Below are 56543 nucleotides of genomic sequence, written 5' to 3'. Positions count from 1 at the left end.
CCGCCGAAAACCTGTTCGCCGCCGCCTGGTCGGCCTGCTATCTCGGCGCAATCGGCCTCGCCGCCGCCCAGCGCAAGATCAAGCTGCCGACCGAGCCGTCGGTCGACACCGCGATCGACCTGAACAATGCGAACGGCACCTTCTTTCTGCGCGCGCGCCTCGACGTCAGCGTCCCCGGCGTCGACCGCGCCGTCGCGCAGGAGCTGATCGCGGCCGCGCATGGCATCTGCCCCTACTCCAGGGCGGTGCACGGCAACATCGAGGTGACCACCACTCTCGTCTGACGCACGCAACCGCATCGCTGACCGGCCGGACAATCCGGCCCGGTCCCGCGCGATGCAGTCGACCGACACAAGGAGCCGACCATGAGCCATCATCTCTCGCGAGCCGCGCGCGTACTGGCGAGCGCCGCCGTGATCACGATCAACCTTCTCACCCTGCCGGCGGCCGCGCACGCGCAAGGTACGGGCGTGACGCGGACCGACCTGCAGCGCCACGATCTCAGCGCGCCCGGACGCGAAGCGGTCCAGGTTCGCGTCGATCTCGCCCCTGGGGTCGCGTTCGGCCGCCACACCCATCCGGGCGAGGAGATCATCTATGTGCTGGCAGGCGCCATCGAATATGACGTCGACGGCAAGCCCCCGGTGACGCTGAAGGCCGGCGACGTGCTGTTCATCCCGGCCGGAACGGTGCATGCGGCGAAGAATGTCGGCAGCGACACGGCAAGCGAGCTTGCGACCTATATCGTCGCGAAGGACAAGCCGCTCTTGACGCTGGCGAAGTGAGGCCAGCAGTTCCGATTGACCCTCGCAAGATATCTGACTAAAGTCAGATATATGCTCGACCCCATCTCCCGCGTCCGCCGCTTCAACCGTGCCGTGACCTCCGCCGTCGGCGCGCTCGATACCTCGTTCCTGGGGCGCGGCCGGCCGCTCGGTGCGGCGCGCGTGCTCAACGCGATCGGACATGGACGCTCGGACGTCGCCGAGATCCGCGACTATCTCGGCCTCGATTCCGGACTGATGAGCCGGCTGCTGCGCAGCCTCGAGGACGAAGGGCTGATCGAGACCACCGCGCATGAGGACGATGCGCGCCGCCGCGTCGCGAAGCTCACGCGCGCGGGCCGGCGCGAGTTCGCCGCCTATGAGGCGCTGTCGAACACGCAGGCGAAAGGCTTCCTCGACCGCCATGCGCAAGCCGACGCCCTGCTCGCTGCGATGGACCTGATCGCCTCCGCGCTGACCCGCGACCGCATCGCGCTCGACGCAATGGACCCGCGTAGCGACGAGGCGCGCTATTGCCTCGGCGAGTACTATGCCGAGCTCGGCCGCCGCTTCAAACAGGGCTTTGACGTCTCGCTGTCGCGCGATCCCGATGCGGTGGACATGCGCCGCCCGCGCGGAACGTTCATCGTCGCGATGTCGGACGCGCTCCCGCTCGGCTGCGTCGGGCTGAAGGGCACGGATCACGGCTACGCGGAAATCAAGCGGCTGTGGGTCGCGCCCGCCGCGCGCGGGCTGGGTCTCGGCCGGCGCCTGATGGAGGCAGCCGAGAGCGCCGCGCGCGAGCTCGGCATCGCGCTGCTGCGGCTCGACACCAACAGCGCGCTGCCTGAGGCCGGTCAGCTCTACCGCAGGACCGGCTGGAGCGAGATCCCGCGCTTCAACGACGACCCTTATCCGGATCTGTTCTTCGAAAAGCGGGTGTGAGCGCATACGGCGAGACTCCGGTGCCCTCGCTCACGCCGCCACCGGCGCCGCCTCCGCTTGCGGCTTCGCAAACGGGCGGAACGTCATCGCCATCAGGAACGCGCCGAGGCCCATCGCCCAGGAGCCGATATAGAGCCAGGCGTAGCTCGAGAACGCGTCGTAGATCAGGCCGCCGGCGAGCGGGCCGGTGGCCATGCCGAGGCTGCCGGCCATCGCCGTGCCGCCGATCACCGTGCCCATCATGCGTAGCGGGAAGTTTTCGCGCACCAGCACCGCATAGAGCGGCATGGTGCCGGCATAGATGAAGCCGAAGACGGCGCCGACCGCGTAGAACGTGGTGAGTTGATGCGCGAAGACGTAAGCGAGTGCGCCGAACGCCTGCAGCAACAGGCCCGAGACCAGCACGCGCTTGGCGCCGAAGCGATCGCCGAGCAGGCCGAAGGCGATGCGGCCGCCCATGCCGGCAAAACCCTCGACGCTGTAGATGGTCACCGCCGCGATCAGCGGAATGCCGCAGCTCACGGCATAGCTGACGGTGTGGATGATCGGGCCGGAATGGGTGGCGCAGCAGAAGAAGTTGGTCGCGAGCAGGATGAGGAATTGCGGCGAGCGCAGCGCCTCGCCCATCGACATCTCGGCCTGCGGCGCGCCCTCGCCTGCCGGCGCGGCCGGAGCATGCGCGAGCGCCGGCGGACGGCGCACGAGCAGCGAGACCGGGATCATGATGGCGGCGACCACCAGCGCGACGATCTGCATCGAGGTGCGCCAGTCGTGGTGCGAGACGAGCCAGGCCGCGAGCGGCGACATCGTCATCGGCGCCATGCCCATGCCGGCCGACACCAGCGACACGGCGAGGCTGCGATGGGTGTCGAACCAGCCGGTGACGGTCGCCATCATCGGCGCAAAGATCGCCGCGCAGGAGGCCCCGACCAGAAGGCCGAACACGAACTGGAACGCCAGCAGCGAGGTCGCATGGCTCGCCGCGAACAGGCTCAAGGCCAGCACGGCCGATCCCGTCAGCACCACCGGCCGCGGCCCGAACCGGTCCGACAGCGTGCCCCAGGCCATGCTGGTGAAGGCCATCGCCAGAAAGCCGATCGTCATTGCGCTGGAAATGCCGGTCACCGACCAGCCGGTGTCCCTGGCGATCGGCTGCAGGAACACCGGCAGCGAAAACATGCCGCCGATCGCGACACAGCCAAGCAGGCCGCCCGCCGCGACGATCACCCAGCGATAGTTGAAAGAGGTCATTTTGGTCTCCCGTCAGGTCTCTCCGGGTGGAAGACGAATGGGAACGGCGGGAGCCGACATCGGCAATGACTGGGACGCCAATATTTTGGAACACGGGTTCCACGGGTCTCGGGGAAACACTTCTACGATATTTCAAATTTCTGGTAAAGCGAATTATTGTTTTGCTGGATCGACGCTCGGGAATGCGGATGAAATTAGGCCCGAACTGAGGGCCTTATGCTCCACAACAAAAATCTCGAAAACAACCCCATGCAAAGTAGACGGTGGCCGCCGGCGCCTTGCCTCAACATGTCAGCAAACGATTTGACACGTCGGGCAAAACACCGGCACGATGTCATGATCCAGCCAACTCGATCTCATCGCCCTGCAGACGCTGCCGATCGCGAGAGGAGACCAGCAGATAGAACGCGGCCACGTGCGTGACCATCAGCAGCGGCACATAGATGATCGGGATCACATAGACGGCACCCAACTCCCCCGCCACATCGGCGAGGCCGAGCTGAACGCCGTGATAGTAGTCGACGAGGATGTCGCCTGCCCCGACCAGATTGAAGGCCACGACGAAAGGCCAGAACAGCGCGGGCCGCCGCGTCGTGACAAACGCCAGCATGGCCAATAGTCCGGTTGCGAAATCGGCGTAGGCGGCCGTGGTGGCGAAACCGGCGGGCAGATGCGGCCCGACCACACCCGGCACCAGGAAGACGAGGCCGAAGAAGCGGAAGCTGTGAAGAGCGGCAATGACGCGTTGCGCCTCGACGGGCTCCATCGATTTGAGCCAGGGCCAGCCGTATGCTCCGAAGCAAAGCAGCCACGGCACATAGCCAAGCGCGAGATGGATCTGGAAGATGATTGTCGGTGACATCTGCGTTCCCTCCTTGGCCTAGGTTGCCGCGGCCTCGAACACCGCGGTGAGGATGCCGAGACGGCCTTCCAGCAGGTTTCGCCCGAGATTGGCGGCAAGCTGGGCGAACTCCGGCCCCATCACCACACCGAGATTTGGCGCCGGCGGCGGCCCGGACGCGCGGAGCTGGGCGATCCAGGCCTTGGCGGCTTCGGTGTCGTCCTGCCAGACGAGCACGCGGAAACCGGCTGCCTCGATCGCCTCGCGCGTGGCGGCTGCAGACAGGAGGAAACTGGTGGCCGGCGTGCGCGCCCACGGCACCGGATAGAGCGGCTCGCCGCCCCTCATCACGACATCGAAGGTCGCAAATCGGCCGCCCATCTTCAGCACGCGGCGGATCTCGCGATAGAGCCGCCCCCGGTCCGGCACGTTCATGGCCACGTGTTGGAGCCACGCGACGTCGAACCGACCGTCGTCGAACGGCAGCTCCATCGCGCTTGCCGTCTCGAACGACACGCGCTCGCTTTGACCTGTGCGCGCGGTCAGATAGCGCGCGGCGAGGACGAATGGATCGCTGAGATCGACGCCGATCACGCGGCAGCCGTAATTCGTTGCGAGAAAGCGCGCCGGGCCGCCGACACCCGCACCGACGTCGAGAACCGACATGTCGGCCGCAATTCCAGCGAGCTTCGCAAGGTCGGCGGTCGCCGCAAGGCCGCGGGTGTGGAACTGATCGAGGGCTGCCAGTTGCTGGGGGGCAAGCGGCTTATCCTCCGGCCCGAACACCGCGAGCGCCGCCTTCAGCCGCTCGGTCAGGCCACTCGCCGCATAGTGGTTGCGCACGCCATCAAGAACATCGGTCATTGCAGGACTCCGTGAAAGCACTCCGTGAAAGCTCGACTTCTCGCGGCAAAGATACGGCCGCTTCCGCCCAGCGACTATCCGCGATAATGTCGACGGGCTATGAAGCAGAACTTCACAATCCGGCAGAGCGCGCTCGACGGCGTCGAGGCCTTCCTCGCCGTTGCCAGGCACCGCAATTTTCGCCGCGCGGCCGCCGAGCTCGGCGTGACCCCGTCGGCGATGAGCCAGGCGGTGCGCACGCTGGAGGCACGCATCGGCGCGGCGCTGTTCACTCGCACCACGCGCAGCGTCGGATTGACCGAGGCCGGCGAGCGGTTCTTCTCGCGCGCGAAACCCGCCTTCGAGGAGCTCGTTGCCGCCAGCGAAGCCGCGCGTGACCTCGGGCAGCGTCCGGCGGGGTTGTTGCGTCTCGCCGTTCCCCGATCGGTCGTTCCGCTGATCCTCGAGCCGGTGATCGCCGCGTTCTGCCGCGCCTATCCCGAGATCGAGGTGGAGATCGCCGCTAGCGAAGAGATGGTGGATCTCGCCGCAGGCGGCTTCGATGCCGGCATCCGTCTCGGCCAGCTCATCGCGCCTGACATGATCGCGGTGCGGCTGACGCAGCCGTTCCCGTTCATGGTCGTCGGCAGCCCCGATTATCTGCGCGGGCGGAAGCGGCCGCAGCGCATCGACGATCTTCGCCAGCACGCCTGCCTTCGCCTGCGCCGCTCCAACGGATCGATCGCACCCTGGCCTTTCGTCGACGGCAACAAGTCAGTCGAGGCGATCGTGTCAGGGCCGCTCATCGCGCACGACTATGCCACGCTCGTCGGCGCGGCCATCCAGGGCGTCGGACTTGCGCAGGTGCCCGGTCCACTCGCCAGAGCCGCGATGGCAGACGGCCGGTTGCAGGCGCTCTTGACGCCCTTTGCCGTGACTGGCCCAGGGGTCTTTCTGTACTATCCGGGAAAGCGTCAGGTCCTGCCAAAGCTGCGCGCGTTCATCGAGCACGTCAGATATCGCGGCGCCGATGCACCGCGGGGCGCGACAAACGCGAAGGGACCACGCAAGCTCAACCGTGCAAGCCGATCTTGACGGCGACGCTTCAAAAAATTCACCGTCTGGAGATCATGACCATACGCCCCATCCTCCGCTATCCCGACCGCCGGCTCGCGATCCCGGCACGGCCCGTGACCGCATTCGACGACGGCTTGCGCGAGCTTGCAACGGACCTGCTGGAGACGATGCACGCCGCACCCGGCATCGGGATCACGGCGCCGCATATCGGCATCCCCTTGCGCGTCGTGGTGCTCGAGCTCGACGCCAAGGACGGCGCGCGCACTTACGTCAACCCACAGATCGAATGGGCCTCACCCGAGATGATCCTGCACAAGGAAGGCAGCGTCTCGATGCCCGGCGTCACCGACGAGGTCCAGCGCCATGCCCGCGTGCGGATCAGCTATCAGGATGTTGAAGGCAACATGCAGACCGAGGAGTCGGATGGCCTGCGCGCCGTGTGTCACCAGCACGAGATCGATCAGCTCGATGGCATGTTCTGGATTCAGCGGTTGTCGCGGCTGAAGCGGGAGCGGCTGGTCAAGAAGTTTGAGAAGATTTCACGAAACTCGTAGGGATGCCAACAAATGACCCGCACACCAACTCTGATCGCAACGTGCTCCTGCGGCAGCGTCGAACTCAAAGCGTTCGGCAAGCCGATCGTCAGCACCGTCTGCTACTGCGACGACTGCCAGAAGGGGGCCGAGCAGATCGAGGCTTTGCCAAACGCCGGCGCCGTGCGCGATGCCGACGGCGGGACGGCTTATATCCTCTATCGCAAAGACCGCCTCGAATGCTCCAAGGGAACCGAGCTGCTGAGGCGCTACAAACTCAAGGAAAGTTCGCCGACAAACAGAGTTGTCGCGACTTGCTGCAATTCGGCGGTGTTCGTGGATTTCGATCGCGGTCCGCACTGGGTCTCAGCCTACAGAGCGCGATTTCACGGCGACCTGCCGCCACTGCAGGCGCGAATTTGCACGAAGTTCAAGCCGGATGGCGTTGTGCTTTCAGACGACGTGCCAAGCTATCGAAGCTATCCTCCAGGCCTCGTCTTCAAGCTTCTCGCATCGCGTATTGCAATGTTGCTGGGAAGATAAGCTCGCGGGATGGGTGGAGCAAAGCGATACCCATCAATTCCGCCTCTCAAGCGCGATGGGTTTCGCTGCGCTCTACCCATCCTACGGGCTTATTGCTTGAAACAATGCTCGCGATGCCACTTCAAGAAATGTGGGTGTGGCCGATCCGACATCCGCTGCGGCTCAAACGCGCGGCCGGTCTTGTTGATTATCGACCGGACTCCGTCCAGATCGTTTGTCTGACGCGAGATCAATATCTCCAGATCATCGGCCAAGCTAATGAGACCGCGATCGAACATCCAATGCGCGGTGCCCGAAAGAGCGATCCCATTGCTAACGATGTCCGGCCCATTTGCCTCCACAGGCCGTATATGCGCTGCCGCGACCTCTGCGCGCCCCATTCCATTGATGAGCTTCAGCCCGGTGATGGCGCAACGCTCATCATAGGCGCGCAGTACGATTCGACGAAAAACTCGATCGCGTAGAACTCTGGATACCGTAAGGCTGACGCGGTCTCGTTGCTGCTCGAATCTAAAGGGTGCCTGCTCTTCATCAAATTGGGACGATCGAACGTCGGTATCAACTCGGGGCAGCAACGGTGCGCCTTCCGCGAAACCAAGCTCGAGTATTCGATTGAAATCGTCGGGCGAAATTGGACGGACTGCCGACTGAGCACGCCCTGAGATTCGTCCATGCTCATTTAGGACGCCGCGTTCCACTGGTCCGCTCGACCCGTTGAAAGGGACCGGGTTGGCAAAATCGAGATAGCTTCCCGGCTCAATCAGCGCGAGATACATCCCCGGCGTGCCAGGGTCAGGAATAACTTGCTGTACCCTTGCAATCGCAAAGTAGCCTCGCGTTTCGGCGACCTTGCCCGGTTCATAGTAGATTATCCAGTCCCCGACGCAGGCTTCGACCCGACGCAGGTACTGACTGGGAAACTGATATCGTTCGGCCGGGTTGTCATCGTAGATCGAGTCCAAGCGATGGATGAAGACCCCGAATCCCATGATTTATTCAGTGCGCCCCTTCAATTTCGATCTCCCCAAGATCGAGCTATGCGAAACCTACCGCAGGCGCACGCCCCCCTACTCCCACTCAATCGTCCCGGGCGGCTTGCTGGTCACGTCGTACACCACCCTGTTCACGCCCTTCACCTCGTTGATGATGCGTGTGGCGGTCTCGCCCAGGAATTTCATGTCGAACTGGTAGAAGTCGGCGGTCATGCCGTCGGTGGAGGTGACCGCGCGCAGGCCCACCACATAGTCATACGTGCGGCCGTCGCCCATGACGCCGACGGTTTTCACGGGGAGCAGCACGGCGAAGGCCTGCCAGATTTCGTCGTAGAGGCCGTGCTTGCGGATCTGGTCGATGTAGACGGCATCGGCCTGGCGCAGGATGTCGAGCTTGTCCTTCGTGATGTCGCCGGGGCAGCGGATGGCGAGGCCCGGGCCCGGGAACGGATGGCGGCCGACGAAGATTTCGGGAAGGCCGAGCTCGCGGCCGAGCTTGCGCACCTCGTCCTTGAACAGCTCGCGCAAGGGCTCGACGAGCGTCATGTTCATACGCTCGGGAAGGCCGCCGACATTGTGGTGCGACTTGATCGTCGCCGAGGGGCCGCCGGTGAAGGAGACGCTCTCGATCACGTCGGGATAGAGCGTGCCCTGCGCGAGGAAGTCGGCGCCGCCGATCTTCTTGGCCTCCTGCTCGAACACCTCGATGAAGAGGCGGCCGATGGTCTTGCGCTTCACTTCGGGATCGGTGACGCCTTCGAGCTCGCCCAGGAACTGCTTCGACGCATCCACGTGCACGAGCGGGATGTTGTAGTGGTGGCGGAACAGATCGACCACGGTCTTCGCTTCGTCGAGGCGCAAGAGGCCGTGATCGACGAAGACGCAGGTGAGCTGGTCGCCGATCGCCTCGTGGATCAGCACGGCGGCCACGGCCGAATCGACGCCGCCGGAGAGGCCACAGATCACCCTGCCCTTGCCGACCTGGCTACGGATCTTCTGGATCTCCTCCTCGCGGAAGGCGCGCATGGTCCAGTCGCCGCTAAGGCCCGCGATCTTGCGTACGAAATTGCGGATGAGCTTGGCACCGTCCACCGTGTGCACGACCTCGGGGTGGAACTGCATCGCGTAGAATTTGCGCTTGTCGTCGGCGATGACGGAGATCGGCGAACCCTGGGCTTTCGCCACGCCGCGGAAACCATCGGGGAGCTTGGTGACGCGGTCGCCATGGCTCATCCAGACGTCGTAGCGGCCGCCCTTCTGCCAGACGCCCTCGAACAGCGCGCAATCGTCGGTGACCTCTATTGTTGCGCGGCCGAATTCACGGTGATGGCCGGCCTCGACGGTGCCCCCCAACTGCTGCGCCATGGTCTGCTCGCCGTAGCAGATGCCGAGCACCGGCACGCCGGCGGTGAGGATCGACATTGGGGCAGCCGGCGCGTTGTCGTCGAGCACCGAGGCAGGTCCGCCGGAGAGGATCACCGCCTTGGGCTTCATCTCCCCGAAGGCGCCTTCGGCCTTGTTGAACGGGACGATCTCGCAATAGACGCCGTCCTCCCGCACGCGACGCGCGATGAGCTGCGTCACCTGGCTGCCGAAGTCGACGATGAGAATCTTGTCGTGCGCCGAGGCCACGGAGGACGTCGACGGGGAGCGGTCGTTCTGTGCTGCTGTCATGGCAAGCAGATACGCGACGGGGACCGCGCCCGCAACCGCGTGGGCCGGCGCGCCCACATTCTTCTTTGGGCATGGACAAAGCGGTATAGGTACGTATTATTGACCTAATTTGGGCCTTCCTCACCCACCGCCGTCATTCCCCGCGAGAGCGGGGAATGAAGTACGCCGCGGCTTCTCCGCATCACGTCGCAGCCTCTGGAATATCGCCCGCTCCAGTGCACAATTGCGCACAAGGCGGGCGATGACAGCCAGAACGTGGTGCGATCGTGCCGTAAACTCATCATTGCGAGATTTCCGCGGGTACAGTCGTGGATTGCTTCGCTGCGCTCGCAATGAGGGAGATTGCGGTGAGGGCGTACGATAACGGAAGCGGTCCCACCCGCACCGAAACAGGATCACCACAATGAAACTCCCGACCTCCCCCTTCACCGTCACCGACTGGAGCCGGATTGCGCCGACGGTGCATCCGGGCGAGACCGGAGAGGCGCTGTGGCGGACGCTGGACATCGGCGAGCTGCGCGTGCGGGTGGTCGAGTATTCGCCGGGCTATCTCGCCGATCACTGGTGCGACCGCGGCCACGTGCTCTACGTGCTGCAAGGTGAGCTCGACACCGAGCTGCGGGACGGGCGCCGATTCAAGCTCACGCCGGGCATGAGCTACCAGGTCTCGGATTTCGGCGATGCCGCGCATCGCTCGTCGACCACCACCGGCGCGACGCTTTTCATCGTGGATTGAGGGCGCGCCAGCGAGCGGAGCGGCGAATTTACAGCGTCAAATAGAAAACTGATGGGCTGTCGCGATGTGCGGGTAGTGCCTTGAAGTAGCCCCATTATTTCGCTAGATTGTGGTCATCGATCATTGGCCGAACGACTGGGCCGCTTCGCCTCGTTTCTGACGGGCGCGCACGCTTCAGATGATTTTTCCAACACATCGACTCATCAGGATCATGGGCGCAATGCGTACCGGTCCACGTGCGTATCTTATGAAAAAGGAAATTCCCATGGCTATGGGCACCGTGAAGTGGTTCAACAACCAAAAAGGCTTTGGTTTCATTCAGCCGGATGACGGCAACAAGGACGTTTTCGTCCACATCAGCGCGGTGGAACGCGCCGGCCTGAGCACCCTCAACGAGGGCCAGAAGGTGTCGTTCGACATCGTCGCCGACCGCCGCAGCGGCAAGTCCTCCGCTGACAATCTCCGCGTCGGCTAATCCGCCAGCGCAGCGGCGCTCTGACCACGGACGTACCGGCAGAGCGCAAGCCATCAAGCCCCGCCACCGAGCTTCGGTGCGCGGGGCTTTTGTTTGGATGGAACTGTGCCGCTTCGCCCGCGCCAGTCCGTCATTCCGGGGCGCCCGGAGGGCGAACCCGGAATCCATCGCGCGGCGATCTCTGGGGCTCCATGGATTCCGGGTTCTCGCTTCGCGAGCCCCCATTGCGCAACTGCGCAATGTGGAATGACGGAGAGCGAGGTCAGCTGCAGGGTGGGCAAAGGCGCGCTCTTCGCGCGCCGTGCCCACCGTCTTTGCGCATTGTCGCTGCGAATGGTGGGCACGCTTCGCTTTGCCCACCCTACGAGAGCTACGCCTTCTACGAGAGCTACGCCTTCTTCAGCACCGACACGAAGAACCCGTCCGTCCCTGTCCGCCGCGGCGTCATCAGCCAGCCTTCGGCTGATTGCAGCGCGGCTTGCGCAAAATCCTCGGCCTTGTCCCACAGCACGCTCGCGGTCTCGTCGGGCGTCACGACCGAGAACTCGGGATGGCGACCGACGAAGGCCCTGACCTGCTCGCCGTTCTCCTCAGTCAGCACCGAGCAGGTGATGTAGGCGATGCGGCCGCCCGCCTTCACCAGCGGCACGGCGCGCTCCAGCACCTCGGCCTGGTCGCGCAAGCGGATCTCCAGCGCGCCGGGGCGCATGCGCCATTTGGCGTCGGGATTGCGGCGCCAGGTTCCGGTTCCGGTGCAGGGCGCGTCGATCACGACGAGATCGGCCGAGCTGCGGATGTCGGACAGCGGATCGGCCTCGCCCTTGGGCGTGCGGACATCGGCGTTGTGGACGCCGGCGCGCGACAGCCGCTCGTGGATCGGGGCGAGCTGGCGCTTGTCGCGGTCGGTCGCGATCAGCCGGCCCTTGCCCTGCATCAGGGCCGCGAGCGCCAGAGTCTTGCCGCCGGCGCCGGCGCAGAGGTCGATGACCTGCTCGCCCGGCTTTGCCGCGGTGAAGGCGGCCGCGAGCTGCGAGCCTTCATCCTGCACTTCAATGCCACCCTTGATGAAATCCTCTTCCGCCTGGATGCCTGGATTGCGCGCATCGGCCGAAAGCTCGATGCGCAGGCCGGTTGGCGACCACGGCGTCGGTTTCGCATGAAGATGAGCAAGCGCGCGCAGCGCCTTGTCGCGATTGGATTTTAGCGTGTTGACGCGCAAATCGAGCGGCGCCCGGCTCGCCATCGCGGTTGCTTCCGCCACGCGATCCTCGCCGAACACTTTGGCGAAGTGCGGGTCGAGCCATTCCGGATAGTCGCCGGCAATCGCGGCCGGCGCGCCCTTGAGGGAACGCGAGGCCAGCGCCGCCGCCTCCGCCTCCGTCAGCGGCGCCGGCGCAAACCGGCTGCCGTCGAACAGCGCGGCCATGGTCGCGGTATCCATGTCGCGCTCGAGGCGGAGCATCCCGATCAGCCGCGCCCGCGCGGTGTCGGCGTCCATCAGGAACGCGCTCGAGGCATAACGGCGCAGCACGTCCCAGACGAGGCCGGCGATCGCGGCGCGGTCGCCGGAGCCGGCAAAGCGATGCGCCGTGCCCCACTCCTTCAGCGCCTTGGCCGCGGGCACGCGGTCCTTCTCGATGGTGTCGATCAGTTCGATGGCTGCGGACAGCCGGGCAGCGGGGGTCATTCTAAATCTTTCAGATCAGGATTGGCGCTTAAGACGCTCAAATCAGCAACAAGATCCGCAGCGCGAAGTAGATCCACATCGCGAGCAGCACGAGCACGCCAGCGAGCCAGATCGTCGAGCGCCGGCCGAGATCGTTCGACGAAACGAAGATGCCGGCATGGCCGAAGCGCGTCACCACGAACACCCAGGACATCAGCACGATGAAGAGATCGGCATGGCGCAGCGGGAGCGCCAGCGCAATCAGCGCGTAGAACAGCACCGGCAACTCGAACTGGTTGCGGTAGCAATTGGCAATTTGTGTGGCCCCCTTCGGCCAGTTCGGCTCGCCCAGGGCAACGTCGCGGCTCCTGGTCTCGCCGGAGACCAGCGAGCGGCGGCGCGCCAGCGCCATCCCGATCAGGAGCGCGAAGGTCAGGGCAACCTGCACGAAGACCGGCAGCAAGACCATTTGAACGGACATCGGAACTTTCCCGAAAATGACGCGCGAACGGCAGCGCGCCGACAACCGCTACACGGTGCGATCGAATTCGACAACGCCGGACTTGCTCAGGCGGAACAATTGGGCCGGCCGCGCCGTAGCCTTGCTGACGGAGCCGCTGACCGGCTCGACCATCCGCAACTCGTCGATCTTGCGCCTGAACGCGCTGTCGTTGAGCGAGCGGCCGAGCGCGGCTTCATAGGCGCGGCGAAGTTCCGGCAGGGTGAAGGCCGGCGACAGCAGGAAGGCCGGCAGCGACGAATAGGCCGCGCGGCGCCGGCAGCGCTGCATCGCGCCGGCGACGATGGCATCGTGGTCGAACGGAAGCCCCTTCACTTGCGCAAACGGGAGCATTCTGAGGGACGCATCGCCCCGTTCGGCAATTTCCTCGTGGGGCAGCAGCGCATAATAGGCGACCGATGCCGACCACCCGCGCGGATCGCGGTCGCCACCGGAAAACGTCATCAATTGCTCGAGCACGCGGACCGCAAGACCGGCCTTGTCGCGCAGCACCCGCGCCGCAGCCGCGGCGGTGGACTGATCCTCCTCCGGATGAACGTAGCCGCCGACAAGAGCGAGCTCGCCAGCGTGCGGGGCCTTTTCGCGCGCCTGGAGCACGACATGGATCCGGTCGTCATGCAGGGTCAGAAGCACGACGTCGACGGTGAGGATCGGGCGGATGAGCTCGGTGGCCATAAGGCCATCATACCGTATTCAAATAGCAAATTGCAAATAACAAGTTGCAATGCACCGATGTGAAGGAGAAGCTTCGTCAAGGTGACGGCAAGCGTCGCCCGAGACACTGGGTCAAAGTGAGAGGCCATCATGATCGTCGTCTGGCGTGTCGTGGACAGTTGCAACCTCGCCTGCGGTTTCTGCGCATTCGACAAGCGCCTCGGCTTCCCGCGAAGCCAGGCCGCGCCCGCGGACATCCTCCGTTTCGCTGCGGTGCTTGCCGAGCATCAGGCAGGGACCGGTGATCGGGTGCTCCTGAGCTGGCTCGGCGGCGAGCCGCTGCGCTGGCAACCGCTACAGGCCCTCACCCACGCCGTGCGCGGGCTCGGCCTCGAGGTGAGCGCGACCACCAACGGCACGACGCTCGGCAGCCCGCAGCTCCGCCGGCATCTCTGCGAGACCTACAAGGAGCTGACCATCAGCGTCGATGGCTTCTCGGCCTTCCATGATCCATCGCGCGGCTGGGCGGGCGGCTTCGAAAAGCTGCGCCTCTGGGTGCCTGCGCTCGCGGCGGAGGCCCGGGCGCTCGGCTCGAGGCTGAAGCTGCGCGCCAATGTCGTGCTGATGCACCAGAACGTCGGCGAATTCGCCGCGCTGTGCCGGGAGCTCGCCGGTTGGGGCATCAGCGAGATCACCTACAATCAGCTTGGCGGACGCGACCGGCCGGAGTTCTACCCAGAGCACCGCCTCACCCGCGCGGACGTCGATGCGCTGGAGCGCGCGCTGCCGGAGATCCGCCCGAGCCTTGTGGCGCGCGGCGCCGTCCTGATCGGCGGCGAGCAGTATCTCACCCGTATCCGCGCCAGCGCACGCGACGAGCGGATCCCGGTCGCAGACTGCGATCCCGGACAAAGCTTCCTGTTCATCGACGAAAAGGGCCTGATCTCACCCTGCAGCTTCACGACGCAGGACTACGGCGTTGACGTCGGCAGCGTGCGCAGCGCCGCCGATCTTGCCGCCCTGCCCGACCGCTTCCGCCGGATGCGACAGGCCGCGCGGTCCAGGCAATGCGACGACTGCCTCAGCACGCAAGTCTGCGGCAAGTTCAATGCCGCGCGCCGTGAGGCGCCGGCACTTGCGGCTGCGGAATAGGACGTCAGCATCGAAACTGGGATCGCGGCCAATCCATTTGAGCTGCCACCGGAATCGCTCGAAGGCCGGCAGCGGTGACGCCCTCATTTTATGGCGGCCGTCGCCGTCGTTCCTGAACGGCTTGAACCGGCGCTTTCGATCGCACGACCAAGTCTCGATACTTCATGCGATTTTGATCCTCCAGGCGACGCCGCCATGAGCATCACGTCTCTGTTCAACGACTCCCCCGATGCGTCCCTCGGCATCCTGATGTCGGCGCTCGCCGGCATCGCAGCCGCACTGGCGGTTGCGCTGGCAATGACCGTCTATTTCCGCATGGGCTACCGGACCTGGCGCGACGTGCTCCGGCACGGCCTCGCAGCCCTTGCCGCGGCCGTCCTGTTCGTCTTCGTCGCCTACGACATGCACCACGCCGCGCTGGCCTATCTCGGGCTCAACCCGTCCAAGCCCGCGGTCGAGTTCGAAATCCGTATGCCGAAGGAGACCCTGACGGCGGTGAGCGACACCCAGATCGAGCTGCACACCGATCGCAACCAGACGCTGGCGCTGGTCGACGGCGTGCGCGAGCTTGGCGATGGACGCTCGGTGCTACGCGGCGTGGTGGCGCTCAATCACCGCACCGCTGACCGCTTACTGGTCGTGAGCCTGCCCGGAAAGGGCACCTTCGAGTTCCGCCTCCGCCTGCCCGCCGAGCCGCATCGCTCCGAGCAGTTCGGCCCCTGGCATCTTGCCGACCACATCGCCTCGCCCTTTGCAGGCAGGGTCGCGCCGCAGGACGCTTACACGATCCGCTACCGCGTGTTTTAAACTTTGTTCATTGCACTGCATGGGCGCGCCGTCATCGTTCCGACGCGCGGCAACGGGTATGCTGACCTCATGTCCGAATTTCGCCTGACGCAGATTTCCGACACGCATCTTGGCCGGCGCTTTCCCGGCCTGGTCGCGAATTTCCACCGCGTCAGTGAGCATATCGACGCTGACAGGCCCGATCTCGTCATCAACACCGGCGACGTCTCCTTCGACGGGCCGACCAGCCGCGACGATGTCGAGTTCGCCAAGAGCCTGCACGACGCCCTGCCCGTCGCCTGCCGCTACCTGCCGGGCAATCACGACATCGGCGACAATCCCACCGCGATCGGGCCGGCCCCCAAGCCGCCGGTCGAGGAAGCGCACCGCCAGCAATTCTGCACCGTGATTGGCGAGGATCACTGGTCGTTCGAGGCCGCGGGCTGGTGTTTCATCGGCCTCAACTCGCTGGTGATGAATTCAGGGCTGGCCTTCGAGGCCGAGCAGTTCGACTGGCTGACCTCGGAAATCGGGCGCGTGAACGGCAGGCCGGTCGCGCTGTTCCTGCACAAGCCGGTGTTTCTCAACCTCCCCGACGATCCCGAATTGGTCGAGACCTCGATCCGCTACGTGCCCCAGCCGGCGCGTGCGCGCCTGATCGAGATGTTTGCGCGCGTCGATCTGCGGCTGATCGCCAGCGGGCACGTGCATCAGCGGCGCGACTTCACGTTCCGCCATACGCGACACATCTGGGCGCCGTCAGCCGGCTTCAAGATCAACGACACGCGCCAGGACCGAATCGCGATCAAGGAAACCGGCCTCGTCGAATACCGCTTCCAGCCCGACAGCTTTGAAGTCCGCCACGTCCGCGCGGCGGGTCAGGTCGACGTCGACATCGAGGAGCTCTTCGCCCAGATGGGCGGCGCGCACTAAATTAGCGCGCACGCCTCAAGCGACGCTCTTGAGATCCTGCTGAATCGCGGCGAGCAAGGATTGCAGAGCCGCGCTGTTCACCGGCTTGGCCTCATCAACGCCAGGCTGCACATTCGCAGGCTTGGCGGCCTTGACCGGGCGCAGCGGAAATGGCGGCGGAGGCGTCGGCATCTGGGCCGGCACGAACTCGGCCGCATCCTCGGCATGGACAAACTTGCCATGGATCACGTCGTCACGACGGCCCATGACATACATCGCCGCCCAATAGCCGGCAGCCAGCAATATTACGCAGAAAATACCAATCTCTAACATCATCGCACCTGAAATATACGCGATGATTCAATGCCTTCGCTCGGAGGTCAATGAGCCGAGGGTCACACCTGCGGCTTTTGCGGGCCGGGTGTTGCCGATCGGTGACTCTTTCTTAACCATCTGCTGACCCCGGGGGAGCCGAAGACGGCCCCGGGGGGAGCCGAAGACGGCCCCCGGGGGAGCTTGAGATGCCGGTTAAGCCTTGTCGGGGCCGACCCGGACCAGTTGCTTGCCGAAATTGACGCCCTTCAAGAGGCCCATGAAGGCGCCCGGCGCGCTCTCCAGGCCCTCGGTGACGAACTCCTTGTATTTCACCTTGCCCTCGCGGACCCAGGCCGACATGTCGCGCAGGAAGTCGCCATGACGTGCCGCGAAATCAGAGACGATGAAGCCGCGGAAGGTCAGCCGTTTGGTCAGCGTCGCGCGCATCATGGCGCCTGCCCATTTCGGCGGCTTGGCCTCGGTGTCGTTGTAGTGCGCGATCAGGCCGCAGACCGGCACGCGCGCGAACGGATTGAGCAGCGGGAAGACCGCCTCGAACACGGCGCCGCCGACATTCTCGAAATAGACGTCGATGCCCTTCGGGCAGGCGTCCTTCAGCTTGGCCGCGAGATCGGGATCGCGGTGATCGATGCAGGCATCGAAGCCGAGCTCCTTCACCACGTAGTCGCACTTGTCCTTGCCGCCGGCGATGCCGACGGCGCGTGCACCCTTGATCTTCGCGATCTGGCCCACTGCGGAGCCGACCGCGCCGGAGGCGCCGGCGACGACGACGGTCTCGCCTGCTTGCGGTTTGCCGATATCGAGCAGGCCCGTGTACGCGGTCATGCCGGGCATGCCGAGCACGCCGATGGAGGTCGAGATCGGACCGAGCTTGGGATCGACCTTGATCAGACCCTTGCCGTTCGAGATCGCGTGTGTCTGCCAGCCAGAACGTATGCGCACGATGTCGCCCTTGGCGAAGTCCGGATTGTTCGAGGCCGCGACCTCACTGACCGCCTCGCCTTCCATCACGCCGCCGATCGGCACCGGCGCGGCGTAGGACGGACCCTCGCTCATGCGCCCGCGCATATAGGGATCGAGCGACAGCCAGATCGTGCGCAGCAGCACTTCGCCCGCCGCAGGCGTCGGGACTGCGAATTCCTCGATGCGGAAATCAGACGGCTTGGGCTCGCCGACGGGACGCGCGGCGAGAACGATGCGTTTGCCTTGAGACATAATTGACTTCCTCCGAATTGTCTTTCGCGGACGGAAGCGGAGGGAGCGAGGCGCGTCAATACAAAAGCGATGGAGTGGTTGCCGCAGATGCCTCTCACATTGAGCCGGGCACGTGCCATCCACACTCTCGCTGTCATCGCCCGACATGATCGGGCGATCCGCCCAGTATTCCAGAGACGGTGACGAATACGGAGAAGCCGCAGCGTACTGGATACCCCGGTCAAGCCGGGGCATGACAGCGGTGTATGGGGCAAGCCGCCAGACCTGGATCGCCGGGTCAAGCCCGGCCATGACGATGGATAGAGCGGAGGAAGGCTACTAACCCCCGCCCGGATAGTTCGGCGATTCGCGCGTGATGGTCACGTCGTGGACGTGGCTTTCGCGAAGGCCAGCGCCGGTAATGCGGACGAACTGTGCTTTCGCATGCAGATCGTTGAGGTCGCGCGCGCCGACATAGCCCATCGCGGCGCGCAAGCCCCCGGCGAGCTGGTGCATGACGTTGCCGACCGGGCCCTTGTAGGGCACCTGGCCCTCGATGCCTTCGGGCACGAGCTTCAACGTGTCCTTGATGTCCTGCTGGAAGTAGCGGTCGGCCGAGCCGCGCGCCATCGCGCCCACCGAGCCCATGCCGCGATAGGCCTTGTAGGAGCGGCCCTGCCACAAAAACACCTCGCCGGGCGTTTCGTCGGTGCCGGCCAGCAGCGAGCCAACCATGGCGATGTCGGCACCGGCGGCGAGCGCCTTGGCCAAATCACCGGAGAATTTGATGCCGCCGTCGGCGATGACGGGGATGTCGGCCTTCTTCGCGGCTTCCACCGCATCCATGATCGCGGTGAGCTGCGGCACGCCGACGCCCGCGACGATGCGCGTCGTGCAGATCGAGCCCGGGCCGATGCCGACCTTGATGCAGTCCGCGCCCGCGTCGATCAGCGCCTGCGCGCCGTCTTCGGTGGCAACGTTGCCGGCGACGACCTGCACCGAGTTGGACAAGCGCTTGATGCGGTTGACGGCGTGAAGCACGTGGCGGGAATGACCATGCGCGGTGTCGACCACGACGAGATCGACGCCGGCATCGATCAAGCGCTCGGTGCGCTCGAAGCCGGTGTCGCCGACGGTGGTCGCCGCGGCAACCCGCAGGCGCCCATGCGCATCCTTGCAGGCGAGCGGATGGGCGACCGCCTTCTCCATGTCCTTCACGGTGATCAGGCCGACGCAGCGATACTGGTCGTCGACGACGAGCAGTTTCTCGATGCGGTGCTTGTGCAGCATCCGCCTCGCCTCGTCCTGGCTGACGTGCTCGCGCACCGTGACGAGGTTTTCGTGCGTCATCAGCTCGGAGACTTTTTGCCGGCGATCGGTGGCAAAGCGCACATCGCGGTTGGTGAGGATGCCGACCAGCTTGCCCGGCGTGGTCTTGCCTGCGCCGGTAACGACGGGAATGCCGGAGATGCCGTGATCGCTCATCAGCTTCAGCGCATCGTCGAGCGTGGCCTCGGGGCTGATGGTCAGCGGATTCACCACCATGCCCGACTCGTATCGCTTGACCTGCCGCACCTGGGCGGCCTGCCCCTCGGGGTCGAAATTGCGATGGATGACGCCGAGGCCGCCGGCCTGCGCCATGGCGATCGCCATCCGCGCCTCGGTGACGGTGTCCATGGCCGAGGCCATGATCGGAATGTTGAGCGGAATGGCGCGGGTGACGCGGGAGCGGATGTCGACTTCGCCCGGCATGACGTCCGACAGGCCAGGCTTCAACAGCACGTCGTCGAACGTAAAGGCTTCGCGGATGCCTTGAAGTTGCACCGTGGCCATATGCCAACTCCTTCCTGCGGCCCTGCCGCAAATGCTTATGGATGAGCGCCGCCCTCGGCGTACCTTGCGGCATCGCCGTCGAATCGGAGCCCATCGGTGGGGTTGACGCCGGTCGATAGCACGGCCGGATGACGAATCAAAGCAATTCGGACCGATTGCCAGCCATGCACAGGCTTTTTTGCCTCAAATCAGCGTGGATAGCCCGGCGGCGCGCCGTGCTGACGGATCGCCTCCACCACCTCCCGATGCCGCCGGTCCTCCCTCTTCATGTGCACCGCGATGATGGCATGGGCCGACGGCACCAGCAGCAGGATGTGGAAGACCAGGCCGAAAATCACGCAGACGACGCACAGGACGAGGTTGAAGATCGCCGAAAACGGCTGGCCGTTCAGGAGCAGCCCGATCGGCGGCAGCAGCGCGGCAAGGATGTAGATCATCACGGGATCTCCGGCGTCCGGTGCAACCGCGAGGGGTCACACCGTTGTTACGCAGGATTTAGGTGCTATGCGTGGTTCCGCAATGGTCCCGGCCCGGCGGCGGTGATAAGCCGCAAGCTCACCCTTTCCTTCTGATTTCCATTACCAATCTGTCATGTCGGTCGACAAGCAACGCGTGATTCCGCTGATCGTGGCCACCGCACTGTTCATGGAGAACATGGACTCGACGGTGATTGCCACCTCGCTGCCGGCGATCGCCGCCGACATCGGCACCAGCCCCCTGACACTGAAGCTCGCGATCACCTCCTACCTGCTCTCGCTCGCGGTGTTCATCCCGGCGAGCGGCTGGACTGCCGACCGGTTCGGCGCGCGCATGGTGTTTGCAATCGCGGTCGGCGTGTTCATGGTGGGCTCGGTCGGCTGCGCGCTCTCGACCTCGGTCACCGACTTCGTGTTCGCGCGCATCCTCCAGGGCATGGGCGGGGCGATGATGACGCCTGTGGGGCGGCTCGTGCTGCTGCGCTCGGTCGACAAGAGCGCGCTGGTCAACGCCATGGCCTGGGTCACGGTCCCTGCCCTCATAGGTCCGGTGATCGGCCCGCCGCTCGGCGGCTTCATCACGACCTACGCATCCTGGCACTGGATCTTCCTGATCAACATCCCGATCGGACTGCTCGGCATCTTCATGGCCTTGCGCTTCATCGATCCGATCAAGAGCGAGACGCAGGAGAAGTTCGATCTCTACGGCATGGTGCTCGCAGGGCTAGGGCTCGCCGGCATCGCGTTCGGGCTGTCGGTCGCCGGCCTTAATTTGTTGCCGTGGAGCACGGTCGCGGCGCTGGTCGTAGGCGGCGCGATCTCGATGACGCTCTACGTGCTCCATGCCCGGCGGACGGGATCGCCGGTGCTCGATTTTTCGCTGCTGAAGCTGCCGACCTTACGCGCCGCCGTCATCGGCGGCTTCATGTTCCGGCTTGGCATTGGCGCGCTGCCCTTCCTGCTCCCGCTTCTGATGCAGATCGGCTTCGGACTGACGCCGTTCCATTCCGGCCTCGTGACCTTTGCCTCCTCGCTCGGCGCCATGGGCATGAAGACGCTGGCCGCGCGGATCATCCGCACCTTCGGCTTCCGCAACCTGATGACGGTGAACGCGATCATCAGCGCGTTCTTCCTCGGCGTCTGCGCGCTGTTCACGGTGACGACCCCGCTGCTCATCATCATGGTCATCCTGGTGGTCGGCGGCTTCTTCCGCTCGCTGGAATTCACCGCGATCAACACGGTCGCCTATGCCGAGGTCGAGAACCCGCAGATGAGCCGCGCCACGACGCTCGTCAGCGTCAACCAGCAGCTCGCCGTCTCCGCCGGCGTCGCCGTCGGCGCGGCCTCGGTGGAGACGACGATGTGGCTGCGCCACGTCAGCGAGCTCGACGCCACCGTGTTCGCGCCCGCCTTCGTCGTCGTCGCGCTGACCTCGGCAGCCTCGAGCTATTTCTTCTGGCAGATGCCCGGCGACGCCGGCCACGAGATCTCCGGCCGCAAGGCGGTGGAGATTTCCAGCCGCAAGGGCGCGGAAAAGAGCGCGGCGAGCGCCGCCGTCAAGGCTGCGACCGAGGATACGCAGGACATGCGGGATCAGCGGCTGGGGTAGTGCTTGGCCTCGTCATTGCGAGCCAACGGCTCCGCGCGAAGCGCGGCCCGATGACAGACTTTCATCAACGCTCATTGATATTTGTGCCCCGCCCATAACGGGTAGAGTGCTGCGACATGGTGAGCCGGCGAAAGATGGATGGCTCCGGCTCGAATGAGCCTCCTGCGCGCAGCTCATCTCACCGCAATTGTGTCTTGCGCTCTGCTCAGTTGCCGTCTCACGTCCCCGGGGGTCCACAATGCTCGCGATCGAAAGTTCTATTCCAACCGCTGAGAACGCGACGGAGCTGGTCGATTTCAAACGCGAGCACCGCCAGTCACTTGCCATGTCGGGCACGCTCGCCGCAGCAGTGGCCGCCGTGATCGCCGCCGCCTTCGGCGTCCTGCTCTGGTTTGCAGACAGTTACGAGAGCGAAATCGGGACCCGTGTTCGTGGCGACGAGATGCGGCTCGTCAATGGCGAACTCTCGACGGCGTTCGACCGCGGCGGCCGTTTCGCGCTGGCGCTGGCCGAAGTCACAGCGCGCCGTACGACAATTCGTCAGGCGCTTGCCGCGCGCGACAGAGCCGAATTGATGCACCAGTCCGCGGACATATTTGCCCATCTGCGCCAGCAGGCCGGTGTGCAGATCTTCGGCTTCCAGGACAAGGACATTCGCTATTTCCTGCGCGTCCACAAACCCGATCAATTCGACGACGATATCTCCGGATTTCGTCCGATGATCGTCGCCGCCAATCGCGCCGGTCGCCCGCAGGTCGGGCTGGAAATCGGCGTTGCCGGAATTGGCCTGCGCGGGGCGACCATCGTCGAGCACGAGGGCGCGATGGTCGGCACTGTCGAAGTCGGCCTTGATCTCAAGCCTTTGATCGAGAGCGTCAAAACAACCTCCAACGCCGACATTGCGATCGTCGTCGTTCCCTCGCTTGCGGGCATCGCGCTCGATCCCAAGCTGCCCGCCTTCGGCGACCTCGTCCTGGCGATGTCGACCGACGACCGGCTGTTCTCATCGCTGTTGAAGACGATGTCGCTGCGTCCGGCGCATGACAGCACGGCCGCTTCGCCGACGATCGACGGCCGCCGCTATGACCTGATTACGCGGCCGGTCGTCGATTTCAGCGGCCGCATGATCGGCTTCTCCATCGCGCTCAAGCCCGACTACGGCACCGAGCTCAGACGCTCGCGCACCGAATTGCGCGTCGTCGCGATCTGTGGCGGCATCTGCGCTTTCGTGGCGTTCGCACTCTTGTTCCGCGCCACGCGTGCGCGCGGGAGGGCATGCCCATGAGGCCGTTCGCCGCAATTCTGAGCCTGATCCTGACACTGCTCTGCCTCACCTCGACGCCGGCGGAGGCCGCTCAGACCGAACTTCCAACGGGAGCACAACTGCCCGTGCGGGTGCGTGTCGCGGTGCGGGTCCTCAAGGTCCTCTCGATCAAGGAAGTCGTGGGGGAAGGACGCCTGTTCGTCGAAGTTACGCAGCGCTGGACCGATCGTCGGCAGGCCTTCGATCCGGTCGCGATCGGCTTCGGCCGCCTCGATCGCACCGGCGCGGGAGCCGACGAGTATCTTAAATCGATCTGGACGCCTGGCCTCGAAATCGAGAATCGCATCGGCGAGCCGGAGGCTCGCACCGTGGCCACGTCGACCTATGCCAACGGCGAGGTGATGCTCATCGAACGCTACGAGGCGCGCTTTCGCTTCGGCTTGAACCTCAACGCTTTCCCCTTCGACCGCCAAGACCTCACGCTTTCGTTCTTCCTGCCGCGCCATGCGGCGCAGGACGCGATCCTGATTTCCACCGAGTCCGATCGGGATATCTCTGGGATCGAAGACACGACCGCCTCGGTCGACTGGCGCGCCGCCGGCCTGCGCTTCGCGAACCGTGACGCGATGGGCTGGAACGCCCGCAGCTATTCCAAGCTCGACGTGACCATGACGCTCGCACGGATATCGACGCATTATTTGCTGCGCATTTTTGTGCCGATCATGGCGGTGCTCGCCGTATCCGTTTTCGTACTATGGGCGCCGGATCTGACCTCCAAGGACAAAGGCACCCTGATCTTCTCGTCGCTGCTCGCGCTCGCGGCCATCAGCTTCACGTTCGAATCGAGCTTTCCGGGCTGCATTTCCCTCAACACGCCGGTCGCCCAAATCATCTCTCTTGGCTACATGTATCTGATCGTAGTCCTGATTGCCGACATGTCATTGGAAACGCTGTCGCGTCGCGCGCAAGCGGTGAGCGGAGCCGTGATCGATGAACTCAGGCTGCAGATGCGCTGGGCGCTACCGTGCATCATGACTGCCATCTGCGTCGGCGCGGCGATACGGGCGATCCCGACTTGATTCAGCCGCGGGCCGTAGGTCACCGTTAGTGGACCGGAAGCACCAGCTTCCGCCTGATTCATCAGGTGCGGGCGGCCTGCTGCGCTGGCATCAGGGCATAGCCGACGCCGCGCACCGTTGCGATCGGCGCAGCAGCACCGTCGTGCTGCATCTTGCGGCGCAGCCGCACGATCAGATTGTCGACGGTGTGCTCGCTGATCTCGCGCGGGTCGCGGTTGGAGATGACGTCGAGCAGGAAATCGCGGCTCAGGGGTTGGGTCATGTGGGACGCGAGGGCGACGAGGATGTTGAATTCCCCCGACGTCAGCTTGACCATGCTTCCGTCGGGCCGAAACAGCTCGCGCCGGACCGGATCGAGGATCCAACCGTCGAAGGTGATGATCGACTCCTTCGTCCGCCGCAGGACGCTGCGGATGCGGGCCATCAGCGTGCGCAGGTTGATCGGCTTGGAGACGTAGTCATCCCCGCCGGCATCGAGCCCTGACAGCATGTCGTCGTCGGAGTCACGGCTGGTGACAAAGATCAGGCCGCATTGCTCGCCAAGCCGCAATTCACGCGCCAGCGCGATGCCGTCGGCATCCGGCAAGTTGATATCGAGCAGGACGATGTCGGGCCTGAGCGCAGCCAGCGCGGCGCGCAGCTCGGCGCCGGTCGCCACGCCATGCGCGACCATGCCCTCCTCCTTCAGGAACGAGGTCAGCATCAGCCGGATCTCCGGCGCGTCTTCAACCACGAGCACTGTCGACATTGGCTTCCTCGAATGCACCGCCGACCGCTGTGGATGCCGGCGCGCCTCGTCCGGCGCCTGGCCCGTTCAGCACGAGGCCGATCTGCCTGCGGAGCGCATCGACGGCTTGATCCCGATCCCGAAGTCCGGCCACGACGGTCCTTGCGGCGATCAGCGCATCATCGGCGCTCGCGGCAAGTTGAGGCATGCGCAGATTGGCCGCGCTTCCCTTGATGCGGTGGGCGATGCTCGCCAATTCCTTCGGCGTCAGGTCGTCCCGCGCCAGCGCACGGTCCAGCTCCAGCAGGCTGCCGGCAAACAACTCCTGAAATTCGTCGATGCGATCACGCCCGAAGACCTCCTCAAGCGTGAACAAATCGTCCGGCGGCTGCGGAGCGAGGAAAGCCTCGACCTTCCACACGACCTCGTCCGGAGACAGCGGCGCGGCAAGCACGAGGTCCGCACCTTCCTCCAACAGCCCCGCGCCTTCGCCCGGGATGGCGGCAACGATGATGAAGACGCGCCGGCCTCCGTCCGAGGCACGCGCGCGCAGCGCCCGTAGAAAGCCGGCCGGTGGAGCGACCGCGACGATCGCCGCGAATTCGCGGGCCGCAAGCATGGCGCCGGCCGCCTCGAACGAGCCGGCCGGAAAGACGCGAAACCCGAGATCCCGCAGCCGGCCATGCGTTGCCTTGCGTGCATCGCCCACCACCAGGACATCACCACCGACGGTCAGGACAGCGCCGGGGCCGGCGGCAGGCCATTGCCGGATCTGCAGCGCAGCCTCCACCGCACGATGCAGGGCTGAGACATCGATCGGTTTCGCAAGGTGTCCGTCCATGCCGGCAGAGCGACAGGCATCGACGTCTTCCGACATGACGTTTGCGGTCAGGGCAACGATGGGGACGCCGCTCAGCGGCAGCGGCAGCGCACGGATTCGCCGCGTGGCCTCCAGCCCGTCCACATCCGGCATCTGCACGTCCATGAGGACGGCATCAAAGCGCGCACTCCGGACCAGTTCGACCGCCTGCTCGCCCGTCCTCACGAGCGCAATCCGGTGACCTGCCCTCTCCAGAATCCCGCGAGCGACCTCCGCATTGATGTGCAGGTCCTCGACCAGCAGCAGGTTCAATGGCCTGACGGGCGGGGTCGGCGCGTCGATCACCTCGCGCGCAGCCGAGCCATCGTCCGCAGGCAGCGGCAATGAGAAGCGAAAGCGGCTGCCCTGCCCCGGCATACTCTCGACCTCGATCTCGCCCTTCATGCCTTCCACAAGCCGCTTGCAGATCGCAAGTCCGAGGCCGGTGCCGCCAAAACGCCGGCGAATCGAGGCGTCGCCCTGTTCGAACGACTGGAACAGATTTGCCTGCTGCTCGGGCGTGATGCCGATCCCCGTATCCGAAACACAAAAGACGACCCGTGCTTCGTCGTTGAGCGCGGATGTCGTCACCTCGACCCTGACGCCACCCCGACTCGTGAACTTCAGGGCATTGCCGATCAGGTTGAACAGAATCTGCCGCACCCGCGACTGATCGCCGAGCACCCATCGAGGCACCGCCGGCGAAGGCACGAGCTCCAGCGTCAGTCCCTTCTCGTGCGCACGCGGCGTCATCAGGTTGACGATCTCGCGCAGACTTTGCCTGATGTCGAACGGCGCGCGTTCGTAGATCTCGGCCTGCCGTTCGAGCTTGGAGATGTCGAGAATGTCGTCGAGGATCTTGAGGAGCCCCTCCGCCGACGACCTGATGGTCGAAACACGCCTGCGCTGGGTGAGCGGCAATGGATCGTCCAGCGCCAGTTGCGCCATGCCGAGGATTCCATTCATGGGCGTACGGATCTCGTGGCTCATGACCGCGAGGAAGTCGGCCTTGACGCTTGCGGCCGCCTCCGCCGCGTCCTTGGCCTCGCGCAAATCGAGATTGGTCTGCCGTTCGCGGGCAATGCGCAGATATTCCTCGCGCCGCAGCCGATTGAACTGCGTGCGGGACACGGCGCCGACGACATAGCCGACCAGCACGACCAGCACGATGATCGTCAGATCGAGCGGACTCTCCGGGTCCGGCCTCAGCACCGCCCAGAACAACAGGCTGACGGTGGGCGCATAGGCGCTCGTCAACGCAACCCAGCGAAACCGCCCGGGAAGGCACAGGTTGAGCGCGATGGCGATCAGCGGCAGCAATAGTCCGCCGTGACGGGTCAGGCTCGGATGGTTGAAGATCAGCGCATTGAGCGTGAAGAACGCAACCTGGTGCACATGCGTGATCGCGACGATGCGGGCATATTGTGTCGTCCGCAGCACGGCCAGCACGGCGGCCGCCGCCGCGAGCGCGATCAGCAGCCGAACCTCGACGAAGAACGCCAGCCGCGGGCCGGCCAGCATCAGGAAATCCAGCGGCAAGAATGACAGGCTCGCGGCCGTATCGGCGAGGATGCACAACAGGGCCATCGCGCGCGCCGACTGCCAGATGCTCGCGGAGAACGCCTCCTCCGTCTTGCCGTCGCGAAATTCGCCGCTCGTCCCAATCAGCCCGTGAAGGTCGAATTCTACCGCCGACATTCCGGCCGATCTCCTCGCTCGCATCTGCGCTTCATTTGCAGAAGTGCCGCGCTCTCGTCCAGAGCCAATGTCGGCAGTCGGCCAAACACGTTGCCTGAACGTCCATGGCTCTCGCCGCCCCCCACAACCATCAACCCGCGTTGATGGTCGATTTCATCCCGTTCGCCTACGAGACCCCCTCAGTCGATCCCGGACACGTCAGACGTCGCGTCGCTCGGATTTGCGGCCGCTGACGAGCCGTCCGCCCGATGCCGTCCCGCGTCGAGACCAGTCTTTGTGTCCGGACAGGTGGGAATGGGGTATGGCTTCCTTTTATCTCGGTCGCGTCGATCTGCGCGCTTCTTTCGAGCGCCTCAAGGCGGCGATCTCGGCGGCGGTAGACGACGTATCACGCGCGATTGCGCTGTTCGTTCTGGTCCAAGCGATCAGCGTCGGCTCGGCGCTTGCCGCAACCACCTGCGCCGACATCAATGCGGGCGCCTTCAACACCAGCGCTGACCATCAGTCAAACACCACGGTGTCGCTGACCGCCGGCGACGTCATCACGCTGAACTACACTTTCATCATCGACACGACCTTCTTCAACGGCATCGAGCTCGGTGTCGGCAACCACTTCGCCGATGGCTCCAACACGGCATCCAGCTCCCTGCATGTCACCGCGACCGTGACGGGCACGCAGACTTTCAGCTGGCGTTCGCTCAGCGAAGACCAATTGTCGCTGATCGATGTCACCGTCGCCTGCGCGGGCGTGGTCAGCCCCGGCCCCGTGGTGACCAGCGCCAGCCCGGCATCCGGACCGGTGGCCGGACAACAGACGACGATCGTCATCGGCCAGCGGCTCACCGGCGCTACGTCGGTCAAGTTCGGCGGCGTCGACGTGCTCGGATTCCAGGTGCTGAACGCGACGGAGATCTCCGTGGTGACTCCGCCGCATGCAGCCGGCCCGGTCGATGTCACCGTCACCACGCCGCTCGGCGCGGCCACGGGTACGGCCCTCTACCGCTATACGGCGATGCCCGATCCGAGCGCGGACCCGACCGTGAGGGCGATGGTCGACTTCCAGGTCCACACCGTGCAGGTGATGGGGCAGCAACAGATCGACAATGTGCAGGACCGGCTGACCGATCTGCACAATGACGACGTGCCCGTGTTCAGCAACAGGGCCTCCTTCGCGCAGCTCCCTGCGTCGCAGCGGCCATATGGCCCGCCGGCAACGTCGAATCCGCAGGACGCGAGGGCTCAACTGGCCGATCCGGCGCAGGCTCGGCACGAACCCGGCGATGGGCAGGCCGGGCCAGCGACGGTCGTCTCCGACTCATCGCTGCGCTACTGGACTGCAGGCTCGCTGCAGTTCGGCCGGGACACCACCTATGTCGATGCCAAATACAACGTGTTCTCCACAGGGCTGAGCGCCGGTGTCGACACCCGCCTCGCGCGCAACCTGAAGGTGGGCATCGCCGTCGGCTACGGCATCGATCACGCCACGGTCGGCAGCGACGGCTCGCGCATCGACGCCAGCACCTGGTCGACGCAGGTCTACGCTAGCTACCGCGCCGCGCCGCACTGGTTCATCGACGGCATCCTCGGCTATGCCGCGGGCACGCTCGGAAACTATCGCTACGACACCTCGGCACTGGCAATCGGCTCCGGAAATCGTGGAGCGAGCGACTTGTTCGGCTCGCTGGCGGTGATTCGTGAGTTCGAGCTCGATCGCTGGAAGATCGCCCCCTATGCGCGGCTCGATCTGCAATCGATCCGGCTCGGCGGCTATGCCGAGACCGGCGCGGGCATCTACAACCTCTCCTTCAACCGGACATCGGCCTTCGACTTGGCTGGGATGTTCGGGACCAAGCTCAGCCATGTGATGGACACTTCCGCGGGCACTCTCAAGTCAACCGTCGAGCTCGCCTATCGTCACGGCTTCAGCGGCGCCTACACCCAGATCGCCTCCTACATCGTCGATCCCACGACGACCTACGGCCTGTTTGGCGTCGCGGAGAAGCGTGATCACGCCCTCATCGGCGTCGGCTTCGAGCTGCAGGTGAACCGGTCGCTCGGCTTTGGCGTGCGGTTCGACGAGTTGATCGCGAACCAGGCGCGTAGCGAGCGCGGCCAGGCGCGTATCAAGCTCTCGTTCTGAGATAGCGCAGAAACACTTCAACCCAGATTTCGGAGACCAGACATGACCGTTGCAAGCAGATCAGCTCGAGCAAGGTTGGCCGCCCGGCCTCCAACCGGAAACGAAATGGGCTGGCTTTTGGCTGTTGCCGCCGCATTTCTCATCGTTCACATCGTCGCCTTGACGATCTCGGCGCGCGCCTCCGCAGACCAGGCAACCCCAGGACAATTGGCCATATCGGAGTTGTGCGACTAGCCGCCACAGCATCAACCCGCGTTGATGGTGGACTCGTTCCCCTTCGCCTAACACGGCTGACAGTCGATCCCAGACACGCAAGACGTCAGTCGCAAGGATTTTGCGGCCCTACCCATGGGCCGCGCGTCCCGATCAGTGCGGGTGCCCGCGCCGAGACAAGTCTTCGGCCGGGATCCGAACAGGTGGGACGGGGAATGATCTCTTTTAGCTTCGATATGATTGCGCGCCGCGTCCGGTTTCGGTTCGGACACACAAGCTTCGCTGCGCTGCTGGCGGTCTTTGCGCTCTTCGCCATCCACGGCACCGCCCATGCCCAGCGAACAGTGCCGAACGCCACGGTCGGAACGCCGTACTCCCAGTCCGTCACCGTCTACACGGACACGGTGTCGTGCAATCCTCAGAGCTGGGGCTTCAATAATTATCCCGGAATCACTTTCACGAATACTGTCGGTAGCCTCGGTTCGAAGACATGCACCTTCTCGCTGGACGGCACTCCGACCGCGGCGGGGACATTCACCGGCTCTTATTCTTTCCTGACCGTATCGGGAAACCACCCCTCGGACACGGCCGCGGGCGCGATTTTCATACTCTCCTATCAGCTCACGGTCGATAAAGCATCGCCGACGCTGTCCATCTCACCATCATCCTCGTCGGTGGCCTACGCAACCTCGCTTACGCTGACGGCGACCCTGAGCAGCAGCTACTCGCCGACCGGAACGATCACCTTCTACGACAACGGGACCTCGATCGGCACGACTGCCGTGTCGGGAACGACCGCGAGCGTGACGGTGAGCTCCCTCTCCGTCGGCTCGCACGCGATCACGGCGAGCTATAACGGCGATTCCAACAACAATACTTCGTCCGGCGCGACGACCGTGACGGTGACACAGGCCACCCCCTCGATAGCAGTCAACGCCTCCTCTACGCCCGCGAGCAACGGCGCGACGGTCGCACTGGTTGCAACAGTGACCGGCGTAAGTTCTCCGACCGGGACCGTGACCTTCTTCGAGGGCTCGACGCAGCTCGGCAGCGCCACGCTTTCGGGCGCGACCGCCATCCTGATGCTCTCCTCGTTTCCGCTGGGCTCGCACACGTTCACCGCGACCTACAACGGCGACACCAACAATGTGTCCGTGACGTCGACCGCGGCTGCGCTGTCGGTCGCCAGGGCAGCCACGACGATCTCGGTCTCGAGCTCGACGACGTCGCCGGCCGCGGCGCAATCGGTGAGCTTGACCGCGACGCTGTCGGGCGCGGCTTCGCCGACCGGCACCGTCACGTTCAAGGACGGCGCCACCGTTCTCGGCACCGCCGCGGTGTCGGGCGCGATCGCGACGCTCGCGACCCCGGCGCTGGCGATGGGCACGCATTCGATCATCGCCATCTATGCCGGCGACAGCAACAATGCCGGCGCGACGTCGAGCGCGATCACGCTGACGGTCGGACGGTCGGATCCCACCAGCAACTCCGCCGTACGCGGGATGATCGGCTCGCAAGTGTCGAGCGCGATCCTGTTCGGCCAGACCCAGATCGCCAACGTCTTCAGCCGCTTCGAAGCCTTGCACGACGAGGACGATGGCGACGCAGCCAGCTCCGCCGGCGGCCGCCGGGCGGCGCAGGGCAGCACGGCTGGCGGCAACACTGCATCGGCAGGCCGCATCGGCGACGACAGCCGAACCGCCAGCCTGCTCAACAGCCAGGCCAGCGCATCGCCTGCCCTCGGCTACGCCAGTGACCCGCCGATCCGGACCGGCCTCGCCGCGCAAAGCGACGCCGGCCGCGCCGTCAACCAGCTCGCCGGGATGCTGCCGCAGGCGGTCGAGTCCCTCAACAAGTCCAATCTGCTGCCGTTTCACGTCTGGGCCTCCGGCACGGTCGGCTTCGGCCGGCTGCGCAGTGACGACAGCATCGACAACCGCTTCACCTCTTCGGGCCTCACGCTCGGCTTCGACCGGCGCATCGTCGACGGACTGAAGGTCGGTGCCGCGGTTGGGCTCGGTCTTGAACACACCGATGTCGGCAACGACGGCTCGCGGATCGACGCGCGCAACTACGATGCGGCGGTCTATGCGAGCTGGCGCTTCCTGCCGCACACCTATCTCGACGTCGCCGGCGGCTACGGCTCACTGCGCTTCGACAACAAGCGTTGGTCGAACGACGGCAATGTCATGCTCACGGGCATACGCACCGGGCGCGACGTCTTCGGCACGGTCGGCGTAACCAACGTGTCCAAATGGGACAGTTGGAAGATCTCGTCCTATGGCCGTCTCGATATCGTCAGGGCCGCACTCGACGGCTATGGCGAGACGGGCTCGAGCATTTGGGCCCTGAGCTATGACAGGATGAACACCACCAGCGTCGCCAGCGTGATCGGCGGCCGCCTCGCCTACCCGATGCTGCAGAGCTGGGGCGTCCTGACGCCGATCGCCCGCGCGGAATGGCGGCATGGCTTCGACGGCGGCTATGTGCAGAGCCTGAATTACGTCGACCTTGTCGGCCTGGCCTCGGGCTACGCGCTCAGCGGCACCTCGACGGCCCGCGACACGCTGACCGGCGGCTTGGCGCTGCGCGCCGACGTCGGCAGCGCGCTCAGCCTCGATCTGGAATATCTGCTGACGAGCTCCGTCAGCGGAATCGAGAGCCAGAGGGTGCGCGGGGCGATGAAGTACGGCTTCTGATGCGAGGCGGCCGCGCCTGTTGGAGGCGCGTGCCGCTATGGCACCGCTGGCCCTGGATGGCGCGCCACGCTTGGTTGCGTTTGCATGCGCAACCAAGCCGGCCGGGACCGCCGAGCGCGCGGGATCAAGACCCGAGAAGGTGCGGGTTGACGACGCCGCTATCGAGGATAGCATAACACCCAGCCTGGCTTTCATGAAGGCCATCGACCGTGAAGGCTGGCGTATTGGGCTTCCACAAATATTGGGGAGAGCCGGAATGCCCGGTGGCGATTTGCGACACCACTGAGGCAACATCGAATACGCGAACATTAACGTTCGCTCGCAACAGGGCGTTCAGCGCGTCCAGATTCGAATTTCCCGTCCCGTTGGCTTGATCGAAAGTCGTCCATTGTCCGCTGACCGCCGACGCCGCGCAGGGAAGCGTCAACGTGGCAATCGACGACAGAGTTTTCGTGCTTGTTGTGGTCGGCGCGGTCCAGAAGTTCCAGATGGCCTGCTTGGTACCGAACACGTCCGAGGGCGTCCTCCCGCGGTCTGCAGAAATGATGTCAGCGCCACCGAGATCCTCAATGAGGTTCGTCGTATACGACTTGGCCACATGACTATACGCGTTGTAGGCATCTTGAACGCCGGTCAGATTGCCCATGAAATCATCCGCCCGCTGACCGGGGATGCCGAAGTTGATATAGGCGAATTCATTGCCAATGCTGCGCTCGACCTCCCCCTTGTTGTTCGACAGACCGTTGTAGGTGTCGCCGAGCCCGACAACCCGGCTATCGCCCCAGAGCGTGAATGATGGCTTTTGCGTCGGGCCCAGGATCGCGAGCGGCCGCGTGCTGATCCAGGGAATATATGCGGCCGCGGGATCTTGCTGGTCCCAATAGTTGAACAGACAGGTCTGCGTTTGATTGCCGCTGTCGCGTTGATACACAGGTTTGTCGATGATGGCCGCGGGCGGATTGAAGATGTAGTTGGTTTCGCCCAATCCGTTGCTGATCGTTCGATTGCTGAACGGGCCCGGCTGACCATTGACGTCGAGCGCAGCCAGATTGCTCGTGAGATCGTGAAACAACAACCCCGGCAACGTGCTGCTTGGCGCCGGCGCCTCCGCCGATTGCCACAGCCGCACCCAGAACATCGCATTGTCGGGAATCGGTGTCGGCAGCACCAGCTCGTCCGACACGCTCCAGAGCCCATTGGGCGTCGCCACGAATGTGCCGTCCGAGGTAGCGGGGGTCGATTCCGTCCACAGTACGGTGTTGAGGCTGTTGATAGGATATTCGACCCGCGCAGCCCAGGTCCGGGGAGCGCCAGTCCCGGCAAAGACCGCGAAGTTTGGCACCACAATTCGAATCCTCGAGAGAGGGGCACCCGATCGGTTGAAATGAGCCGATCTGTGCGCGGAGGATTGCAAGGTGTTGTTGTAGCTGTAGAGCGTCGTCGGGACCTGGCAGCTGGTCGCAACCTGACCAATCCCGGTCAGGTAAGTCGGATCGGCGTAGCAGGCGGCGCTACTGCTCGTTGAGGCGAGGCTCACTGACGGAATGGTCACCGCACCTGCCTTCAAAAGATCACGTCGCGAAACGGGCATTCTCAACCGCCTTTGCTTGCTCATGGGACGCCGCCCCGAAGGAGAGCGGTGGGCGATATGTAACGCTAGATTGTTATGTTATGATATCAATCAAGTTACACCGAGGTCGCGCGAGTCGGCGGGGGCTGCAAAAAGTAGGGCGAAACCCCGAATAACTTCCGATCGGGCAACGATGTTGCCGTCGCGACTTAACATACCGAACGTGAGCTGCATTAAACTGTCGCATTTCGCGTGATAGAGATGCCGCTCAAACGACGGGGATGCTGCGCGTGAACAGGCTGTCCAGGGACATCATCAAATCGACCTTCCTGAAGGTGCATCAGGTGGCGCTGGGCGGTGGCATCGTGGTGCTGCCGAACCATTATTACACGCCGATTGCCGACGTCCGCGAGTTGACGCGCACCAGGGATAAATGGGCGAAGCGCTCGCCGATGACCGGCATCGACGCCGATCTCGGACGGCAGATCGCGCGGCTGCAGGACATCGTCAAACCGTTCGAGCCCGAATACCGTGGCAACAGCACCTACAAGGAGGGTGCCGCCCGGGGCTTTGGACCAGGCTTCGGCTATGTCGAGGCACAGGCCCTGCATGGCGTGCTGCGCTGGCTCAAGCCCAAGCGCGTGATCGAGGTCGGGTCAGGCGTGTCGACGCATTGCGCCACGAAGGCGCTGGCGCTGAATGCGTCGGAGGGGCACCCCGGCAAGCATACCTGCATCGAGCCCTATCCCAGCGACTATCTGAAGAGCTCGCCCGGGATCGAGCTCGTGATCAGCAAGGTGGAGGAGCTTGACCCCGCCGCGTTCGACCAGCTCGGTGACGGCGATCTCTTGTTCATCGACACGTCGCACGCGGTGCGGCCTGTGGGCGACGTCGCCCATCTCTATCTCGAGGTTCTTCCCCGCATCAAGCCGGGCTGCGTGATCCACATCCACGACATCTATTTCCCCTATTCGTTCCAGCGCGATCTTCTGGACGGATTGTTTCAGGGCGCCGAGACGACCGTGCTCCAGGCCTTGCTGACCAACAATGACCGGCTGGAGATCCTGTTCTGCCTCAGCATGCTTCACTACGATGCGCAGGACGTGATGAAGGACGTCTTTCCGGAATATTCGCCGATCCCCGACGTCAACGGGCTGAACGTGCCCAACACGACCGGTCACTTCCCCTCGTCGATCTATCTGCGCGTGTGCGGATAAGTGCTGCCGCAAGGGCGACGACGTCTTGCGGGGAATCGCCTGCGCAGGCCACGCGTGAAAGGACTCCCGACCGCTACTCTCCGCCATCCGCGCCGCGAAATCCCGTCGCCAGCACGTAGCGCTCGGAGGAATCCTGCCGACTCGCAGCAGGCTTGACATGGCGCACCGTGGCGAAGTCGCGCTTGAGCTGGGCGAGCAGCTCGGCGTCGGCACCGCTCTGGAACGTCTTCGCCAGGAACGTGCCGCCGGGTTTGAGCACATCGCAGGCAAAGGCGGCTGCGGTCTCGACCAGACCGACGATGCGGAGCTGGTCGGTTTTGCGATGACCGGTGGTATTGGCGGCCATGTCTGACATCACGACGTCGGCACCGCCCCCCAGCATCGCGGTGAGCTTGTCCGGCGCGTCATTGTCCATGAAGTCGAGCTGCGCGAAGTCGACGCCGGGGATTTCCGGCATCTCCAAGAGATCGATCGCGACCACCTTGCCCTTGCCGTCCACGGAGCCGACGCGCTTGGCGGCGATCTGGCTCCAGCCGCCGGGCGCGGCACCGAGATCGACCACGGCCATGCCGGGCTTCAGCAGACGAAACTTGTCGTCCATCTCGAGCAGCTTGAATGCCGCGCGGGAGCGATAACCTTGCGCCTTCGCCTTGGCGACGTAGGGATCGTTGAGCTGCCGCTCCAGCCAGAGCTTTGACGACAATTTGCGCTTGCCGCCGGTCTTGACCTGAACGTGCAAGCGGCCGGTGGTGTCCTTGGCCATCTCTCACCAGCTCCTGAGCGCGCCGTCCTCGCGCATCATCTCGACCAGCATGCCTTCGCGCAGGCCGCGGTCGGCGACACGCAGGCGCGGCAGCGGAAAGGCACGGCGGATGGCGTCGAGAATGGCGCAGCCCGCGAGCACGAGATCGGCGCGCTCGATGCTGATGCAATTGTTGCCGGCGCGCTCCTCATAGCTCATGCCGAGCAGCTTGCTGATGGTCGCGGTGATGTCGGCATCGTTCATCCAGATGCTGTCGATGCGGCGGCGATCGTAGCGCGGCAGGTTGAGATGGATGCCGGCGAGCGTCGTCACGGTGCCGGAGGTGCCGAGCAGATGCATGTCGGCAAGATCACGGCCATGCTCTTCCGCGAACGGCGCGACATGGTTCGCGACCTCCTGCTCCATCGCAGCATAGATGTCGGGCGTCACGTCGCGGCCGCCGAACTGCTCGGCCAGCGTCACCACGCCGAGCGGAATCGACATCCAGGCTTTGATGCGCGGCTGCGGGTTTTCGTCGGCCGGGTCGCGCTCGATCCGCACGAGCTCGGTCGAGCCGCCGCCGATATCGAACAGGATCGCGCCGCGCCCCCTGGGGTCGACCAGCGGCGAGCAGCCGAGCACGGCCAGCGCCGCCTCGGTCTCGCGGTCGATCACCTCGAGCTGGATGCCGGTTTCGGCCGCGACGCGACTGCGAAATCCTTCCGCGTTCGAGGCCGCCCGGCACGCTTCGGTGGCGATCAGCCGAAGCCGCCTCGCCTTGCGCAGGTTGATCTTGTCGCGGCAAATGCTGAGCGCCGCAATGGCGCGCTCGATCGCCGCCTCGCTGATGCAGCCGGTCGCCGAGACGCCCTCGCCGAGCCGGATGATGCGCGAGAAGGAATCGACCACGCGAAAGCCGTCGTCGGTCGGACAGGCGATCAGGAGCCTGCAATTGTTGGTGCCGAGGTCGAGCGCCGCATAGACGCCGGTTCCCGGGACCGGCGCGGGGACGGCCGAGCCGGCGGCAAGCGCCACCGTCGCCATCGCCCCCTCCAGGCCCCCGTGCGGCGCATGGCCGTTCCGGAGCCGCGTGTGGTCATTCATACAAACGTCTTTCCGCGACCCGCTGGGCCAATCTGGAATTGCTTTTTCGCCTGAAACTTTAGCAGCGCGCGAGGCCTGCGCAACAACGCATCACATAGGACCATGCCTATTCGTGCGTTGTCGTGAACGGGGCCGTGGGTTATCTGAACGGGGTCGGTCCTTCAAGCGCCCGCGAAACCCGCGCAAATGCCGGCTTTTCAGGACATTTCCATGCAAGAACACACCAAATCGTCCTCGCTCGAAAACGCTATTGCACTGCAAAAATACGGCGTCGGACAGCCGGTCAGGCGCAAGGAGGACGACACGCTGGTGCGCGGCAAGGGCCGCTACACCGACGATTTCAACCTGCCCGGCCAGGCCTACGCCGTGATCGTTCGCTCGACCCATGCCCATGGCGTGATCCGCGGCATCGGCACCGACGCCGCCAGGGCGATGCCCGGCGTGCTGGGGGTGTGGACGGGAACGGACCTCGACGCCGCCGGCTACGGTCCCTTCACCTGCGGCCTGCCGCTGAAGAGCCGTGACGGTTCGCCCCTGCTCCAGACCAACCGCCAGCCGCTCGCGACCGACAAGGTCCGCTTCGTCGGCGACCCCGTCGCCTTCGTCGTGGCGGAGACGCTGGCGCAGGCGCGCGACGCCGCCGAGGCGGTTGAGGTCGACGTCGAGCCGCTGCCGGCGGTGACCGATCCCGAGGAAGCCGCCAAGTCCGATGCACCGCAGCTCTACGACCATATCCCGAATAACGTCGCGCTCGACTACCACTATGGCGATGTGGAGAAGGTCAACGCCGCCTTTGCCGGCGCCGCCCATGTGACCAGGCTCGACATCGAGAACACCCGGGTCGCCGTGGTCTCGATGGAGCCGCGTGTGGGGCTTGCCTCCTACGACAAGAAGACCGAGCGCTACACCATCCAGGTGCCGACGCAGGGCGTCGCGGGCAACCGCGCCAACCTCGCCAAGAACCTGAAGGTGCCGAACGAGAAGGTGCGCATCCTCACCGCCAATGTCGGCGGCTCCTTCGGCATGAAGAACATCAACTATCCCGAATACATGTGCATCCTGTACGCGGCCAAGGCGCTGGGACGTCCGGTGAAGTGGCTCGACGAGCGTTCGACCAGCTTCCTCTCCGACAGCCACGGCCGCGCGCAGAAGATCCACGCCGAACTCGCGCTCGATGCCGAGGGCCACTTCCTTGCGGCAAAACTCTCGGGCTACGGCAATCTCGGCGCCTACATCACCGGCGTCGCACCCGGCCCGCTCTCGCTCAACACCGGCAAGAACTTCTCCAGCGTCTATCGCACGCCGCTGATGGCGGTCGACATCAAGACCGTGCTCACCAACACCACGCTGATGGGCGCCTATCGCGGCGCCGGCCGGCCCGAGGCGAACTACTACATGGAGCGCCTGATCGACCGCGCCGCCGACGAGATGGGCATCAACCGGCTGACGCTGCGCAAGCGCAACTTCATCAAGCCGAACCAGATGCCGTTCCCGGCCTCCTCCGGCGTCACCTATGACAGCGGCGACTTCCAGTCGGTGTTCAACAAGGCGCTCGAGATCTCCGACCACGAGAACTTCGCCAAGCGCAAGAAGGAGAGCAGGAAGGCCGGCAAGCTGCGCGGCATCGCGGTCGGCTCCTATCTCGAGGTCACCGCGCCGCCGAGCGTCGAGCTCGGCAAGATCGTGTTCGATCCCGACGGTACGGTGCAGCTCATCACCGGCACGCTCGACTACGGCCAGGGCCACGCCACGCCGTTTGCGCAGGTGCTGTGCGCGCAGCTCGGCATCCCCTTCGAGAGCGTCAAGCTGGTGCAGGGCGACAGCGACATCGTCCACACCGGCAATGGCACCGGCGGTTCGCGCTCGATCACGGCGAGCGGCATGGCGATCGTTGGGGCCTCCAAGATCGTCATAGAGAAGGGCAAGCGCGCCGCGGCGCATATGCTGGAGGCCTCCGAAGCCGACATCGAATTCGCCGACGGCAGCTTCACCATCGCCGGCACCGATCGCAGCATCGATATCATGGAGCTCGCCAGGCGCCTGCATGACGGCAAGGTGCCGGAGGGCGTGCCTGACTCGCTCGACGTCGATCACACCAGCGACGTTGTGCCGTCGGCCTTCCCGAACGGCTGCCACGTCGCCGAGGTCGAGATCGATCCTGATACCGGAGTGGTGCAGATCGTGCGCTACAGCGCGGTGAACGATTTCGGCACGGTGATCAATCCGATGCTGGTCGCCGGCCAGCTCCATGGCGGCGTCGTCCAGGGCATCGGCCAGGCGCTGATGGAGCAGATCCGCTACGACGAGAGCGGTCAGCCGATCACGGGCTCGCTGATGGACTACGCGCTGCCGCGCGCCGAGGACGTTCCGAACATGACGATCGGCGATCACCCGGTGCCCGCCACCACCAACCCGCTCGGCAGCAAGGGCTGCGGCGAAGCCGGCTGCGCCGGCAGCATGTCGACCGTGGTGAACGCGGTGGTCGATGCGCTCTCAGAGTACGGCATCAAGCACATCGACATGCCGCTGACGCCCGAGCGCGTCTGGCGCGCGATCCAGGACGCGAAGGGGGCGGCGTAAGAGACGCGCTTCCGCCTCCGCAATCATCAGTGTCATCGCCCGCGAAAGCGGGCGATCCAGTATTCCAGAGGCAGCGCGTGGATACGGAGAAGCCGCGGCGTACTGGATGCCCCGGTCAAGCCGGGGCATGACACCGTGTTTGAAGTGGCAGGCTTGCCTTCTTCCCGCTTACGCCGCCGCCTGCTCGCGCGGCTGGTAGATCGCGGTGTGCTGGCAATGCGCCAGCGGCGTCGTGCCGTTGGCGACGACCAGCGCGTCGAGCTCGACGAAGCGGTGGCCCTTCTTCTCGTAGTTCGCGGTGACCTTCGCCCGCGCGGTGATCTCGTCTCCGGAGCGCACCGCCGACAAGAGCTGCATGCGGCTGCCGACATGGATCCACGGCCCCAGAATCGTGTTGTCGACCAGCACGCGGTTCATGACGCGCTGGATCAACCCGGGATGGCCGAGCCCCTCGCGCGCGAAGATCGGATCGGCTTCCCGGATGTCGGCGAGATAGTCAGTGGCGTCCTGCCCGGCCCAGCGGCGCGGCACCGTCCCGAGCCATTTGCCGGTCTCAAAAGTCGAAAGGGCAACAGGCTTGCGCTCGGCTACAGCCGGGACCGCGACATAATCGTCCAAGATAGCCATGGGCGCGGCCGCCGGGAGCGAAGCGGTCCCCGTCGCGCAGAGCTCAGTGCGGCTGAACACCTCGATCGTGAGTAGCTCATTGTGCTCGGTGGCATCGACATCGGCGGCCTCACCGTCATAGACCGGCTTGATGAAGCGCGCCTCGACCAGCCCCCTCGAAAGGAATTCGCGGCCCCAGCGGGCGATCGGCACGTGCATCATGTAGGCGAAGACGTCCACGCCGGGCACGAGCCCGCCGGAGAAGCCGAAGCGGCGCGCCACCGTGTCGTCGTGCATCTTGTTCTCGGATTGCTTGGCCGTGTTGTAGGCCTGCACGCGATAGGTTTCGAGCCGGTTCGGCATGGGTGCGCTTTCCCTAGGTTCTTGCCCTGAATTCTTGTTGTTTCGGCATGATCGTAGGGCCTGAGGAACCGGGGTCAATCCCCTCGCCTTTGCGGCCCGAATGGGGTACCACGCGGCCGATGACGAACCCTCCCGGCACCACCCGCATCTATGTCGACGCCGACGCCTGTCCGGTGAAGGACGAGATCTATCGCGTCGCGCTCCGGCACGGCGTGCCGGTGAGCGTGGTCGCCGGCAATTTCATCCGCGTGCCGCAGGATCCGTTGATCGAGCGCGTCGCGGCAGGCGCCGGCATGGACGCCGCCGACGACTGGATCGCGGAGCGCGCGGGCCCCGGCGATGTCGTCGTAACCGCCGACATTCCGCTGGCCAGCCGCTGCGTGAAGGCGGGCGCCGACGTCATCGCGCCGAACGGCAAGCCGTTCACGGAAGAATCGATCGGCATGACCCTCGCGGTCCGCAACCTGATGACGGACCTGCGCTCGGCAGGCGAAGTCACCGGTGGCCCACGATCGTTCGCGCCGCGCGACCGCTCCGCCTTTCTCTCGGCGCTCGACCAGACGCTGCGCCGGATCCAGCGTCGCCGCGCCGACCAGGCCATAGCGAGTCAGGGCTGACCATGGCGCCACCGCTGATCCAACTGAAGGACGTCAGGCTGACCTTTGGCGGCACGCCGCTCCTGAGCGGCGTCGAGCTCAATGTGGCGCCAGGCGAGCGCGTCTGCCTGATCGGCCGCAACGGCTCGGGCAAGTCGACGCTGCTGAAGATTGCGGCTGGCCTCGTCGAGCCCGACGGCGGCACGCGCTTCGTGCAGCCGGGCGCGACGGTTCGCTACCTGCCGCAGGAGCCGGATTTTGGCGACCACAAGACCACGCTTGCTTACGTCGAGGCCGGGCTCGCGCCCGGCGACGACCATCACCAGGCCCGCTATCTGCTGGAGCAGCTTGGGCTGACCGGCGAGGAGAACCCCGTAAACCTCTCCGGCGGCGAAGCGCGCCGCGCGGCGCTTGCGCGGGTGCTGGCCCCCTCGCCCGACATTCTGCTTCTGGACGAGCCGACCAACCATCTCGACCTCACCACGATCGAATGGCTGGAAAAGGAGCTCGACAGCCGGCGCAGCGCGCTGGTGCTGATCAGCCACGACCGTCGCTTCCTCACCAATCTCTCGCGCTCCACGGCCTGGCTCGACCGCGGCCGGATCAAGCAGATCGATCGCGGCTTTGCGTCGTTCGAGAGCTGGCGTGACGAGGTGCTGGCGGAAGAGGAGCGCGACCAGCACAAGCTCGACCGCAAGATCGTCGACGAGGAGCATTGGCTGCGCCACGGCGTCTCCGGCCGCCGCAAGCGCAACGTCAAGCGCCTCGCCAATCTCCACGCGCTGCGCGATCAGCGGCGCAACTATCGCGGCACGGCCGGCAGCGCCAATCTCGCGGCGGCGGAAGCAGAGCAATCCGGCAAGCTGGTGATCGAGGCCAAGGGCGTCACCAAGGCCTATGGCGAGCGCCCGATCGTCGAGAATTTCTCAACGCGTATCCAGCGCGGCGACCGGCTCGGCATCATCGGGCCGAACGGCGCCGGCAAGACCACGCTGGTCAATCTGCTCACCGGCGGCACCGAGCCCGACTCCGGCACCGTACGGTTAGGCGCCAATCTGGAGATGGCGACCCTCGACCAGCACCGCGAAAGCCTCGATCCCAAGTCGACGCTGGCGGAGGCCCTGACCGGCGGCCGCGGCGACCACGTCATGGTCGGCGGCAAGCCGAAGCACGTCGTCGGCTACATGAAGGACTTTCTGTTCGCGCAGGAACAGCGCGGCACACCGCTCGAGGTACTCTCCGGCGGCGAGCGCGGCCGGCTGATGCTGGCGCGCGCCCTGGCAAAGCCGTCGAACCTCTTGGTGCTGGACGAGCCGACCAACGACCTCGATCTCGAAACGCTCGACGTGCTGGAAGAGATGCTCGGCGACTACGAAGGCACGGTGATCCTGATCAGCCACGACCGCGATTTCCTCGATCGCGTCGTCACCTCCGTGATCGCGCCCGAGGGCAACGGCAAATGGATCGAATATGCCGGCGGCTACAGCGACATGCTGGGGCAGCGTGGCGCCGACCTGAAGCGCGAGACGGCGAAGGCCCAGCCGGTTGCGGAGAAGAAGGAGGAGCGGCCCGCCGCTCCGGCGTCCGCACCAAAACGGCGGCTGAGCTTCAATGAGAAGCACGCGCTCGAAACGCTGCCCAAGAAGATCGACACGCTTCACGCCGATATTGCAAAACTGCAGCGCGTGCTGGACGATCCCAACCTCTACGCCAAGGATCGCAAGAAATTCGACGATACCTCCACCGCCATCGCCAAGGCGCATGAGGAACTTTCCGCTGCGGAAGAACGCTGGCTTGAACTGGAAATGCTCCGCGAAGAAATAGAGCAGGCTTAGGTCGCAAAATTTGTAGGATGGGTAGAGCGCAGCCAAACCCATCGCACAACGGGATTGGTTCTGATGGGTTCCGCTTCGCTCTACCCATCCTACGGGACCGAAAACAGAGAGATCAGATGACCACTCCCCTCGCCGCCAAGATCGCCCGTGAATATGGCACGCCCTGTGCCGTCATCGACATGGACAAGGTCGAGCGCAACATCGCGCGCATTCAAAAAGCTTGCGACGACGCCGGCGTTGCCAACCGGCCGCACATCAAGACGCACAAGAACCCGACACTCGCGAAGATGCAGATCGCGGCCGGCGCCAAGGGCATCACCTGCCAGAAGCTCGGCGAGGCCGAGATCATGGCCAATGCCGGCATCGACAACATCCTGATCAGCTACAATCTGCTGGGCGAGGAGAAAATAGCGCGGCTGGGCGCGCTGCTGGCAAAAGCCAATATGACCGTGGCCGCCGACAATTCGACGGTCATCGCCGGCCTGCCCAAGGCTGCCGCCGCCTCGGGCCGGCCGCTATCGGTGGTGGTGGAATGTGATACGGGGCGCAAGCGCGCCGGCGTCGAGACGCCGGCCGAGGCGATCGCACTCGCGCGCGAGATCGCGGCGTCCAAGGGCCTGCAATTTGCGGGCTTCATGCTCTACCCGACCGAGACCGGCTGGGCCGAGGCACAGAAATTCTACGACGAGGCACTGGCCGGCGTGCGCGCGCACGGGCTGGACGCCACGATCGTGTCGACCGGCGGCACGCCGAATCTCGTCAATCTCGGCAAGCTCAAGGGCGGCACCGAGCACCGCTTCGGCACCTACATCTACAACGACCGCATGCAGGTCGCGGCCGGCTCCGCCACCTGGGACGACTGCGCGCTGCACATCTATTCGACGGTCGTCAGCCGCGCCGCGCCCGAGCGCGGCATCCTCGACGCCGGCTCGAAGACGCTCACCACCGACACCGGCGGCCTCGACGGCCACGGCCTGATCCTGGAACACCCCGAAGCCAAGATCGCACGCTTCGCCGAGGAGCACGGCTTCCTCGACCTCTCCCGCAGCAACACCCGCCCCAATGTCGGCGACGTCGTGCGCATCGTGCCCAATCACGTCTGCGTCGTCGTCAACATGATGGACGAGGTGGTGATGGTCCGCGGCGAGGAGATCATCGGCGCGCTGCCGGTGGCCGCAAGAGGCAAGCTGCGGTAAAGCGACGTCGCCTCCGCGATCGTCATTGCGAGCGCAGCGAAGCAATCCAGAGTGTCACCGCGGAAAGATTCCTGGATTGCTTCGCTGCGCTCGCAATGATGGTGTTTAGCGAGCTAGCCATCTCAAGACGCCCGTGCCTGCGGTAACACCCGTCGCAAACGCGGCCTGAAGCAGATAGCCGCCCGTGGGTGCTTCCCAGTCCAGCATCTCGCCGGCAGCGAACACGCCGGGCAACTTGCCGATCATGTAATCGGCATCGAGCTCGTCGAGAGCGATGCCGCCGGCGCTGGAGACCGCACGCGCGATCGGCGCAACACCGGTGAGCCTGATCGGCACGGCCTTGATGAGCTCTGCCATTCGTTCGGGCGGCATTGCCGATAGCGACTGGCCAGCGCTGATCGTCGCCTCCTGGAGCAGTCCGACCGCAACGGGCGAAAGCTGCGCTGCCTTGCGCAAGAAGTTGGAGAACGACTGCTTGCCGCGTGGCGCAGACAAGCGCTTGGCGAGCTCGGCCCGGTCGACGTCGGGCCGCAAGGCGATCTTCAGGATCGTCTCGCCCTTCGCTGCGATCACTTCGCGTAATTCGGCGGACAGCGCGTAGATCGCGCCGCCCTCGATGCCCGCGCGCGTGATGATGGCCTCACCACGCACGCCATGCGGGCCGAAGCTCAGTGCGATGCCCTTGAGCGGCTGGCCTTCGAACCGCGTACGGAAGACGTCCGACCAGGCGATCGTGAAGCCGCAATTCGCGGGCCGCAGCGGCGCGATCGCAACACCCTTGCCGGTGAGGATTGTCGTCCAGCCGCCGTCGGAGCCCAAGCGCGGCCAGCTTGCGCCGCCGAGTGCGAGCACCGTGGCGTCGGCGGCAACAGCGGACGTGCCGCCGGGTGTTTGAAACAGCAACCGCCCCTCGTCATCCCAGCCGGTCCAGCGCTGGCGAAAGGCAAAGCGCACGCCGGCGGCATCGAGCCGGCGCAGCCAGGCGCGCAGCAAAGGCGAAGCCTTGAACGCCTTCGGAAAGACGCGGCCGCTGGAACCGATGAAGGTCGGTTCGCCCAGCGCCTCGCACCAGGCGCGCAGCGCCTCCGGCGGGAACGCTTCGATCGCAGCTTGCAGCCTCAGTGCCGCCTCGCGGTAGCGCGCGATGAACTGCGGCAGCGCCTCGCTATGGGTGAGGTTGAGCCCGCCACGGCCGGCCATCAGGAACTTGCGGCCCGCAGACGGCATCGCGTCGTACACGGTGACACGGGCGCCGCCCTGCGCCAGCACCTCCGCCGCCATCAGCCCGGCGGGACCGGCGCCGATGATCGCGACGTGGTTTTCAGTTGAGGCCATGGCGGGAGTTTAGGCCAGATTCTCGCCCAACAAAGAGGCTCGTCATTCCGGGGGTCGCCCGTTTGGGCGCGAGCCCGGAATACATTGGGCGACGGATTTTGCGGCTGGATTGATTCCGGGTTCGCCCTGCGGGCGCCCGGAATGACGGTGGTTAGAGCTTGATTCCAGCACGGGCCGCGGCCTGCGCGACGTACTTCTGCGTCTGCTCGAACGCGCCGGTGAGCGCCTTGGCCTTCGACATGTCGCTGATCTCGGCGAAATGCGCGGCGATGGCGTCCGGCGTCCATTCGGCCTCCGGCAGGTTGATCCCCTCGCTCTCCATGATCTTGATCACCGCGAAGGAGCCGGCGCCGGCGCCCATGATGGTGCGGGTGGGTGCGTCCTCGCTGAGGAGATATTCGACCGCGGGCGTGATCGCGTTCGGCTTCATCAATTGCAGCGCCTGCGGCGGCAACAGCTCCTCGGTCATGCGGGTGGCCGCCGTCGGCGAGATGATGTTGACGCGGATGTCGCTCTTGCGGCCCTCCTCGGCCAGCACGTTCATCAGTCCGACCATGCCGGACTTCGCCGCACCGTAATTGGCCTGGCCGAAATTGCCGTAGAGGCCGGAGGACGAGGTGGTCAGCACGATGCGGCCGTAGTTGCGGTCGCGCATGCCGGCCCAGGCCGCCTTGCAGCAGTAGAAGGTGCCGACGAGATGCACGTCGAGCACCTTCTGGAAATCGGCGGCCTCCATCTTGCCGAACGACTTGTCGCGCAGGATGCCCGCATTGGCGCACATGAGGTCGACGCTGCCCCATTCCTTGGTGGCGCGCTCGACCATGGCGGTGACCTGCTCGAAATTCGAGACGTCGGCGCCGTCGGCCATCGCGATGCCGCCGGCTTTGCGGATCTCCTCGACTACGGCTTCCGCCGGCGAGAGCGAACCACCGGTGCCGTCGCGCGCGCCGCCGAAATCGTTGACCACGACCTTGGCGCCGCGGCTCGCCAGCCCCAGCGCATGCGCCCGCCCCAGACCATTGCCCGCGCCGGTGACGATGGCGACGCGTCCATCAAACCTGATTGCCATGAGTGCAGTTCCTGTTCTGTCTTCCTCGCGTTCCGCGAGGCACCCTCCAGGGAGAGGGTCCGAGCGCACCGATTTGGAGAGCTTTTGAGCAGCGATGGATTGCCGGGTCAAGCCCGGCAATGACGGGCAGCGTCAGGCGAAATAGATCAGCCCCAGCCACTCGGCGACCAGCGCCGGCTTGTCCTCGCCTTCGATCTCCACCGTGACATTGGTGCGCGACTGCAATTCGTTGGGCTTCCGCAGCTTGGCCTCGGCCAGCACGAAACGGCCGCGGACGCGCCTGCCCGAACGCACGGGCGAGATGAAGCGCAGCTTATCGAAACCGTAATTCACGCCCATCGTGGTACCGGCGATGACCGGCATCACCTCGTAGGACATGATCGACATCAGCGACATCGTCAGGAAGCCATGCGCGATCGTCGTGCCGAACGCCGTTTCCTTCTTCGCGCGCTCGGGATCGACATGGATGAACTGGTGATCCTCGATCACGTCGGCATAGGTGTCGATGCGGGGCTGGTCGATCAGGTGCCATGACGACACGCCGACCTCCTTGCCGACCAGGGCCTGATAGGCCTCGAGGGAGATCGGCGGCTTCTTCCAGACTTCGTTCATTAGTAACTCCAACCTCTGTCATTCCGGGGCGCGCGGCGCGCGAGTCCGGAATCCATTTAGCAACAGGCTCTGCGGGACGATGGATTCCGGGCTCGATGCTCCGGGCCGCGCTTGCGCGGTCCCGTCGCATCGCCCCGGAATGACGAGCGCGCAGACATCCAGACCTGATTCAATTAGGTCTCACCCCTGCTTTTCGGCAGCTCCGGAAAGTCCTCTTCCCGGAATTCGCGACCGCGCAAGGGATCGGCGCGATCGTCGTCGCGTTCGAGCCGGCGTAGCTGCACGCGGCGAATTTTGCCAGAGATCGTCTTCGGCAGCTCGGTGACGATCTCGATGCGGCGGATGCGCTTGAACGGCGCGAGGCGCGTGTGCAGGTGCTTGAAGATCGACAGCGCCGTCTCCGGCGTCCGCTCCGCGCCCGAGGTCAGCAGCACGAAGGCCTTGGGAATCGCGAGCCGGATCGGGTCCGGGCTTGGCACCACGGCGGCCTCCGCGACCAGATCGTGCTCCAGCAGCACGCTTTCCAGCTCGAACGGACTGATGCGGTAATCCGAGGATTTGAAGACATCGTCCGAGCGGCCGACGAAGGTGAGATAGCCCTCCTCGTCCGCGAACACGACGTCGCCGCTGCGATAGAGCGCGCCTTCCGCGCCCGACAATTTGCCGTCGTCGCCCTGATAGCCCTGCATCAGGCCGGCCGGACGGTCCGCGCCGAGCAGCAGCGTGACTTCGCCTTCCTTCGCCGGATGGCCGTCGGCGTCGCTGACCTGCACCCGATAGCCGGGTAGCGGCCGGCCCATCGAGCCGACCTTCACTTTCTGGCCCGGCGAATTGCCGGCAAGTGCGGTCGTCTCGGTCTGGCCGTAGCCGTCGCGGATGGTGAGGCCCCAGGCTGTCTGCACCTGATCGATCACCTCGGGATTGAGCGGCTCGCCGGCGCCGCAGACCTCGCGCAAGGCGACTTTGAAGGATGCAAGGTCCTCCTGGATGAACAGCCGCCATACCGTCGGCGGCGCGCACAGCGTGGTGACGCCGCAGCGGCCGATGGTGGCGAGCAGGTTTTTCGCATCGAAGCGCGGTTGGTTGACCACGAACACGGTGGCGCCCGCATTCCAGGGCGCGAAGAAGCAGCTCCAGGCATGCTTGGCCCAGCCGGGCGAAGAAATGTTGAGATGGACGTCGCCGGGCTTCAGCCCGATCCAATACATCGTCGAGAGATGGCCGACGGGATAGCTGCGCTGGCTGTGCCGCACGAGCTTTGGCTTCGCCGTCGTGCCCGAGGTGAAATAGAGCAGCATCGGGTCATCGGCGTTGGTTGACCCGTCCGGCGCAAAACTCTCCGACGCCGTTGCCGCATCTTCGTACGAAAGCCAGCCATCGGCGGCCGTACCGACCACGATGCGGACGAGGCCTTCGGCGCCGAGCCCAGCAAACTTCGCGACCTGGTCTTGGGCTGCGATCACCGCCCTCGCCTTGCCGCGGTCGAGCCGGTCGCGCAGTTCATCGGCAGTGAGCAGCGTCGTGGCGGGGATCACGACCACGCCGAGCTTGATGGCCGCGAGCATGGTCTCCCAGAGCGGAACCACATTACCGAGCAGCAGCAGGAGATGATCGCCGCGCTTCAGGCCCTGCGCGCGGAGGAAATTCGCGACCCGGTTGGAGCGGCGCGAGAGCGTTCCGAAGGAAAGCTTCGTCTCGCGCTCTTGCGCGGCATCGACAATCCAGAGCGCGGGCCGGTCCTTGCTTTCCGCATTTGCCGCCAGCTCGGCGTCGAACCAGTCGAGCGCCCAGTTGAAGGGAACCGGATCGGGCCAGCGGAAACCTTTGACCGCAGTCTCGTAGTCCGTACGGTTATGAAGCAGAAACGCGCGCGCTTCCTGAAATGTCGTCATGTTCCGGGCCCGTCGAATTGACCTTCGAGCGTAGCCCGAAAGCCTCGCTATTTTCCAGCGAGGCTACGAACGTGATTGATAATTCCGGAAAAATCCACCCCGCCGTGACCGGCTGCGTCGAAAGACTGATAGATCTCCTGCGCATGCCTGCCGAGCGGCGTCGCGGCGCCCGCGGCCTTCGCGGCGTCCTGCGCGAGCGTCAAATCCTTCACCATCAGCGCCGACGCAAAGCCCGGCTTGTAGTCGTTGTTGGCGGGCGAGGTCGGCACCGGGCCCGGCACCGGGCAATAGGTCGTCAGCGACCAGCACTGGCCCGACGAGGTCGAGGCGACGTCGAACAGCGCCTGATGCGAAAGCCCGAGCTTCTCGGCGAGCGCGAACGCCTCGCTCACCGCGATCATGGAGATGCCGAGGATCATGTTGTTGCAGATCTTTGCCGCCTGGCCCGCGCCGGCGCCGCCGCAATGCACGATCTTCTTGCCCATCTTCTCCAGCACGGGTTTTGCCGCGGAAAACGCCTGCTCGTCGCCGCCGCACATGAAGGTGAGGCTCGCGCCCTTGGCGCCGCCGGTGCCGCCGGAGACCGGCGCGTCCACGGAGAGCACGCCGTGCTTGGCGGCGAGCGCATGCGCCTGCCGCGCGCTTTCGACGTCGATGGTCGAGCTGTCGATGACCAGCGCGCCCTTGGCCATGGCGGGGACGATGTCGTTCCAGACGCCGAGGACGTGCTTGCCGGCCGGCAGCATGGTGACGACGACGTCGGCGCCCTTCACGGCACCCGTCGCGCTGTCGGCGATGCTGGCGCCATCCGCCTTGGCCTGATCACGCGAAGCCTGGACCAAGTCGAACGCAACGACCTTGTGGCCGGCCTTGACCAGATTGGCCGCCATCGGGCCGCCCATGTTGCCGAGACCGATGAATGCGATCGTGGCCATCTTCGTATCCTCCGCTTGAACGTCGTTGTTAGTTGAACTTGAGTTCGTCGGCGCCGATCTCGGCGAAATAAGGTGCAACCATCTCCGGCGTCACATCCTCGATCCGCGGCGGCGACCAGGTCGGATTGCGGTCCTTGTCGATCACGGCCGCGCGCACACCCTCACGGAAATCGTCGCTGCGGAAGACTTCCAGCGCCGCGCGATATTCGCGCACCAGGCACTCTTCCAGGTTGGAGGCCTTGCGCGCGAGCCGCAGCAGCCTCAAGGTCACCACCATGCCGCGCGGCGATTTTTCGCTGAGCGTCTTCAGCGTCGCTTGCGCAAACTCGGAGCCGTCGCGTTTGAGCGCGGCGACGATGTCCTCGATCCGGTCGAATGCGAACAGCGCATCGATCATCGCCCGCTTCGCGGCCACCGGCCCCGCGGCGTCACCGGTCGCAAAGCTGTTGATGAGCTTGTTGCCATCGGCCGCAGTTACGCCGGGACGAACCTGCGTCAGCGCCTCGCGCAGCGCCTCAAGTCTCGAAGCGGGCACCACAGCATCGGCAAACTTCGCATTGATCGCATCCGGACCGTTCATGGTCTGGCCGGTCAGGCCGAAATACGTACCGATCTCGCCCGGCGAGCGCGACAACAGATAGGTGCCGCCGACATCGGGGAAGAAGCCGAGGCCGACCTCGGGCATCGCAAGCTTGGTGCGATCGGTCACGACGCGATGGCTGGCATGCGCGGAGAGCCCGACACCGCCGCCCATCACGATGCCGTCCATGAAGGCGACATAGGGCTTCGGGAATTTCTTGATCCGGGCGTTGAGGATGTACTCCTCGCGCCACAGGATCTTGCCGAGATCACCGTTGACCTTGGAGCTCTCCCAGAGCGCGCGGATATCGCCGCCCGCGCACAGGCCGCGCTCGCCGGCCCCCTCCAGCAGGATCACGGCAACGGCGGGATCGGTCTCGAAGCGGTCGAGCGCCTTGTCGATGTCGCGAAACATCTCCAGCGTGACTGCGTTGATCGCCTTGGGGCGATTGAGCCGGATCACGCCCGCCGAGCCTTCGACGCGCGCGACAAGATCGCCCTCTTCCACTGCATTCATCGCGCGCCCTCGATCAGCTTGCGCGCCACGATGAGCCGCATGATCTCATTGGTGCCTTCGAGGATCTGGTGCACGCGCAGGTCGCGCACGATCTTCTCGATGCCGTATTCGCTGAGGTAACCGTAGCCGCCGTGAAGCTGCAGCGCATGGTTGGCGACCTCGAACCCGACGTCGGTGCCAAACCGCTTGGCCATCGCACAGAGCATGGTGGCGTCCGGATCCTTGCGGTCGAGCGCGGCGGCTGCGCGCCACAGGAAGGTGCGCGCAGCTTCCAGCTCGATCGCCATGTCGGCGAGGCGAAATTGCAGCGCCTGGAATTCGTCGAGCCGCTTGCCGAAGGCCTTGCGCTCCTTCATGTAGCTGCGCGCCTTGTCGAGCGCGGCCTGCGCCCCGCCGAGCGAGCACGCGGTGATGTTGAGACGGCCGCCGTCGAGGCCGGCCATCGCGATCTTGAAGCCGACGCCCTCCTCGCTCAGCCGGTTGGCCACCGGCACGCGGGCATTCTCGAACATCACGGCGCGGGTCGGCTGCGCGTTCCAGCCCATCTTGCGTTCATTGGCGCCGAAGGAGACGCCGGGGGTCTTGCTGTCGATGACGAGCGTCGAGATGCCGCCGGGGCCGTCGCCGCCGGTCCGCACCATCGCGACCAGCAAGTCGGTGCCGCCGGCACCCGAGATGAACTGCTTCTGGCCGTTCAACACATAATGGTCGCCGTCGCGTAGCGCACGGGTGCGGAGCGCCGCCGCGTCCGAGCCTGCGCCCGGCTCGGTCAGGCAGTAGCTTGCGATCAGCTCCATGCTGCAGAGCCTTGGCAGCCACTTCTGGCGCTGGGTGTCACTGCCGTAGGCATCGATCATCCAGGACGCCATGTTGTGGATGGAAATGAAGGCCGCTGTGGTCGGACAGCCGGTCGCGAGCGCCTCGAAAATCAGCGCCGCGTCGAACCGCGTCATGGCGGAGCCGCCAACATCGTCGCGGATGTAGATGCCGCCCATGCCGAGCGTAGCCGCCTCGCGCATGACGTCGACGGGGAAATGCTTCTCCTCGTCCCAGCGCAGCGCGTGCGGCGCAATCTTCTCCGCCGCAAACGCCAACGCCATGTCGCGAACCGCGATCTGATCCTCGTTCAGAGCGAACTGCATGCTGGGCTGCTCATTTCTCTCGTCATTGCGAGGAGCGAAGCGACGAAGCAATCCATTCTTTCTTTTCGCGGCGACATGGATTGCTTCGCTGCGCTCGCAATGACGGGCTGGGCTACAGCTTTACTTCATCGTCGGGATCGAGAACTCCGCACCTTCCTTGACTCCGGACGGCCAGCGCGAGGTCACCGTCTTGGTCTTGGTATAGAAGCGGATCGAGTCCGGGCCGTGCTGGTTGAGATCGCCGAAGCCCGACTTCTTCCAGCCACCGAAGGTGTAATAGGCGATCGGCACCGGGATCGGCACGTTGATGCCGACCATGCCGACATTCACCTTGGCCGCGAAGTCGCGCGCGGCATCGCCATCGCGGGTGAAGATCGCAACGCCGTTGCCGTAGTCATGATCCGACGGCAGCGCCAGCGCTTCCTTGTAGTCGTGCGCACGCACGACCGAGAGCACGGGGCCGAAGATCTCTTCCTTGTAGATCCGCATGTCCTTGGTGACGTTGTCGAACAGCGAACCGCCGAGATAGAAACCCTTCTCGTAGCCCTGCATCTTGAAGCCGCGACCGTCGACCGCGAGAGTCGCGCCTTCCTTGAGGCCGATGTCGATGTAGCTCTTGACCTTCTCGACCGCCTCGCGCGTCACCAGCGGGCCGTAATCGGCCGACGGATCGATCGAGGTGCCGATCTTGAGCGACTCGACGCGCGGAACCAGCTTTTCCATCAGGCGGTCGGCGGTGGTCTTGCCGACGGGAACGGCGACGGAGACGGCCATGCAGCGCTCGCCGGCCGAGCCGTAGCCCGCGCCGATCAGCGCGTCGACGGCCTGGTCCATGTCGGCATCGGGCATGATGATGGCGTGGTTCTTGGCGCCGCCGAAGCACTGGCAGCGCTTGCCGGTCTGCGCGGCGCGCTCGTAGATGTACTGGGCGATCGGCGTGGAGCCGACGAAACCCACGGCCTTGATGTCGGGATCGTCGAGGATGGCGTCGACAGCTTCCTTGTCGCCGTTGACGACATTGAGAATGCCGGCCGGCAGGCCCGCCTCGATCATCAGCTCGGCGAGCTTCATCGGCACGCCGGGGTCGCGCTCGGACGGCTTCAGGATGAAGGCATTACCGCAGGCGATCGCGGGGGCGAACTTCCACATCGGGATCATCGCCGGGAAATTGAACGGCGTGATGCCGGCGACGACGCCGAGGGGCTGGCGCAGGGAATAGATGTCGATCCCGGGGCCGGCGCCTTCGGTGTACTCGCCCTTCATCAGGTGCGGAATACCGCAAGCGAATTCCGCGACTTCGAGGCCGCGCTGGATGTCGCCCTTGGCGTCGGGAACGGTCTTGCCGTGCTCGCGCGCCAGAAGCTCGGCGAGCTTGTCGTAGTCGCGCTGCACCAGCTCGACGAATTTCGTCATCACCCGCGCGCGGCGCTGCGGATTGGTCGCGGCCCACTCCGGCTGCGCGGCACGCGCGTTTTCGACGGCGGCGCGGACTTCAGCCTTGGACGCCAGCGCCACCTTGGCCTGGACGTCACCGGTCATCGGTTCGAAGACGTCAGCGGTACGGCCCGAGGTCCCCTTCACTTCCTTGCCACCGATGAAATGTCCGACTGCGCGCATGAATTCCTCCCACGGAACGGTTAGATCGCTTTGACAAATCCTATTGACCTGCATTTTATAGGATTCAAGTCTGAGATATTGCACCATAGATGTGCGAAAATGCTGGATCAAGGCGCGATCGACTGGGATGATTTTCGCTTCGTGCTGGCCATCGTGCGCGGTGGCTCGGTCTCGGCTGCGGCCAAGCAGCTCGGCGTCGACCATGCCACGGTGATCCGGCGCGTCGACCGGCTGGAACGGCACCTCTCGGCAAAGCTGTTTGACCGGCGCAAGACCGGCTATCTCCTCACCGAGGCCGGCCAGCGCGTCGCCGACAGCGCCGAGGCGATGGAATCGACCATCGTCGCCAACCAGGAGCAGGTCGGCGGCTCCGTGGCGCGGCTGACCGGCACGGTGCGGATCGGCGCCCCCGATGGCTTCGGCACCGCCTTCCTGGCACCGCGGCTCGTGGCCTTTGCCGATCGCTACCCCGATCTCGACCTGCAACTTGTGGCAACCGCGCGGCTGTTCAGCCTCTCCAAGCGCGAAGCCGACATCGCCATCAGCCTGACCATGCCGAACGAGGGCCGGATCGTCGGCCGCAAGCTCCTGGACTACCGCCTCGGGCTTTATGCCGCACCCGCCTATCTCGACCGCCACCCCAAGATCACCTCGCGCGAGGCGCTGCCGCAGCACCGCTTCGTCGGCTATATCGAGGAACTGCTGTTCACGCCGGAGCTGGACTATCTGCCGCAGGTGGCGCCGCGCCTTTCGGCGCGCTTGCGCAGCGCCAATCTGATCGCGCAGCTCAACGCCACGCTGGCCGGCTTCGGCATTGCCGTGCTGCCGCATTTCATGGCGAGCGAATATCCGAAGCTCGTCCCGGTGCTGCGGGACGAAGTCTCGATCACCCGAACCTTCTGGATGCTGATGCACGCCGACAGCAAGGATCTCGCGCGCATCCGCGCGGTGGCGGATTACATCAGCGAGATCGTGGAGCGCGAGCGGGCGCTGTTTGCGGGGCGGTGAGTTGGGACTCCGTAGAGCCTGTGAACCAATTCGTTTTGTTTCGGCATTTGCCATCAAGGAGCGGTAGGGCTCCCTGATGGCAAGAAGCCGGCGGCGTCAGGCCGCCGGGTCCGCTTCTGCGGTCTATGCTTTTGCGAGACGGTGTCCTTGCAGGATGTTGTTGGTGAGGGCGTACCAGAGCACGACGGCACGAATCTTCTCGATGCCGCGCACGGTCAATTGCCTGAGGTCCCAGTTCCGCCATCGGGCATGGATGCATTCGCAGATCGTGCGGGCTTGGTACTGTGCCTTGCCGGCTTCGCTGGCCATGCGAGCACGCCAAGCCGCTACCCCAGGACCGTCGCTGCTCCGGGGTAAAAAGGGATCGACACCGCTCCTGGATTTGGGGGGAGGACAGTAAATCTCAACACCTTCGCCATGCGCCCATTCGATGTCCTCGCCACTGCAGAACCCGCCATCGGCGAGGTAGCGGCCTGGCAAGCGCTTCAGCCGAGCGCGCGTTCGCTCCAGCATCGGCCGCATCAAGCCACGATCTGAGCCGCTGTTGTCGACATCGATCGCGACCACGAGCAGTTCGCCGGCTGCACTGGCGACCTGCACATTGTAGGCCGGGCGGAAGCCGGCATCCGCCATCTTCATCACCCGTGCTTGCGGATCAGTGGTGGAGGCACGTGATTCCTTCGGCTTTTTGCCGTTGCCGCCCTTGTCGTCGAGCTGCTTTCGCTTGCGCCTGATCTCAGCCAGCGCGGCTTGGGCCGCTTGCACCCGCTCGCTGCGTTCCCGCGCCGCACGCTCCCTGGCAGCCCGGATGCGCCGATTGCTGGCTTCCGGATCCGCATCAACCTCGCGCCTGAGCTCTTCCACTACGGCCTTCGCCTGTGCCATCTGCCGATCCAGCGTCGCCTCCCGCCGGAAGGAGCCAGTTCCCGCACTCGCCCGTATCCGCACCCCGTCCTGAGTCAGCTTCTCCAGATCGACCAGCCCTGCCTCATTCAGGGCCATCAGATGTTCGACCAGCAAACGGTCGAGCAAGTCGGCACAGCCGACCCGGAAGTCCGACAGCGTATGATGGTTCAAAGACACGCCGCCGCAGAGCCAGCGATAGACGTCGTGACTATCGCAGAGTCGGTCCAAGGCACGCGCGCTGCCAACGCCATCGCTCGTGGCGTAAAGCCAAAGCGCCAGCAACAGCCGCGGCGACGGTGCTGGATGGCCGGGCGTGTTTTCCCTCGCCTTGACCCGATCCTCCAGCTCGCTCAGGTCCAGCCCCTCAACATAAGCCCAGATCACCCGTGCCGGATGATCCTGCCCGATCAGGCTATCAATATCGACCGCTCGCAACTCGATCTGATTGCGAACAGGCTCGCGCAGCCGAGGTCCACCCCGCGGCACCTCCTCGGTTCGTGGCCCCGACTGTTCCGGCAATTCGCCAAAAAGTCCGTCGTCAGACATCACTGCCTCCAGCAATCAACCTGCTCAGAGAATCACATCCGCCCAACGCCCGGTACAAAAAGATTCACAGTCTCGTAGGGTGGGT

At 65.0% G+C, this 56543-nt stretch carries 49 protein-coding genes (1 of these 49 running past the window's edge); 22 read left to right on the top strand and 27 right to left on the bottom strand.

Annotation, left to right across the window (positions count from 1 at the left end):
• The 3 genes from AXW67_RS24755 to AXW67_RS24745 all read left to right on the top strand — a co-directional run.
• Positions 1–284, top strand: the 3' portion of a protein-coding gene (locus tag AXW67_RS24755) for an Ohr family peroxiredoxin (RefSeq protein WP_063679969.1). Its footprint begins 118 nt before the window's first position; only the last 284 of its 402 coding nucleotides appear in the window; its start codon lies beyond the left edge, outside the window; its stop codon occupies positions 282–284.
• A gap of 81 nt (positions 285–365) precedes the next feature.
• On the top strand, positions 366–785 hold the full coding sequence (locus AXW67_RS24750) for a cupin domain-containing protein (protein ID WP_063679968.1): 420 nt from the start codon (positions 366–368) through the stop codon (positions 783–785).
• A 51-nt stretch (positions 786–836) separates the two neighbouring features.
• Positions 837–1709, top strand: coding sequence for a bifunctional helix-turn-helix transcriptional regulator/GNAT family N-acetyltransferase (locus AXW67_RS24745; RefSeq protein ID WP_063679967.1), 873 nt, complete (start codon positions 837–839; stop codon positions 1707–1709).
• Positions 1710–1739: 30 nt separating this feature from the next.
• Here AXW67_RS24745 and AXW67_RS24740 read toward each other — a convergent pair whose 3' ends face one another.
• From AXW67_RS24740 to AXW67_RS24730, 3 genes are all read right to left on the bottom strand, one after another.
• A complete protein-coding gene (locus AXW67_RS24740; RefSeq protein WP_063679966.1) occupies positions 1740–2960 on the bottom strand; it encodes an MFS transporter in 1221 nt (406 codons plus the stop codon).
• Positions 2961–3294: 334 nt separating this feature from the next.
• Entirely contained in the window at positions 3295–3822 is a 528-nt protein-coding gene (locus AXW67_RS24735) for a hypothetical protein (RefSeq protein ID WP_063679965.1), read from the bottom strand.
• A gap of 18 nt (positions 3823–3840) precedes the next feature.
• Positions 3841–4665, bottom strand: a complete 825-nt coding sequence (locus tag AXW67_RS24730) for a class I SAM-dependent methyltransferase (protein WP_063679964.1) — start codon at positions 4663–4665, stop codon at positions 3841–3843.
• A gap of 99 nt (positions 4666–4764) precedes the next feature.
• Here AXW67_RS24730 and AXW67_RS24725 point away from each other — a divergent pair, with 99 nt between their 5' ends.
• The 3 genes from AXW67_RS24725 to AXW67_RS24715 are packed head-to-tail and all read left to right on the top strand — an operon-like array spanning position 4765 to position 6797.
• The gene (locus AXW67_RS24725) at positions 4765–5739 is read left to right on the top strand and encodes a LysR family transcriptional regulator (RefSeq protein WP_082908034.1); all 975 of its coding nucleotides are present in this window, start codon (positions 4765–4767) and stop codon (positions 5737–5739) included.
• A 35-nt stretch (positions 5740–5774) separates the two neighbouring features.
• Positions 5775–6275: a peptide deformylase gene (locus tag AXW67_RS24720; protein WP_063679985.1), complete on the top strand. Its 501-nt coding sequence runs from the start codon at positions 5775–5777 to the stop codon at positions 6273–6275.
• 12 nt (positions 6276–6287) lie between these two features.
• Complete coding sequence (locus AXW67_RS24715) at positions 6288–6797, top strand: GFA family protein (RefSeq protein WP_063679963.1); 510 nt, start codon at positions 6288–6290, stop codon at positions 6795–6797.
• An 89-nt stretch (positions 6798–6886) separates the two neighbouring features.
• Here AXW67_RS24715 and AXW67_RS24710 read toward each other — a convergent pair whose 3' ends face one another.
• Positions 6887–7786 (bottom strand): HNH endonuclease, encoded by a 900-nt coding sequence (locus AXW67_RS24710; protein WP_063679962.1) that lies wholly within the window; start codon positions 7784–7786, stop codon positions 6887–6889.
• Between the two features lie 78 nt (positions 7787–7864).
• The gene (gene guaA / locus AXW67_RS24705) at positions 7865–9463 is read right to left on the bottom strand and encodes a glutamine-hydrolyzing GMP synthase (RefSeq protein ID WP_063679984.1); all 1599 of its coding nucleotides are present in this window, start codon (positions 9461–9463) and stop codon (positions 7865–7867) included.
• A 403-nt stretch (positions 9464–9866) separates the two neighbouring features.
• On the opposite strand from guaA, the gene AXW67_RS24700 reads away from it, so the two are divergent.
• Together AXW67_RS24700 and AXW67_RS24695 are read left to right on the top strand one after the other, a co-directional pair.
• A complete protein-coding gene (locus AXW67_RS24700) occupies positions 9867–10199 on the top strand; it encodes a DHCW motif cupin fold protein (RefSeq protein ID WP_063679961.1) in 333 nt (110 codons plus the stop codon).
• Between the two features lie 265 nt (positions 10200–10464).
• Entirely contained in the window at positions 10465–10674 is a 210-nt protein-coding gene (locus AXW67_RS24695) for a cold-shock protein (protein WP_027551526.1), read from the top strand.
• 388 nt (positions 10675–11062) lie between these two features.
• Here AXW67_RS24695 and AXW67_RS24690 read toward each other — a convergent pair whose 3' ends face one another.
• Genes AXW67_RS24690 through AXW67_RS24680 form a run of 3 tightly spaced genes read right to left on the bottom strand, consistent with a single transcriptional unit; the run spans position 11063 to position 13535 of the window.
• A complete protein-coding gene (locus AXW67_RS24690) occupies positions 11063–12361 on the bottom strand; it encodes an RsmB/NOP family class I SAM-dependent RNA methyltransferase (RefSeq protein WP_063679960.1) in 1299 nt (432 codons plus the stop codon).
• A gap of 37 nt (positions 12362–12398) precedes the next feature.
• On the bottom strand, positions 12399–12821 hold the full coding sequence (locus AXW67_RS24685) for an MAPEG family protein (protein WP_063679959.1): 423 nt from the start codon (positions 12819–12821) through the stop codon (positions 12399–12401).
• A gap of 48 nt (positions 12822–12869) precedes the next feature.
• A complete protein-coding gene (locus AXW67_RS24680; RefSeq protein ID WP_201723709.1) occupies positions 12870–13535 on the bottom strand; it encodes an NUDIX hydrolase in 666 nt (221 codons plus the stop codon).
• A 129-nt stretch (positions 13536–13664) separates the two neighbouring features.
• On the opposite strand from AXW67_RS24680, the gene AXW67_RS24675 reads away from it, so the two are divergent.
• The 3 genes from AXW67_RS24675 to AXW67_RS24665 all read left to right on the top strand — a co-directional run bounded on the left by AXW67_RS24675 (position 13665) and on the right by AXW67_RS24665 (position 16385).
• Complete coding sequence (locus AXW67_RS24675) at positions 13665–14666, top strand: radical SAM protein (protein ID WP_063679958.1); 1002 nt, start codon at positions 13665–13667, stop codon at positions 14664–14666.
• Between the two features lie 195 nt (positions 14667–14861).
• On the top strand, positions 14862–15473 hold the full coding sequence (locus tag AXW67_RS24670) for a hypothetical protein (protein ID WP_063679957.1): 612 nt from the start codon (positions 14862–14864) through the stop codon (positions 15471–15473).
• A gap of 69 nt (positions 15474–15542) precedes the next feature.
• On the top strand, positions 15543–16385 hold the full coding sequence (locus AXW67_RS24665) for a metallophosphoesterase family protein (protein ID WP_063679982.1): 843 nt from the start codon (positions 15543–15545) through the stop codon (positions 16383–16385).
• Between the two features lie 15 nt (positions 16386–16400).
• On the opposite strand, the gene AXW67_RS24660 is transcribed toward AXW67_RS24665, so the two are convergent.
• The 4 genes from AXW67_RS24660 to AXW67_RS24645 all read right to left on the bottom strand — a co-directional run bounded on the left by AXW67_RS24660 (position 16401) and on the right by AXW67_RS24645 (position 20164).
• Complete coding sequence (locus AXW67_RS24660; RefSeq protein ID WP_063679981.1) at positions 16401–16697, bottom strand: hypothetical protein; 297 nt, start codon at positions 16695–16697, stop codon at positions 16401–16403.
• Positions 16698–16892: 195 nt separating this feature from the next.
• Positions 16893–17915 carry an NADP-dependent oxidoreductase gene (locus tag AXW67_RS24655; RefSeq protein WP_063679956.1) on the bottom strand — a complete coding sequence of 341 codons (1023 nt, stop codon included), beginning with the start codon at positions 17913–17915 and terminating at the stop codon, positions 16893–16895.
• Positions 17916–18233: 318 nt separating this feature from the next.
• The gene (gene guaB / locus AXW67_RS24650; RefSeq protein WP_027551536.1) at positions 18234–19727 is read right to left on the bottom strand and encodes an IMP dehydrogenase; all 1494 of its coding nucleotides are present in this window, start codon (positions 19725–19727) and stop codon (positions 18234–18236) included.
• 188 nt (positions 19728–19915) lie between these two features.
• Entirely contained in the window at positions 19916–20164 is a 249-nt protein-coding gene (locus tag AXW67_RS24645) for a hypothetical protein (protein ID WP_027551537.1), read from the bottom strand.
• 154 nt (positions 20165–20318) lie between these two features.
• Between AXW67_RS24645 and AXW67_RS24640 the strand changes: the two genes are divergently transcribed.
• The 3 genes from AXW67_RS24640 to AXW67_RS24630 all read left to right on the top strand — a co-directional run bounded on the left by AXW67_RS24640 (position 20319) and on the right by AXW67_RS24630 (position 24155).
• A complete protein-coding gene (locus AXW67_RS24640) occupies positions 20319–21812 on the top strand; it encodes an MFS transporter (protein ID WP_063679955.1) in 1494 nt (497 codons plus the stop codon).
• A 238-nt stretch (positions 21813–22050) separates the two neighbouring features.
• Complete coding sequence (locus AXW67_RS24635) at positions 22051–23097, top strand: cache domain-containing protein (protein WP_063679954.1); 1047 nt, start codon at positions 22051–22053, stop codon at positions 23095–23097.
• Positions 23094–24155, top strand: a complete 1062-nt coding sequence (locus AXW67_RS24630) for a ligand-gated ion channel (protein WP_063679953.1) — start codon at positions 23094–23096, stop codon at positions 24153–24155. Before AXW67_RS24635 ends, AXW67_RS24630 begins: the two co-directional genes overlap by 4 nt.
• A 61-nt stretch (positions 24156–24216) precedes the next feature.
• On the opposite strand, the gene AXW67_RS24625 is transcribed toward AXW67_RS24630, so the two are convergent.
• Positions 24217–24903 carry a response regulator transcription factor gene (locus AXW67_RS24625; protein ID WP_063679952.1) on the bottom strand — a complete coding sequence of 229 codons (687 nt, stop codon included), beginning with the start codon at positions 24901–24903 and terminating at the stop codon, positions 24217–24219.
• Positions 24881–27439, bottom strand: a complete 2559-nt coding sequence (locus tag AXW67_RS24620) for a sensor histidine kinase (RefSeq protein ID WP_063679951.1) — start codon at positions 27437–27439, stop codon at positions 24881–24883. Before AXW67_RS24620 ends, AXW67_RS24625 begins: the two co-directional genes overlap by 23 nt.
• A 301-nt stretch (positions 27440–27740) precedes the next feature.
• Between AXW67_RS24620 and AXW67_RS24615 the strand changes: the two genes are divergently transcribed.
• Positions 27741–29579, top strand: a complete 1839-nt coding sequence (locus AXW67_RS24615) for an autotransporter family protein (protein ID WP_063679950.1) — start codon at positions 27741–27743, stop codon at positions 29577–29579.
• 428 nt (positions 29580–30007) lie between these two features.
• Complete coding sequence (locus AXW67_RS24610; RefSeq protein WP_063679949.1) at positions 30008–32491, top strand: Ig-like domain repeat protein; 2484 nt, start codon at positions 30008–30010, stop codon at positions 32489–32491.
• A 124-nt stretch (positions 32492–32615) separates the two neighbouring features.
• Here the strand turns inward: AXW67_RS24610 and AXW67_RS24605 are convergent, their stop codons facing one another.
• Entirely contained in the window at positions 32616–34106 is a 1491-nt protein-coding gene (locus AXW67_RS24605; protein WP_145927845.1) for a hypothetical protein, read from the bottom strand.
• 245 nt (positions 34107–34351) lie between these two features.
• Between AXW67_RS24605 and AXW67_RS24600 the strand changes: the two genes are divergently transcribed.
• Positions 34352–35278: a class I SAM-dependent methyltransferase gene (locus AXW67_RS24600; protein WP_161491284.1), complete on the top strand. Its 927-nt coding sequence runs from the start codon at positions 34352–34354 to the stop codon at positions 35276–35278.
• Between the two features lie 73 nt (positions 35279–35351).
• Here AXW67_RS24600 and AXW67_RS24595 read toward each other — a convergent pair whose 3' ends face one another.
• Together AXW67_RS24595 and AXW67_RS24590 are read right to left on the bottom strand one after the other, a co-directional pair.
• A complete protein-coding gene (locus AXW67_RS24595) occupies positions 35352–36041 on the bottom strand; it encodes an RlmE family RNA methyltransferase (protein WP_027551540.1) in 690 nt (229 codons plus the stop codon).
• A gap of 3 nt (positions 36042–36044) precedes the next feature.
• Complete coding sequence (locus tag AXW67_RS24590; RefSeq protein WP_063679946.1) at positions 36045–37124, bottom strand: Ppx/GppA phosphatase family protein; 1080 nt, start codon at positions 37122–37124, stop codon at positions 36045–36047.
• A 210-nt stretch (positions 37125–37334) separates the two neighbouring features.
• Here AXW67_RS24590 and AXW67_RS24585 point away from each other — a divergent pair, with 210 nt between their 5' ends.
• Complete coding sequence (locus AXW67_RS24585; RefSeq protein WP_063679980.1) at positions 37335–39704, top strand: xanthine dehydrogenase family protein molybdopterin-binding subunit; 2370 nt, start codon at positions 37335–37337, stop codon at positions 39702–39704.
• Between the two features lie 168 nt (positions 39705–39872).
• On the opposite strand, the gene AXW67_RS24580 is transcribed toward AXW67_RS24585, so the two are convergent.
• Positions 39873–40673: a hotdog family protein gene (locus tag AXW67_RS24580; protein ID WP_063679945.1), complete on the bottom strand. Its 801-nt coding sequence runs from the start codon at positions 40671–40673 to the stop codon at positions 39873–39875.
• 119 nt (positions 40674–40792) lie between these two features.
• Here AXW67_RS24580 and AXW67_RS24575 point away from each other — a divergent pair, with 119 nt between their 5' ends.
• The 3 genes from AXW67_RS24575 to AXW67_RS24565 all read left to right on the top strand — a co-directional run bounded on the left by AXW67_RS24575 (position 40793) and on the right by AXW67_RS24565 (position 44300).
• A complete protein-coding gene (locus AXW67_RS24575) occupies positions 40793–41290 on the top strand; it encodes a YaiI/YqxD family protein (protein ID WP_063679944.1) in 498 nt (165 codons plus the stop codon).
• A gap of 2 nt (positions 41291–41292) precedes the next feature.
• Positions 41293–43104 (top strand): ABC-F family ATP-binding cassette domain-containing protein, encoded by a 1812-nt coding sequence (locus tag AXW67_RS24570; RefSeq protein WP_063679943.1) that lies wholly within the window; start codon positions 41293–41295, stop codon positions 43102–43104.
• 116 nt (positions 43105–43220) lie between these two features.
• Positions 43221–44300 carry a D-TA family PLP-dependent enzyme gene (locus AXW67_RS24565; protein ID WP_063679942.1) on the top strand — a complete coding sequence of 360 codons (1080 nt, stop codon included), beginning with the start codon at positions 43221–43223 and terminating at the stop codon, positions 44298–44300.
• Between the two features lie 105 nt (positions 44301–44405).
• On the opposite strand, the gene AXW67_RS24560 is transcribed toward AXW67_RS24565, so the two are convergent.
• From AXW67_RS24560 to AXW67_RS24525, 8 genes are all read right to left on the bottom strand, one after another.
• Entirely contained in the window at positions 44406–45635 is a 1230-nt protein-coding gene (locus AXW67_RS24560; RefSeq protein WP_063679941.1) for a BaiN/RdsA family NAD(P)/FAD-dependent oxidoreductase, read from the bottom strand.
• A 151-nt stretch (positions 45636–45786) separates the two neighbouring features.
• Positions 45787–46704, bottom strand: coding sequence for an SDR family NAD(P)-dependent oxidoreductase (locus AXW67_RS24555; protein WP_027551548.1), 918 nt, complete (start codon positions 46702–46704; stop codon positions 45787–45789).
• A 132-nt stretch (positions 46705–46836) separates the two neighbouring features.
• Positions 46837–47316 (bottom strand): MaoC family dehydratase, encoded by a 480-nt coding sequence (locus tag AXW67_RS24550; RefSeq protein WP_027551549.1) that lies wholly within the window; start codon positions 47314–47316, stop codon positions 46837–46839.
• A 173-nt stretch (positions 47317–47489) separates the two neighbouring features.
• A complete protein-coding gene (locus AXW67_RS24545; RefSeq protein ID WP_063679940.1) occupies positions 47490–49208 on the bottom strand; it encodes an AMP-binding protein in 1719 nt (572 codons plus the stop codon).
• 47 nt (positions 49209–49255) lie between these two features.
• Complete coding sequence (gene mmsB, locus AXW67_RS24540) at positions 49256–50143, bottom strand: 3-hydroxyisobutyrate dehydrogenase (protein WP_063679939.1); 888 nt, start codon at positions 50141–50143, stop codon at positions 49256–49258.
• Positions 50144–50171: 28 nt separating this feature from the next.
• Positions 50172–51239: an enoyl-CoA hydratase/isomerase family protein gene (locus tag AXW67_RS24535; protein WP_063679938.1), complete on the bottom strand. Its 1068-nt coding sequence runs from the start codon at positions 51237–51239 to the stop codon at positions 50172–50174.
• Positions 51236–52381, bottom strand: a complete 1146-nt coding sequence (locus AXW67_RS24530; protein ID WP_063679937.1) for an isobutyryl-CoA dehydrogenase — start codon at positions 52379–52381, stop codon at positions 51236–51238. Before AXW67_RS24530 ends, AXW67_RS24535 begins: the two co-directional genes overlap by 4 nt.
• Before the next feature lie 120 nt (positions 52382–52501).
• Positions 52502–53998: a CoA-acylating methylmalonate-semialdehyde dehydrogenase gene (locus AXW67_RS24525; RefSeq protein ID WP_063679936.1), complete on the bottom strand. Its 1497-nt coding sequence runs from the start codon at positions 53996–53998 to the stop codon at positions 52502–52504.
• A gap of 99 nt (positions 53999–54097) precedes the next feature.
• On the opposite strand from AXW67_RS24525, the gene AXW67_RS24520 reads away from it, so the two are divergent.
• The gene (locus AXW67_RS24520; RefSeq protein ID WP_063679935.1) at positions 54098–55006 is read left to right on the top strand and encodes a LysR family transcriptional regulator; all 909 of its coding nucleotides are present in this window, start codon (positions 54098–54100) and stop codon (positions 55004–55006) included.
• A 123-nt stretch (positions 55007–55129) separates the two neighbouring features.
• Here AXW67_RS24520 and AXW67_RS24515 read toward each other — a convergent pair whose 3' ends face one another.
• Positions 55130–56458, bottom strand: a complete 1329-nt coding sequence (locus AXW67_RS24515; protein WP_076611901.1) for an IS1182-like element ISBne1 family transposase — start codon at positions 56456–56458, stop codon at positions 55130–55132.
• Between the last annotated feature and the right edge of the window lie 85 nt (positions 56459–56543).

Source organism: Bradyrhizobium neotropicale (genome assembly GCF_001641695.1).
Lineage (GTDB): Bacteria > Pseudomonadota > Alphaproteobacteria > Rhizobiales > Xanthobacteraceae > Bradyrhizobium > Bradyrhizobium neotropicale.
This window is presented reverse-complemented; position numbering and strand designations above follow the sequence as displayed.

What these genes read in the sequence shown, in the direction of transcription:
- AXW67_RS24680 (WP_201723709.1), bottom strand. Translation starts at nt 13,535, where the DNA reads ATGGCCACCGAGCTCATCCGCCCGATCCTCACCGTCGACGTCGTGCTT.
- AXW67_RS24560 (WP_063679941.1), bottom strand. Translation starts at nt 45,635, where the DNA reads ATGGCCTCAACTGAAAACCACGTCGCGATCATCGGCGCCGGTCCCGCC.
- AXW67_RS24610 (WP_063679949.1), top strand. Translation starts at nt 30,008, where the DNA reads ATGATCTCTTTTAGCTTCGATATGATTGCGCGCCGCGTCCGGTTTCGG.
- AXW67_RS24675 (WP_063679958.1), top strand. Translation starts at nt 13,665, where the DNA reads ATGATCGTCGTCTGGCGTGTCGTGGACAGTTGCAACCTCGCCTGCGGT.
- mmsB (WP_063679939.1), bottom strand. Translation starts at nt 50,143, where the DNA reads ATGGCCACGATCGCATTCATCGGTCTCGGCAACATGGGCGGCCCGATG.
- AXW67_RS24635 (WP_063679954.1), top strand. Translation starts at nt 22,051, where the DNA reads ATGCTCGCGATCGAAAGTTCTATTCCAACCGCTGAGAACGCGACGGAG.
- AXW67_RS24565 (WP_063679942.1), top strand. Translation starts at nt 43,221, where the DNA reads ATGACCACTCCCCTCGCCGCCAAGATCGCCCGTGAATATGGCACGCCC.
- AXW67_RS24620 (WP_063679951.1), bottom strand. Translation starts at nt 27,439, where the DNA reads ATGTCGGCGGTAGAATTCGACCTTCACGGGCTGATTGGGACGAGCGGC.
- AXW67_RS24655 (WP_063679956.1), bottom strand. Translation starts at nt 17,915, where the DNA reads ATGTCTCAAGGCAAACGCATCGTTCTCGCCGCGCGTCCCGTCGGCGAG.
- AXW67_RS24730 (WP_063679964.1), bottom strand. Translation starts at nt 4,665, where the DNA reads ATGACCGATGTTCTTGATGGCGTGCGCAACCACTATGCGGCGAGTGGC.
- AXW67_RS24515 (WP_076611901.1), bottom strand. Translation starts at nt 56,458, where the DNA reads ATGTCTGACGACGGACTTTTTGGCGAATTGCCGGAACAGTCGGGGCCA.
- AXW67_RS24640 (WP_063679955.1), top strand. Translation starts at nt 20,319, where the DNA reads ATGTCGGTCGACAAGCAACGCGTGATTCCGCTGATCGTGGCCACCGCA.
- guaB (WP_027551536.1), bottom strand. Translation starts at nt 19,727, where the DNA reads ATGGCCACGGTGCAACTTCAAGGCATCCGCGAAGCCTTTACGTTCGAC.
- AXW67_RS24575 (WP_063679944.1), top strand. Translation starts at nt 40,793, where the DNA reads ATGACGAACCCTCCCGGCACCACCCGCATCTATGTCGACGCCGACGCC.
- AXW67_RS24745 (WP_063679967.1), top strand. Translation starts at nt 837, where the DNA reads ATGCTCGACCCCATCTCCCGCGTCCGCCGCTTCAACCGTGCCGTGACC.
- AXW67_RS24720 (WP_063679985.1), top strand. Translation starts at nt 5,775, where the DNA reads ATGACCATACGCCCCATCCTCCGCTATCCCGACCGCCGGCTCGCGATC.
- AXW67_RS24550 (WP_027551549.1), bottom strand. Translation starts at nt 47,316, where the DNA reads ATGAACGAAGTCTGGAAGAAGCCGCCGATCTCCCTCGAGGCCTATCAG.
- AXW67_RS24735 (WP_063679965.1), bottom strand. Translation starts at nt 3,822, where the DNA reads ATGTCACCGACAATCATCTTCCAGATCCATCTCGCGCTTGGCTATGTG.
- AXW67_RS24665 (WP_063679982.1), top strand. Translation starts at nt 15,543, where the DNA reads ATGTCCGAATTTCGCCTGACGCAGATTTCCGACACGCATCTTGGCCGG.
- AXW67_RS24660 (WP_063679981.1), bottom strand. Translation starts at nt 16,697, where the DNA reads ATGTTAGAGATTGGTATTTTCTGCGTAATATTGCTGGCTGCCGGCTAT.
- AXW67_RS24625 (WP_063679952.1), bottom strand. Translation starts at nt 24,903, where the DNA reads ATGTCGACAGTGCTCGTGGTTGAAGACGCGCCGGAGATCCGGCTGATG.
- AXW67_RS24605 (WP_145927845.1), bottom strand. Translation starts at nt 34,106, where the DNA reads ATGAGCAAGCAAAGGCGGTTGAGAATGCCCGTTTCGCGACGTGATCTT.
- AXW67_RS24750 (WP_063679968.1), top strand. Translation starts at nt 366, where the DNA reads ATGAGCCATCATCTCTCGCGAGCCGCGCGCGTACTGGCGAGCGCCGCC.
- AXW67_RS24580 (WP_063679945.1), bottom strand. Translation starts at nt 40,673, where the DNA reads ATGCCGAACCGGCTCGAAACCTATCGCGTGCAGGCCTACAACACGGCC.
- AXW67_RS24525 (WP_063679936.1), bottom strand. Translation starts at nt 53,998, where the DNA reads ATGCGCGCAGTCGGACATTTCATCGGTGGCAAGGAAGTGAAGGGGACC.
- AXW67_RS24555 (WP_027551548.1), bottom strand. Translation starts at nt 46,704, where the DNA reads ATGGCAATCAGGTTTGATGGACGCGTCGCCATCGTCACCGGCGCGGGC.
- AXW67_RS24530 (WP_063679937.1), bottom strand. Translation starts at nt 52,381, where the DNA reads ATGCAGTTCGCTCTGAACGAGGATCAGATCGCGGTTCGCGACATGGCG.
- AXW67_RS24535 (WP_063679938.1), bottom strand. Translation starts at nt 51,239, where the DNA reads ATGAATGCAGTGGAAGAGGGCGATCTTGTCGCGCGCGTCGAAGGCTCG.
- AXW67_RS24685 (WP_063679959.1), bottom strand. Translation starts at nt 12,821, where the DNA reads ATGTCCGTTCAAATGGTCTTGCTGCCGGTCTTCGTGCAGGTTGCCCTG.
- guaA (WP_063679984.1), bottom strand. Translation starts at nt 9,463, where the DNA reads ATGACAGCAGCACAGAACGACCGCTCCCCGTCGACGTCCTCCGTGGCC.
- AXW67_RS24630 (WP_063679953.1), top strand. Translation starts at nt 23,094, where the DNA reads ATGAGGCCGTTCGCCGCAATTCTGAGCCTGATCCTGACACTGCTCTGC.
- AXW67_RS24725 (WP_082908034.1), top strand. Translation starts at nt 4,765, where the DNA reads ATGAAGCAGAACTTCACAATCCGGCAGAGCGCGCTCGACGGCGTCGAG.
- AXW67_RS24585 (WP_063679980.1), top strand. Translation starts at nt 37,335, where the DNA reads ATGCAAGAACACACCAAATCGTCCTCGCTCGAAAACGCTATTGCACTG.
- AXW67_RS24570 (WP_063679943.1), top strand. Translation starts at nt 41,293, where the DNA reads ATGGCGCCACCGCTGATCCAACTGAAGGACGTCAGGCTGACCTTTGGC.
- AXW67_RS24670 (WP_063679957.1), top strand. Translation starts at nt 14,862, where the DNA reads ATGAGCATCACGTCTCTGTTCAACGACTCCCCCGATGCGTCCCTCGGC.
- AXW67_RS24615 (WP_063679950.1), top strand. Translation starts at nt 27,741, where the DNA reads ATGGCTTCCTTTTATCTCGGTCGCGTCGATCTGCGCGCTTCTTTCGAG.
- AXW67_RS24710 (WP_063679962.1), bottom strand. Translation starts at nt 7,786, where the DNA reads ATGGGATTCGGGGTCTTCATCCATCGCTTGGACTCGATCTACGATGAC.
- AXW67_RS24520 (WP_063679935.1), top strand. Translation starts at nt 54,098, where the DNA reads ATGCTGGATCAAGGCGCGATCGACTGGGATGATTTTCGCTTCGTGCTG.
- AXW67_RS24590 (WP_063679946.1), bottom strand. Translation starts at nt 37,124, where the DNA reads ATGAATGACCACACGCGGCTCCGGAACGGCCATGCGCCGCACGGGGGC.
- AXW67_RS24715 (WP_063679963.1), top strand. Translation starts at nt 6,288, where the DNA reads ATGACCCGCACACCAACTCTGATCGCAACGTGCTCCTGCGGCAGCGTC.
- AXW67_RS24740 (WP_063679966.1), bottom strand. Translation starts at nt 2,960, where the DNA reads ATGACCTCTTTCAACTATCGCTGGGTGATCGTCGCGGCGGGCGGCCTG.
- AXW67_RS24595 (WP_027551540.1), bottom strand. Translation starts at nt 36,041, where the DNA reads ATGGCCAAGGACACCACCGGCCGCTTGCACGTTCAGGTCAAGACCGGC.
- AXW67_RS24645 (WP_027551537.1), bottom strand. Translation starts at nt 20,164, where the DNA reads ATGATCTACATCCTTGCCGCGCTGCTGCCGCCGATCGGGCTGCTCCTG.
- AXW67_RS24700 (WP_063679961.1), top strand. Translation starts at nt 9,867, where the DNA reads ATGAAACTCCCGACCTCCCCCTTCACCGTCACCGACTGGAGCCGGATT.
- AXW67_RS24545 (WP_063679940.1), bottom strand. Translation starts at nt 49,208, where the DNA reads ATGACGACATTTCAGGAAGCGCGCGCGTTTCTGCTTCATAACCGTACG.
- AXW67_RS24695 (WP_027551526.1), top strand. Translation starts at nt 10,465, where the DNA reads ATGGCTATGGGCACCGTGAAGTGGTTCAACAACCAAAAAGGCTTTGGT.
- AXW67_RS24690 (WP_063679960.1), bottom strand. Translation starts at nt 12,361, where the DNA reads ATGACCCCCGCTGCCCGGCTGTCCGCAGCCATCGAACTGATCGACACC.